This window comes from Pseudoduganella albidiflava (genome assembly GCF_004322755.1).
GTDB lineage: Bacteria > Pseudomonadota > Gammaproteobacteria > Burkholderiales > Burkholderiaceae_D > Rugamonas > Rugamonas albidiflava.
The window spans coordinates 1,656,859-1,712,818 of sequence record NZ_CP036401.1 but is presented as its reverse complement, the minus strand read 5'-3'; the positions used below and the strand labels follow the sequence as shown (position 1 = coordinate 1,712,818).

Below are 55,960 nucleotides of genomic sequence, written 5' to 3'. Positions count from 1 at the left end.
CCCGCCGCGATGCCCACCTGCGCATCGCGGAACCCCACGGAGAACAGGCCGCGGGCCGGCGCGCCGGCAGCCACCGGCACCGCGGCGGCCTGCCAGGTGCGACCGCCATCCTTCGAGTGGAACACGCGCGGGTTTTGCGCGCCGCCGGTGGCGAACCATGCATCGCCGCTGCCGGCCACGGTCAGGCACGTGCCGCTGGCCGCGAACGCTCCCTCGTCGGGCAGCGCGCGCAAGCCTGTCTCGTCGGTCACCGGCTGCCACGTGGCGCCGCCGTCGTGCGTGACGCGCACCTGGAAGCGGCCATCGACCGGATCGCCGAACAGGATGCCGCGCCGCGCATCCCAGAACGCGATCGCGTCCCAGAAGCCGCGCGGCTCGGGATTGGTGATGGCCAGCTGCCACGTCGCGCCGCCATCGGCCGTGCGGTAGATGCGCGACGCGTCGCCGGGGCCGGCGCTCATCACGATCGCCGTATCGGCATCGATCGCATGGATGTCGCGGAAGTCCAGCTTCTCCGCCCCCGGCACCGCCAGCACGCGCCACGTACCGCCATCGACGGTGCGCAGCACGGTGCCCTTCGCGCCGCTGGCCCAGGCCACCGTGGGGCTGACGACCGACAGGCCGCGCAGCTCCGCCTGCGTGCCGCTGGCCTGTGGCTGCCAGGCGGCCGGTTGCGCGAACGCCGGCGCGGCCACAGGCACGGCGGCAAGCAGGGCGGCGAGAACGGTGGCGTGCCTCATCCGCTTAGTCGTTCTTCACGACGATGGTGGGGAACTTGCTGCTCATGTCCTTGGCCTTTTCCGCCACGCGGATCGCCACCTTGCGGGCGATTTCCCGGTAGATGCCGGCCACCGCGCCATCCGGGTCGGCCACCACCGTGGGCTTGCCCGAATCGGTCTGCTCGCGGATCGACATCTTCAGCGGCAGCTTGCCCAGGAAGTCCACCTTGAAATCCTGGGTCATCTTCTCGCCGCCGCCGGCGCCGAAGATTTCCTCGACATGGCCGCAGTTCGAGCAGATGTGCGTGCTCATGTTTTCCACCACGCCCAGGATCGGGATGCCGACCTTCTCGAACATCTTCAGGCCCTTGCGAGCATCCAGCAGCGCGATGTCCTGCGGCGTGGTGACGATCACCGCGCCCGTCACCGGTACCTTCTGGGACAGCGTCAGCTGGATGTCGCCGGTGCCCGGCGGCATGTCGATGACGAGGTAGTCGAGGTCGCGCCAGTTGGTCTGGTCGAGCAGCTGCTGCAGCGCCTGCGTGACCATCGGGCCGCGCCACACCATCGGCTCGTCCGGGTCGATCAGGAAGCCGATCGACGACACCTGCACGCCGTGGTTTTCCATCGGCTCCATCGACTTGCCATCCTTGGTGATCGGGCGGCCGGACACGCCCAGCATCATCGGCTGCGAAGGACCATAGATATCGGCATCGAGCACGCCGACCGTGGCGCCCTCGGCGGCCAGGGCCAGCGCCAGGTTGACGGCGGTGGTCGACTTGCCGACGCCGCCCTTGCCGGAAGCGACGGCGATGATGTTCTTGACATTGGGCAGCGGCTTCAGGCCGCGCTGCACCGTGTGGGCGATGATCTTGCTGTAGACATTCAGGTTGACCGGCAGGCCGAAGGCTTGCAGTGCTTCCAGCACACTGGCGCGGATCGGCTCGATCTGGGTTTTCGCCGGATAACCCAGCTCGATGTCCAGGCTGATCTGGCCATTGTCCACTTTCAGGTTGCGGACCGACTTGGTGGCGATGAAATCCCTGGTGGTGTTGGGATCGACCACCCGGGACAGGGCTGCCTTGACGTCTTCGACTGTGATGCTCATGTAAATCTCCGTGATTGAAGCGGAAGTCTAGCGCAAATCGGCTGGGGACATGAGGTCAAGCAAGCCCGCACGCCGCCGCATGGGCTGGTAAAATGGTCCTTTTATATCATTTCTTCGCGCTGACCATGACTCGCAAGCTGTTCGTCACCACCGCCCTGCCCTACGCAAACGCCGCCTTCCATATCGGCCACATGATGGAATATATCCAGGCCGACATCTGGGTCCGTTTCCAGCGAATGCAGCGCGATGTGGTGGAAGGTGAATTCCGGCCGCGCGAAGTACATTTCGTCGGCGCCGACGATACCCACGGCACGCCGATCATGATCGCCGCCGAAAAGGAAGGCATCACGCCGCAGGAATTCGTGGCCAAGATCGCCGCCGGCCGCGCCCAGTACCTGGACGGTTTCCATATCGCCTTCGATAACTGGTATTCCACCGATTCGCCGGAAAACGTCGAGCTGTCGCAGGGGATCTACCGCAAGCTGCGCGACAATGGCCTGATCCAGACGAAAACCGTCGACCGCTTCTTCGACCCGGTGAAGGGCATGTTCCTGGCGGACCGCAACATCAAGGGTGAATGCCCGAAATGCGGCGCGAAGGACCAGTATGGCGACAATTGCGAAGTGTGCGGCGCCGCCTACCAGCCGACCGACCTGGTGAATCCGTATTCCGTGTTCACCAATGCCACGCCCGTATTGAAGCCTTCCGAACAATATTTCTTCAAGCTGTCGGACCCGCGCTGCTTTGAATTCCTGCGCGACTGGCTCAATACCCCGGGCCGGCTGCAGCCGGAGATGGTCAACAAGGTATCGGAATGGCTGGGCGAAGCCGGCGAAAAGCTGGCCGACTGGGATATTTCCCGCGACGCGCCCTATTTCGGCATCCCGATTCCCGACGCGCCGGGCAAGTTCTTCTATGTGTGGCTGGATGCGCCGGTCGGCTACCTGGCGTCGCTGAAGAATTACTTCAGCAAGATAGGCATCGATTACGACGCCTTCCTGCGCGACCCGGCCGCCGAGCAGATCCACTTCATCGGCAAGGATATCGTCTCGTTCCACCTGCTGTTCTGGCCGGCGATGCTGAAATTCGCCGACCACCCGGTGATCGACAACCTGAAAGTCAATGTGCACGGCCACCTGACCGTGAACAATGAAAAAATGTCCAAGTCGCGCGGCACCGGCATTTCGCCGCTGCGCTACCTGAACCTGGGCATGAATCCGGAATGGCTGCGTTATTACATCGCCTTCAAGCTCAATTCCAAGGTGGAAGACCTGGACTTCACGGGCGAGGATTTCGTTGCCCGCGTCAATTCGGACCTGATCGGCAAGTATGTCAATATCGCCAGCCGCTGCGCCGGTTTCATTGCCAAGAAATTCGATGGCAAGCTGTCGGCGCAGTTGTCCGATACCTCGCTGGGCTGGATCAAGCGCGCACTGACGGATGCCGAAGGCCACGTCCGCGCCGATTCGATCGCGCTGAGCTACGAGAGCCGCGAATTCGGCAAGGCGCTGCGCGAGATCATGGAAATCGCCGACGTGACGAACCAGTACGTCGATGAAAACAAGCCCTGGGTATTGGCCAAGGATGAAACGAAGCTGGCCGAGCTGCACGACGTCTGCACGACGGCGCTGATCCTGTTCCGCCAGCTGACCATCCTGCTGTCGCCGGTGCTGCCGGGCGTGGCGGCGAAAGTGCAGGCATTCCTGAACGATGCCAGCCTGACATGGGCCGATACGGGCGTGGAAGCGGCATCGTCGGCCATGCTGGGCCGCACCATCGGCGCCTACAGCCACCTGATGACCCGGGTGGATGCCAAGATGATCGACGAGCTGTTCGATGCGCCGAAGCCGGCCGCCGTGGCCGCTCCGGTTGCCTCCGCCGCCGCGCCGGCCGCGGCTTCGGCACCGGCTGCCGATGCGGGCTCCGCCACCGGTATCGAGGAATTGGCACCGGAAATCAAGATCGACGATTTCATGAAGATCGACTTGCGGATCGCGAAGATCGTTAATTGCGAACACGTGGAAGGTTCCGAGAAACTGCTGCGCCTCACCTTGGACGTGGGCGAAGGCCGCCACCGCAATATTTTCTCCGGCATCAAGTCGATGTACCAGCCGGCCGATCTCGTCGGCAAATTGACGGTATTGGTGGCCAACCTGGCGCCGCGCAAGATGGGGAAATTCGGCGTTTCCGAAGGCATGGTATTGGCCGCATCCGCCGCGGATGAAAAAGCCAATCCCGGCATTTATATCCTCAACCCATGGCCGGGCGCCGAGCCGGGCATGCGCATCCGATAACAGGGATTCTCGTCAACGATGAAATTTGTCGTCCGGACTGCCTTTGATGACGACGCACCGATAATTGCCGGCCTCACGCGCAATGCGTGGGCCGGTAAAGTCAGCGTCACTTCCAGTGGCCACCGGGAAACCGCCGTCCTCGTCGCAGAACACCTGCGCCAGGGCGGCGGTTTTCTTTTATTGAACGAAAAAGAACCGATCGGTTCCGTGCGCTGGTTGCCCCACGAGACCGAAACGGATTGCTGGGAAATATTAAGGATGGGGATCCTGCCGGATTACCGCGGCAATAACCTGTCCCAGCATTTACTGGAAGCCGTGATTCACCACGGCATCGACAGCGGCATCGGCGAATTGCGCCTCGCCGTGCGCAGCGATCAGCGCAAGCTGGTCGACTTCTATTCCGCCTTTTCCTTCGAGCTTGCCGAAGAGCTGGAATATTCCCACGCCAACCCGCTGGAAGCCGCCCCGCTGGTCATGCGCCGTACCCTCCGTTGATTGTTGTGGTGCGGTGACACCGCCCGGCTGTTTCGGCCACCTCATGCCAGCTTTCGGCATGATCGGACGATAAAGTAGCATAGACCGGGCGGTTAGGCCTTGTTTCCGTTGCTGTGGCGGAAAGATTTCCAGAAAATGGGGACTGTCCCCTATTTTTGGAAACATTTCCCCAGATCGGGGTCTGACCCCGGTATTTGGAAATGTTTCCTCAGATCGGGGTCTGACCCCGGTATTTGGAAATGTTTCCTCAGATCGGGGTCTGACCCCGGTGTTTGGAAATGTTTTCGGAAGGAATGCCGGTCAAACTTGGAAAATGTTTTTGCCGCGAAATGAAAAAAGCCGGCGCTCAGGGCCGGCTATCTTGCTGGGTTTGCTCCGCAATGGGTTTGGGCGGTTTCGGCGGTGTCGACTGGTCGCATGCGGCAAGGCAGGCGAGCAATATCGATTGCACCGCGGCGATGGCGGCGAGCTTTTTGAACATGGTGCCTCCGCATGCGTGGGGAGGACGCCAAGATAACAGGTCTATATCGAGCCGGGCGCACTCATGATGCGCGGCGTGATGACACGACAATACCGCCGACGATCAATGCGAATGCAATGCCGTGGTAGATGTGCGGCGCCTCGCCGAGAAATGCGGACGACATCAGCGCGGCGAACAGCGGGGTCAGGTTACTGAAGAATGCGCCAATTGCCGGGCCCGCTTGTTGTACACCTGCACCCCAGCAGCGGAATGCAATGATTGCCGGGCCGATGGCCACATACACCAGTGCGGCGAGCAATGTGCCATTCCAGTGGATGACCGCATCCGTGAATGCCCATTCACCGGCCGCGAATAAACCGGACCATGCGACACCGAATCCCACCTGGGCCACCAGGAACGACGCCCAGTTACTCTTCAATTCGGCCGGTTCCGACGTCCGTATCAGCAGCCAGCTATACAGGGACCAGGCGATCGTCGCCAGGATCATGAACAGGTCGCCGGCCACCAGGCGCAATTCCATCAAATGGTGCCATTCACCGCGCGCCAATACGACCAATACGCCGCCGATCGACAGCACGGCGCCGATCATCTGCTTGCGCGATACGCTGGCGCCAAAGAACAGCCAGCCGGTTGCCATCATCCACACGGGCATGCCGGCCGCGACCAGTGTGACGTTGATCGGCGTGCTGGTTTGCAGCGCCAGGTACTGGAGCGCGTTATACATACCGACGCCAAGCAGGCCCAGCAAGGCGTAGCGGCGCCAGTGCCGCCACAGTCCGCTATCGCGGCCGAACACCGGCCCCGCCAGCGGCAGCAGGATCCCCAGCGCGAGCAGCCAGCGCAGGAAGTTCAGCGTCATCGGCGGCACGAGGTCGTGCACGAGCCGTCCCACGATGGCGTTGCCGGCCCACAGCAGGGGCGCGATTGTCAGGAGGCCGGCGGTGCGGAGTGTCAGGCGTGAATTCATTGCAGGAAAGAATAACCGATCCGGCAAGCCGTTGCAGCGAAGCCAGAAATGCGGACAAGACATTCCGGAAATTCCCTTGAGCATGCCGCAGCGCGGTAGAATAGCCGCTGGTTTTCACCCTTCTTTCACGATATGAAACTCCTGTTCAAACAACACCGCGGTTACGAGTCCGATCACACCCAGTTCATCAAGGCTCTCAAGGAAAAGAACCCGAGCATCGAAGCGGGCCAGCAGCAGGGCCGTTCCCTGCTGTGGGACAAGGAACCCACTTCGCTGGATGAGCAATCCCGCCAGCGCGCTTCTCGCATCGCACAACAGCCTTACGTCTACCAGAACAAACTCTGATCCTTCGGGACGGCACGCATGCTGCCACAGGATGCGGCGGACGGCACGCAAGACAGCGTGACCGCCGCAGTGCCGGCTGCGCCCGCCGCGGCGCAGCCGGTCGAAGACAGCGCCACGGCTCATGCCGAAGGCGCTGGTTTCGCGCGTCTGTACGGCGAGCCGCTGCTGAAGCTGCCCAACGACCTGTACATCCCGCCCGACGCGCTGGAAATCTTCCTCGACGCTTTCGAAGGTCCGCTCGACCTGTTGCTGTACCTGATCCGCCGCCAGAATTTCAATATCCTGGATATCCCGATGGCCCAGGTCACGCTGCAATACCTGAAATATGTCGAGCAGATCCGGCTGTCGAACCTGGAGCTGGCGGCCGAGTACCTGCTGATGGCGGCCATGCTCATCGAGATCAAGTCGCGCATGCTGCTGCCGCAGCGCCCGCACGACATCGAGCTCGAAGCCGAGGATCCCCGCGCGGAACTGGTGCGCCGCCTGCTGGAATACGAGCAGATCAAGCTAGCCGCCTACGATTTGAACACGCTGCCGCAGGTCGACCGCGACTTCGTCCGCACGCAGATCTTCATCGAGCAGAGCCTGGCGCCAGCTTGGCCCGACGTCAGCCCGGCGGACTTGCAGGCGGCCTGGCGCGGCCTGATGAAACGGGCCACGCTGAAGCAGCATCACCGGATTTCGCGCGAAGAACTGTCGGTGCGCGAGCACATGACGAACATCCTGCGCCGCCTGCAATCGCAGCGCTTCGTCGAATTTGCCGACCTGTTCGACCCCGGCAGCGGCGTGCCGGTCCTGGTCGTCAATTTCGTGGCGATGCTGGAACTGGCGAAGGAAACCCTGATCGAGATTACCCAGGCCGAACCGTTTGCCCCGATCTACGTGCGTCTCGCGTATTCTCCGGCATGAAGCCCGCGGCGCGGCTGCGTGTCCCGAATTTTCGTCTGAACCAAGAAGAACATTATGAAAATCATTTCCTCCATCGAAGAACTGCGTGACCAGCTCTCGGGCCAGTTGCGCACCGCGTTCGTGCCCACGATGGGCAACCTGCATGAAGGCCACCTGTCGCTGATGCGGCTGGCGCGCAAGCATGGCGACCCCGTCGTGGCATCGATCTTCGTGAACCGCCTGCAATTCGGTCCGAACGAGGATTTCGACAAATACCCCCGCACTTTCCAGGCCGACGTGGAAAAGCTCGAAAAGGAAGGCGTGTACGTGCTGTTCGCGCCGACCGAAAAGGATCTGTACCCGGAACCGCAGGAATACCGCGTGCAGCCGCCGGATGGCCTGGGCAATATCCTGGAAGGCGAATTCCGCCCGGGCTTCTTCAACGGTGTCTGCACGGTGGTGACGAAGCTGTTCTCGTGCGTACAGCCGAAAGTGGCCGTGTTCGGCAAGAAGGATTACCAGCAGTTGATGATCGTGCGGAACATGTCGCGCCAGTTCGCGCTGCCGACGCAGATCATCGGCGCCGAAACGTTCCGCGCGGAAGATGGCCTGGCGCTGTCGTCGCGCAACATGTACCTGTCCGCCGCCGAGCGCGCCGAAGCGCCCGCGCTGTACAACGCGCTCAATTTCGTCGCCAATGAAATGCGCGCGGGCCACCTGGACGTGTTCCAGCTCGAGCACAAGGCAATGGACGAGCTGGCCGCGCGCGGCTGGAAGCCGGACTACATCAGCATCCGCAAGCGCGCCGACCTGCAACCGCCGAACGCCGGCGACCTGGCGCAGGGCGAACCGCTGGTCGTGCTGGCTGCCGCGAAGCTGGGCACCACGCGCCTGATCGACAACCTGGAAATCTGACGCAGGGTCCCTCTTCCGCGACGCGACTGTTTCAAAAAAATCGGTGACAGGCTCCATTTTCCGGGAAATATTTCCTGGGAAATGGAGCCTGTCACCGTTTTTACGGAAACATTGCAGGGAACTCGGAGCCTGTCACCGGTTCTCGTGAAACATTGCAGGGAAAATGGTGACTGTCACCGTTTTTGGTGGCGCGGTTTTCGCCTTCGGATGTTCAGCCGGTGACGTTCTGCGTCCACGCCAGCGCCGACAGGTGCGCCTTGTTGACTTCTTCGGGCGTCAGCTGCAGCGAGGCGGCCAGCGAAGCGACGAGACTGGAGTTGAGCTCGCACGCCTCGGCCAGCGCCAGGTACGGGCCGAACCGGCCGCCCCGCTCCAGCAGCGCGGTGACGATTTCCGCGGACAGCGGCACCGCTTCCAGCACTTCCTTCATGGGGATCCCCAGCAGCCGGTCCAGCAGCGAGAACATGCCGGCGACGAAGATGTTCTCGGCATCGGCTCGGCCCAGTGCGGCCAGGCCCAGCAGTTCCGCCAGGCGGCCGCGCACCACGGCCGTTTCCAGCAGCACCGGCGAATAGCCGCTCGTGCTGGCGGTAGCGAGCAGCAGCGTCAGCCAGCGGTACAGGGGCTGGTAGCCCAGCAGCGCGATGGCTTGCCGGAGCGACTGGATTTCCCGGCCGGCACCGAAGCCGGCCGAGTTGATGTAGCGCAGCAACTTGTACGACAGCGCGGCATCGCGTTTCAGCACGCTCTCGATCTTCGGCACGTCGGCATTGGCCTGCACCATCTGCATCAGCTGCAGGATGGTGGTCTGTGCCGGGTTCATGCCCTTGACGTCGGTTCCCGGCCGCGGTGTCAGGTGCAGCTTGCCGACAAAGGCATCGATGCCCAGCGCGGCGCAGGCATCGAAGTCCGCCCAGGTGGCCACGGGCCGGCCCACCATCCGCACCGACGACTGCTTCAGCGCCGCATAGGCGCGCGCCTGGGCGGCCACGTCGGCTCCCGTGAAGCGCACTTCGACGTACGACGCGATCATCGGCAGCCGGTTGCCGGCACGCGCCAGGTCGCAGTTGCGCAGGAGGATGCCGACATTGCCGGCGCGTAGCGCGCGCACGGCGGCCAGCGTATCGGGATTGGCCAGTTCGGCGGTGCGGATCGACAGGACCGTGTGCTGCGGCGGCAGGTCGTGCAGCGCATCCGTGGACAGCATGCCGGGCACCGCCTGCAGGAACAGCGTCTTGTCGCGCAGCAGCCAGCCCCGCTCGGCATCGTTGACATGGGCGGCGACGAAGCCGACCAGGTCTTCCAGCTCGGCCAGCGTGGGCGCCGCGCTGGCATCGAGCTGCCAGGCAAGTTCATAGCCGACCACGCGCTGCTGCGGGTCGAGCAAGGGCTCGCGAACGAGGAAATGCGTCTGGTGCATGGGAATGAGGGAAAGCGAGCCGCGTGGCCCGCCCGGGATCAGAAGCCGAGGCTGTCGAGCAGGTCGTCGACCTGGCTCTGGTCGGCCACCACGCCGTCTTTCGCCTTGTCGATCTGCGGACCGTTGAGGAGGCCGGTGTCGAGCTCCTTCTTCAATTGCTCGGGCGCGAAGTCGATCAGCGTCTGGACCAGCTGCTTTTCGAGGTTTTGCGCGATGGCGGTCACGCGCTTGATCACCTGGCCGGTCAAGTCCTGGAAGTCCTGCGCCATCATGATGTCCATCAGGTGGCCCTTGGTGGCCCCGGTGGCTTCGGTGGTGGCGGCCAGGCTCGCGATGGTACGCTGCGCCAGGGCGCGCCACTCGGCGCTGTCATTCCCGTCATTGCCCTGGCCATCCAGCAGGGCCTGCCAGGCACCGGACAATTCCTTGGCATCGCTGCAGATGCGGTCCTGCAACGGGCCGGCTTCGTCGGTGGCGTTGAGGACTTTCTGGGCTGCGTCCTCGGAAAGGCGCGCCACGTAGTCGAGACGATCGCGGGCGTCGGGGATATCCTCGGCCGCCTTCTCGATCAGCTTGTCCAGGCCCAGCCCGCGCAGGTTCTCGTGCAGCGCACGGGTCATGTGACCGATGCGCGCCAGGAACTCTTCATGCGGATCCGCGCCGTTGACGACGGCACCGCCGGCTTGCTCAACCATGGATCAGGCTCCGAGTTTTTCGAAGATCTTGTTCAGCTTTTCATCCAGCGTGGCCGCCGTGAAAGGCTTGACGACGTAGCCATTGGCGCCGGCCTGGGCCGCCGCGATGATGTTTTCCTTCTTGGCCTCGGCGGTCACCATCAGCACCGGCAGCTTGGCCAGCGCGGGATCGGCACGGATGTTCTGCAGCATGGTCAGGCCATCCATGTTCGGCATGTTCCAGTCGGACACGACGAAGTCGAACTGTTCCGAGCGCAGCTTGGCCAGGGCCATCACGCCATCCTCGGCTTCGTCCACATTGGCATAACCCAGTTCTTTCAACAGATTCCGGACAATGCGGCGCATCGTCGAGAAGTCGTCTACTACCAGAAATTTCATCTTTGGATCAGCCATGAATTGCTCCGTTGTTTCTCTACGCGGTTATAAATAATGAGTGTCGGTTTGGGTCGCGCCACCAGCATCTTTGAAGGATAGCATTTAAGTTGCCTCTAGGGAATGAAGCACACCCTAATTGCCCCTGAAAAAACCACATCCGTATCTATCACGCCAATATCGCATCCATATTGCGCAAGGTTCGCGCCGGGATCGCGCAAATCCGCATGAAACTCGCGCCGGATTTGCCCAGCCCCCGCGCCGAATCCGGCCCGGCCCCACCTACTCACGCCCATCATGCCCGGCCAGTATCCACCGGGCGGGCCGATGAGCCCTGTTCTTTATGTTCTTTATGTTCTATTACACTCGCAAGGCACGCATGCCGTGCTGCGCCAGGTAGCCCAGCACCATGCCCGGCAGCGCCTGCAATGCGCCGACCTCATGGGTGGCGCCGACCGCGATCGCCTCGCGCGGCATGCCGAACACCACGCAACTGGCTTCGTCCTGCGCAAAATTATACGCCCCGGCTCCCTTCATCTCCAGCATGCCCGCCGCGCCATCCTTGCCCATGCCGGTCAGGATCACGCCCACCGCGTTCTTGCCGGCGTGCTGCGCGGCCGAGCGGAACAGCACATCCACCGAGGGCCGGTGCCGGTTCACCGGCTCGCCGTTGTCGAGCTTGGTCATGTAGTTCGCACCGGAACGCGCCAGCAGCAGGTGCGAGTGGCCGGGCGCGATATAGGCATGGCCCGGCAGCACGCGCTCGTTGCCTTGCGCTTCCTGCACCGAGATCTTGCACAGCGAATCCAGGCGCTTCGCGAACGAGCGCGTAAACCCTTCCGGCATGTGCTGCGTGATCAGGATCCCCGGGCAGTCGGACGGCATCTGCATCAGGAATTCGCGGATCGCTTCGGTGCCGCCGGTCGACGCACCGACGATGATCAGTTTTTCGGACGACATCAGCGGATTGCGTAATTGTGGCAGGGGTGCGTGCCCTTCGGCGCCCGCTTGGGGCAGCGTGCGCGCCCGGATGCGGGCCTTGGCGGCGCCACGGATCTTGTCGGCGATCAGGTCGGCATACTCGCGCATGCCGGTCTGGATCGAGATCTTCGGCTTCTGCACGAAGTCCACGGCGCCCAGTTCCAGCGCGCGCATCGTGATCTCCGAGCCGCGCTCGGTCAGCGACGACACCATCACCACCGGCATGGGCCGCAGGCGCATCAGCTTTTCAAGGAAATCCAGGCCATCCATCTTCGGCATTTCCACGTCGAGCGTGAGCACGTGCGGATTGGTTTGCTTGATCAGCTCGCGCGCGACCAGCGGATCGGGCGCCGTGCCGACCACTTCCATGTCCGGCTGGCTGTTGATAATTTCCGTCATCACGCTGCGGATCAGCGCGGAATCGTCGACGACGACGACCTTGATTTTCATAAATACCTCGAAGTACCTTGTATCACAGCGTCACGTATCACAGCGTCGCGTATCACAGCGTCACGTATCACAGCGTCACGTATCACAGCGTCGTGTGACGTAGCAGTCAGAAAGGGGCCAGTCAGAACAACTCGATTTCGCCGGCGACCGGCTGCTTCTTCAGGCGGCTGGCGTACTCGATTTCGCGCTTGGCCAGCGTATCGTTATGCGATTGCATCAGCTTCTTCACCAGCACCTTGCCGCTGCGGGGGAAGAAATACACCTTGCGCGGGTAGATGTCGTTCAAATCCTCGGCCACCACGCGAATGCGCTCGTTGCGCAGGAAGGTCTGCACGAATGCCGCGTTGCGCTCGCCCACGTTCATGGCGGTGAAACCCTTCAGCACCGCGCCGCCGCCGAATACCTTGGCTTCCAGGTTGTCGCGCCGGGCGCCCGATTTCAGCAGGCTGTTGATCAGGATTTCCATCGCATAGGTGCCATAGCGGGCCGACGCGGACACCGGGCTGTTCGCATCCGCGCCGCCATCGGGCAGCATGAAGTGGTTCATGCCGCCCAGGCCGGACACGCGGTCGCGGATGCAGGCCGAGACGCACGATCCCAGCACGGTCACGATCAGCATGTCCTTCTGCGTGAAGTAGTATTCGCCCGGCAGGATCTTCGCCGCCTCGCAGTCGAACGTTCGGTCGTAGTAGACGTTGGTGGCGATGTGTTCATTGTCCATCATGTGTCTTTCAATTGCGCTCGCGCCCTCAAGCCCGCTGCTGCACGGCGACCCGCGCGGCATTGTCCAGCTCATACACGGTCTTGCCGCGCAGCTTCAGGGAGTCCGACACATACAGGAAATTCTCGGAGTGCCCGGCGAACAGCAGGCCGTCGGGTTTCATCAGGGGCACGAAGCGCGACAGGATCTTGCGCTGCGTGGCCTTGTCGAAGTAAATCATCACATTGCGGCAGAAGATCACGTCGAACGGCCCGCGGATGTCCCACCGCTCTTCCAGCAGGTTCAGCGGACGATACGTGATCAGCTGGCGCAGTTCCGGGCGGGCCCGCACCATGCCTGCCTTGTCGCCCTTCCCTTTCAGGAAGAACCGGCGTTGCTGCTCGGCCGTCAGCTTCTCGATCCGTTCGATCGGATAGATGCCGTTGGCGGCCGTGGCCAGCACGTTGGTGTCGATATCGGTGGCGATGATGTGCACCGGCGGCGTCAGCGTATTCAGCGCCTCGCACACGGTGATCGCGATCGAGTACGGTTCCTCGCCCGTGGAACTGGCCGAGCACCAGATATTGAGCGTTTCACCCTTGTGCTTCTTCACGTGCTCGGCCAGCAATGGAAAATGGTGCGCCTCGCGGAAGAACGACGTCAGGTTCGTCGTCAGCGCGTTGGTGAACGATTCCCATTCGGTGGGCATGCGCCCCGCTTCCAGGTCGTCCAGGTACTTGGCGAACGACGTGATGCCGGTCGCCCGCAGCCGGCGCGCCAGGCGCGAGTAGACCATCTCCTGCTTGCTGTCGGCCAGCGAAATGCCGGCCCGCTTGTAGATCAGTCCACGCACGCGCTCGAAGTCGCGGCCGTTGAAGTCGAATTCCTTGACGGTATCTCTGGACATCATCGCTCCCGGGGGCTCAGAACTCTTCCCAGTCATCGCCCGCCGGCGTGGCGGCGGTCTTCTTCACCGCCGGCGAGGCCACGGCCACCTTGCTTGCCGGTTTCGGCGCCGCCTTGGCGGCAGGGAGCACGGCCGGCTTCGCGGCCGGCCTGAAGGCTGGCTTGGTGCTGGCCACCGCCGGGAGCGCCGCGGTTGCTTCACCGCCCAGCTTGAAGATCGCCACCGCCTCGGCCAGGCGCTGCGCCTGGTCCTGCATGCTCTCGGCCGCGGCAGCCGCCTGTTCCACCAGTGCCGCGTTCTGCTGCGTCATGTCGTCCATCTGCGCGATCGACATGTTGACTTCCTCGATGCCCTGGCTCTGTTCCTGCGTGGCGGCGGTGATCTCGCCCATGATGTCGGCCACCTGGCGGATCGACGTGACGATCAGCCCCATGGTCTGCCCCGCTTCGTCGACCAGCTTGCCGCCGGCATCGACCTTGGTCACGGAATCGTCGATCAGCGCCTTGATTTCCTTGGCCGCGCTGGCCGAACGCTGCGCCAGGTTGCGCACTTCGGAAGCGACCACCGCGAAACCGCGGCCCTGCTCGCCGGCGCGTGCCGCTTCCACCGCGGCGTTCAGCGCCAGGATGTTGGTCTGGAAGGCGATGCCATCGATGACGCCGATGATGTCGACGATCTTCGACGAACTGGCCTTGATCGAGCCCATCGTGTCGACCACCTGCGATACCACCTGGCCGCCCTTTTCCGCCACCGACGACGCGGTGACGGCCAGCTGGTTGGCCTGCCGCGCGTTGTCGGCGTTCTGCTTCACGGTCGACGTCAGCGTGCCCATCGACGAAGCCGTCTCGCCCAGCGAATTGGCCTGGGTTTCGGTGCGCGCCGACAGGTCGGCGTTGCCCGAGGCGATTTCCTGCGAGGCCAGCGCGATGGTCTCGGTACCGCTGCGCACCTGGCCCACGGTCTTCACCAGGCTGTCGTTCATGTCCTTCAGCGCCTGCAGCAGTTCGCTGGTTTCATCCTTGCCCTCGACCACCACGCGCGAGGTCAGCTCGCCGGCGGCGACGCGCTGCGCCACCTCGACGGCGCCGGCCAGCGGAACGGTGATCGAGCGGGTCGTGAAGACCGCGCACACGACGCCGACCGCCACGCCCAGCGCGCCCAGCAGCAGCGTCAGCATCAGCACGCGGTTATCCGCTTCCACCGAGCGTTCCTGCAGCGTCTTCATGGCCGCATGCTGGAGGTCCACCAGGCGGTTCAGCGCTTCCAGCGCGCGCGTGTTCAGCGGGTCGATGCGGCCCGAGATGATCTTCGTCGCGCCTTCGGCATTGAAGGCCATCACCTGCGCCATCGCATCCTTGAACGCCGCGTCGACATCCTTGTCCAGCGCCGCCAGGTCGACCAGCACCTTCTTTTCGGCGTCGTCCAGGCCCAGCTTTTCCAGCTTGCCCAGCGCTTCCGCATAGCGCGCCTGCTGCGCCTTGACCTTGGCTTCTTCCTTCTGCATCAGCTCGACGTCGGACTGCAGGCCGATGTTGCGCATGGCGATGCCCGATTCCAGCATCGCCGCCTTCATCGCGATGGCCGCGCGGTTCTTGGCGCTGGTCAGTTCCAGCCCCTCGTTCAGCTGCGACTTGTTGCGGTGATTCAGTCCGTTGGCGGTCAGCACCAGCGCCACCAGGATCAGCAGGATGATGCCGAATCCGATGCCGAGGCGCGTGCCGATCTTGAAGTTCCGTACGTTCATGTCAATACCCGTTTTCCGATAGGTGCGGTACGCCCTCTGCCGGAGCTGGCCGCCGTGTGTCATTCGATGCCGTTTATGCGGCGGTCTTGTCCATCAGGCCCATCTCGGGGCTCGACATCAGCTTGTCGATGTCCATCAGGATCAGCATCCGTTCGCCGACGGTACCCAGGCCGATCATGTACTCGGACGAGAACACGGTGCCCATTTCGGGCGACGGCTTGATCTGGTCCGGTTCCAGCGTGGTTACGTCGGACACGCTGTCCACCACCATGCCCACCACGCGGCCATTGATGTTCAGGATGATCACCACGGTGAACTGGTCGTACACCGGCTCGCCCAGGCGGAACTTGATGCGCATGTCCACCACCGGGATGATGATGCCGCGCAGGTTGATCACGCCCTTGATGAATTCCGGCGCGTTGGCGATGCGGGTCACCGCTTCGTAGCCGCGGATTTCCTGCACCTTCAGGATGTCGATGCCGTATTCTTCCTTGCCCAACGTGAAGGCCAGGAACTCGTGGCCCGCGATGTCGGCATGCTGGTTTGCGTCTGCCATGTTGTATCCTTTGCTATTCATGGTGTTCAATTCGGTAGTTCAATTCGGGTAGTTCAATTCGCGTAGTTCATTCGCGTGGTTCATTCGCGTGGTTCAAATCGCGCAGTCCGATTCCGCTCGTTCGATACGGGTCGTTCAACCCGCATCCGGTCCATCAGCCCAACTCGCTCAGCGTGGCTTCGCCGACCAGCTGGCGCGACGAACGGATCAGCGCCGCCACGTCCAGGATCAGTGCCACCCCGCCGTCGCCGAGGATGGTGGCACCGGAGATGCCGGCCACCTTGCGGTAATTCGATTCCAGGTTCTTCACCACCACCTGCTGCTGGCCGACCAGTTCGTCGACGAACAGGCACGCCTTCCTGCCTTCGGTTTCCAGGATCACCAGGATCCCTTCCCACGGCTCGGAGAAGCGCGGCGCGATGCCGAACATCTGGTAGAGCGGGATCAGCGGCAGGTATTCGCCGCGCACCTTGACGACGCGGCCCTTGCCGGTGATCTCGCGCACATCCTTCCGCTCGGGCTGCAGCGACTCGACCACGAAGCCCAGCGGCAGGATGTACACCTCCTCGCCCACCCGGATCGACATGCCGTCGAGGATCGCCAGCGTCAGCGGCAGCGAGATCGAGATCGTGGTGCCGAAACCCTTCGCCGAGCGGATGTCGACCGTGCCGCCCATCGCCGTGATGTTGCGCTTGACGACATCCATGCCCACGCCGCGGCCGGACACGTCGGTCACCTGCTCGGCGGTCGAGAAGCCCGGCGCGAAGATCAGCTGCCACACCTCGGCATCGGGCATCGCGTCCGACACCGGCAGGCCGTTCTGCTTCGCCTTGGCCAGGATGCGTTCCCGGTTCAGGCCACCGCCATCGTCCGATACCTCGATGATGATGTTGCCGCCCTGGTGCGAAGCCGACAGGAACAGCCGGCCCGCGTCGGCCTTGCCGGCGGCGCGCCGCACGTCGGGCATCTCGATGCCATGGTCGATGCTGTTGCGCACCAGGTGCGTCAGCGGATCGACGATGCGCTCGATCAGGCCCTTGTCCAGTTCCGTGGCCGCGCCGTTGGTGATGAAATCGACCTTCTTGCCCAGCTTGTGGGCCAGGTCGCGCACCATGCGCGGGAAGCGCGAGAACACGAAGTCCATCGGCATCATGCGGATCGACATCACCGCTTCCTGCAGGTCGCGGGTGTTGCGTGTCAGCTGGCCCACCGAGGCCAGCAGCTTCTCGTGCACCATCGGGTCCAGCGCATCGACGCGCTGCTCGATCATGGCCTGCGTGATCACCAGTTCGCCCACCAGGTTGATCAGCTGGTCCACCTTTTCGATGGACACGCGGATCGACGACGATTCGGCGCCCGGGCCCTGCGAGACGGCGGCAGCGGCCTTCTCCACTTCCTTCTTCAGTGCCTTGCGGTCCTCGGCGGCCTGCTCGGCCGGCGGGGTGTCCTTGATGCCCGCGGCGGCGCGGATCTGCTCGACCGGCTGGAAGAAGCCGTAGCCGCGCGCGTCTTCGCTGCCGCTCGCGGCGCTGGCACGGATCTCTTCCAGGGGCTGGAAGAAACCGTAGCCCTCGCCGGATTGCGTCGCCGTCTTTTCCGCGGACGTGAGGGGCTCGAAGAAGCCGTAGCCGAGATCGTCCTCGACTTCCTTGCGGGCGGCCTGCTCCAGCGCCGCCTGCTCGTCCGTCAGGGGCGGCAGCTCGACGATGTGCATGTCTTCCGTGTTCAGCACGAACGAGCAGATCGCCACGATGTCGTCCAGGCTTTCATGCGTGGTGACGACCATCGCGTTGCGGTCATTGTCGATCGGCGTGACGACCACGTGGGCCAGCAGGCCCAGCTCGGCCGCCAGCGCGGTCACTTCGCGGTGCGCCATCTTCGGCAGCTCGAGGCGCCAGCGGCGTCCGCCGCTGTGGTCGACCGTCTCGCCTTCCGTGGCGGCTCCCTGGAAGGCCGGCGCCACGTGGGCGATCGCTTCCACCTGGACGTCCTGCGCCAGGTGCTGCAGCATCATCCGCACGTCGCCCACGGCATCCTGGTCGACCGGGGTCCCCAGCCGGTGGCCGTCGAGCTGCATCTTCAGCGCATCCTTGGCGGCCAGGAAGGCGTCGACATGGTCGAGCGTGAGCGCCATCTCGCCCTTGCGGATCCGGTCCAGCAGGGTCTCGAGAATGTGCGTCACTTCGGTCATGTCGGTCAGGCCGAACGTGCCGGCGCCGCCCTTCACCGAGTGGGCGGTGCGGAAGATCGCGTTCAGGTCTTCCTCGGTCGGCGCGTCGACGTCGACCGCCAGCAGCAGCCGCTCCATTTCAGCCAGCAGTTCCTCGGCCTCGTCGAAGAAGACCTGGAAGAACTGGCTTATATCGATGGTCATGGCGCTACTCCGCGAATGCTGTTTGCCAGGCTTGCGGCACGCATGATCAGCCGATGACCTTCTTGACCACCTCGATCAGGCGCTGCGGATCGAACGGCTTGACCAGCCAGCCGTTGGCGCCGGCCGCGCGGCCCTTGGCCTTCATCTCGTCGGACGACTCGGTCGTCAGCATCAGGATCGGCGTCTTGGCGTAGGCGGGCAGTTCGCGCAGGCTCTTGATGAGCTGCAAGCCATCCATCTTCGGCATGTTCTGGTCGGTCAGCACCAGGTCCACGGCGCCCTGCTTGGCTTTTTCCAGGCCGTCCACGCCGTCGACGGCTTCCACCACCTGGTAGCCGGCGGCCTTCAGGCTGAACGCCACCATCTGGCGCAGGGAGCTGGAATCGTCAACCGCAAGAATCGTTTTAGCCATGTTGTTATCTCACTTATCTACTATTGCTGAATGGCGGCGCTTGGTGGCCCGCTGTGGTTTATCTGGTTGTGCCGGCGTCGTGCTCAGAACAGCTCGATGTCGCCGCTCTCGAGGTGCTTCTGGCTGACGGCCTTGCGCAGTACATTGCGCAATTCGAGGCTCTGGATCGCCAGCGCCATGCTGACCTTGCCCAGCAGCTCGACCATCTCGTCGTTGTCGCTGTCCGGATTCATCTCGGCGCCATGGGCGCCCAGCGTGGCCAGGAACTCGCGCAGGCCCGTCACGCGCTTCAGGGTGCGGTCGATCAGCTGGCTCGTCATGTCCTGGAACTGCATGCTGGTGATCGCCGCGTTGACATACGTGCCGACCTGGTCGTTCATGGCCTCGAGCTTTTCCTTGGCGTCGAGCGACGGCGTGCCGCCGTCGAGCAGCAGGCGGATCGTGCCTTGCTGGTCATTCACGGCCGAGTGGATCGCCATGAAGTTCTGCGACAGCTTCTCGATGGCTTCTTCCAGCAGCAGGTTGGTCTGCAGCAGGTCGGTCTCCACCTCCGTCAGGTGCCGCTTGCCGTGGTCCGACACACCGGACAGCAGGCGCTTCACGTGGGAGCCGAGGATTTTTTTTCTGTTCATGTAAATCTCGCGTTGACGCTTCTTGCGTGGTTTGCTTCTTATTGCCGTGCCAGCGGCACTGGCGGTGCCGCTTCCTGCGTCGCTTCCTGCGCCGCCCCGTCGCCGGTACCGATCTCCAGCTTGCCGGCATCGCGCATCAGGCCCTCTTCGGTTTTCTTGTTCATCACGATGATGCTGATGCGCCGGTTGATCGGATTGAACGGATCCTTGCGGTCCAGGTTCACGGCCGATCCCAGGCCAACCACGCGCATCACCTTATTGTCCTGCATCCCGCCCTGAACGAGCGCGCGCCGCGACGCATTGGCGCGGTCGGCCGACAGTTCCCAGTTGCTGTAGCCGTTTTCCGAGAAATACGGCGTGGCATCGGTATGGCCGGACAGGCCGATCTTGTTCGGCACGTCGTTCAGGATCGGACCGATCTCCTGCAGGATCTCGCGGGTATAGCCGGCCAGCTCGGCCTTCGCGCTGGGGAACATGGGCCGGTTCTGCTCATCCACGATCTGGATCCGCAAGCCTTCGCTGGTGAAGTCGAGCAAGAGCTGGTTCTTGAACTTCTGCAGCGCCGGCGAATTCTCGATCTTCTGCTGCAGGCGCTCCTTCAGCCCCTGCAGGCGCTGCGTTTCTTCCCGTTCCATGGCCTGTTTCGCGGCCGTCAGGTTGAAGGTCTTCTTGGTCGTCGCCGGATCGTCGCCGCCCTTCACCTGGCCATCCTTGCGCGTCAGGTCCTTGCCGCCGCCAGGGATCACGGACGAGCTGTCGCCGCTGCCCGAACCGCCCTGCATGGCCACCTTCAGCGGCGTCTTGAAGAATTCCGAAATCCCGTTCAAGTCGCCCTTGGTGGTCGAACCCAGCAGCCACATCAGCAGGAAAAACGCCATCATCGCCGTCACGAAGTCGGCATACGCGATCTTCCACGCGCCGCCGTGGTGACCGCCGCCGCCCTTCTTGATGCGCTTGACGATAATGGGCCGCAGGCCTTCATCAGCCATGGTATGTGCTCCCCGTCAGGATATTCACGCCCATCACTTATTTCGACTTGGACTTCTTGATGTGATCTTCCAGCTCGGCGAACGTGGGGCGCTCGGTCGAGTAGAGGACCTTGCGGCCGAATTCGACCGCCAGCGCCGGCGCGTAGCCGTTCAGGCTGGCAAGCAGCGTGACTTTCACGCACTGGAACATCTTGGACGACTCTTCCAGCTTCTGCTCCAGCAGGCTGGCCAGCGGGCCGACGAAACCGTAGGCCAGCAGGATACCGAGGAAGGTACCGACCAGCGCCTTGGCGATCAGCAGGCCCAGCTCGGAAGGCGGCATGCCCACCGATTCCATCGTGTGCACCACGCCCATCACCGCCGCCACGATACCGAAGGCCGGCAGGCCATCGCCCAGCTTGGCGATCACGTGCGCCGGCACGGCACCTTCGTGATGGTGGGTTTCCAGTTCGTTGTCCATCAGGTTTTCGATCTGAAACGCATCCATGTTGCCGGACACCATCAGGCGCAGGTAATCGGTCATGAATTCCACGATATGGTGGTCCTCCAGCACCGACGGGTACTTGGAGAACAGCGGGCTCTGTTCCGGCGTCTCGATGTCGCCTTCGATCGACATCAGGCCTTCCTTGCGCACCTTCGACAGGATGTCGAACAGCAGCGACATCAGGTCCATGTACAGTTCCTTCGTGTACCGCGAGCCCTTGAGCAGCGTGGGCAACGCGGCCAGCGTGGCCTTGAGGGACTTGTTGTTGTTGCCGACGAAAAGGGCACCCAGGGCAGCGCCGCCGATCATCACCAGTTCCAATGGCTGGAACAGGATTGCAAGGTGCCCGCCAGACATTGCGTAGCCGCCGAACACGCTGGCACAGACCACGAGATAACCAATAATTAATAGCAAGCCTGCAAACTCCTATGAAGTAGTGGGGCAACCGGATACCACGGCAAAACAGGGGCGCCGCAAAATAATTCCACAGGGAACTACAATAGCGTGAGAAAGCCGGCCTCGCAAGGGAAAGCCAATCAAAACGCCCAAACAAATAGTGGTGGCGCCCCCTCTGTGGTAAAGATGGTCTTGTCCGGCTTGAAACCCGGGATATTAAATTCGTAACTCACTAACAGACTGCCAACTTTCATTTCCCGGCGAGCCTTGTCAAATAAGCCCGACATTACCGCCGGTGATAAATAAGCAAACACCAGGTCATAGTCGCCGAAATGAATCTTTTCATAATCGCCGCGGATGAACCGCGCGCGGCTGCCGCTTATCCTGGCGCGCCACCTCGAATATAAATACGGCACCGGCGCCAGTTCGATGCCGGCGCATTCGGCATCCGGGCGGACCCGCGCCAGGTGCAGCGTGAATCCGCCCAGCCCGCTCCCGACATCGATCACGCGCACCCCGGGGCGCGCGGGCAGCAAGGCTTCGACAGCATGCCAGGCCGCCGGCCTGGAAGGAAAATAGGGCACCTGGGTACGGAACGTGGACCAGTACCAGCCCAGCAGTACGATGAACACGGCGAGGAACAGGATCGGCGGCAGGCGCAGTGCCAATGCCGCCAGCAGCGCGACCGGGAACAGCAGCTCGATGATGCGCCACCACGGCGCCAGACCGATCTTCCAGGTGATCAGCATGGCGATGGCGCCCTGCAGCACGGCGGCTTCCAGCAGGCTCAGGCCGTGGCCGAACGCGTCGAGCGTCACGCCCAGCGCGGCGGTGGGCAGCAGTGCGACCAGTTGCACGAGCAAGGCGCGCACGGCGGGCCATTGAAAAAGCCGGGGTGGCGTCATGCACCACCCCGGCTTTCGGTAACGGAAATCTTGCAGCGGGAACGCTGTGGGCCGGTCACGCGGCGACAGCCTCTTCTCGGGATTTGCGGGTCTTGCCGGCCCGCGACGGCATGTGGCACAGGCCGCAATGGTAGTCGCCGTTCAAGTCCATGCCGTTGACGATGAACCTGCCCTGGCATTTCTTGCAAGCTTTTAACTCCAGCATGCGGCTGCCGAAGAAGCGGACCAGGGTCCAGGCCCGCGTCAGCGACAGCAGCGGCTCTTCGCCGGGCGCCGGCGGCATTTGCTCCAGGTACAGCTGGTAGGCTTTCATCACGGCGTGGATGCCGCTGGCACCGGCGTGCCGGACCAGGAAATCGTGGATGTTGATGAACAGGGATGCGTGGATGTTCGGCTGCCAGGTCAGGAACCAGTCGGTCGAGAATGGCAGCATGCCTTTCGGCGGCGACACGCCCTTCAGCTCCTTGTACAGCTTCAGCAGGCGTTCGCGCGACAGCGACACCTCGGATTCCAGCAGCTGCAACCGTGCGCCCAGGTTGATCAGCTCGATTGCGAGCCCGATTTCCTGTGCTTCGCTGACGACGCTCTTTTTGCCCGCATTGCTCATGTTCCGCTCCCCGTATTGATCTTAGTGTACCGCTCAGGCGATTTCTTCGACGCCCTGTCCCGCCATCAGGATCGCCGCGTGCGACTGGGCCAGCGAACGGTCCTTGTTGTAGTTGGTGAGCATGCCGAGGATCGCGCTGTCGTCGAAGCGGAAGCGGGCCAGCATCATGTTGCCGCCTGCCAGCTTCAGGATCTGGGCGTTGCTCATGCCTTCGATCAGGTCGGCGATGTCAGCCGAGATGCCGAGGCGGAAGATGGCGGTGACCTTGTCCGCGCGGATCATCTGCTGGGCCAGCATCAGATAAGAGAGGTTCGCATCGCGGATCTCGGCCATCATGTCGTTCGCAGTCATTGTGTGCTCCTCAAAGCGTTTCCGTTGAGACACATTCTGCGGTAGGGCCCCGTGCACGAGAAGAGGCAGCTGTCTGTATTTGAGGTAGGGAAATGGCGATCGCACCCTGTCAGCGTTTGTCTGACAAACGCAGGGCGATCAGAGCGGCGCGCCAGAGCTGGCGCGGCTTTGCGGGTGATGGTGGCGGACAGGAAATCGTCTTTATCTCGCCGTAATGCAGATGCGCGACTGACGCTTTTTAGCGACATCTAAACCGGTAACGTCTGCCGTTCTGAAAACTTTAGGGTGATCAGCAAAAAATTTTAAGATTTTTTCCTGTCATCCAATGCAACGAACAGAGGTACTTTCCCGGGCATCTGGATGGGGTAACGGCGGGGGTGGCGGAAACTTTAGGGTTGATTTGAAAAAAATCTGGTTTTTTTACGCCGTCTTTTTGATGTCATTCATTTAAGTGACATTTATTCAACTGTCATTCATTCAACTGTCATTCATTCAACTGTCATTCATTCAACTGTCATTCATTCAACTGACATTTATTCAACTAGCGCTGATGCGACCGAGATTTCGTCGCCTGCCGTGATAACAATGCCGCTTTGCCAATTGATTATTTACCAACGCGCTCCCGGTTAACTGTCTGGTTATCAACGGCGCAAGACGATATCCGTCGCAGCCGATGATGCCTGGATGACATCCCCGCCATGCTACACTCCCGCCTTCTTCCGACAAGCGCCCCGGAGCCCTCATGCATTCCTCCCGTACCGATTGCCTCGCCCGCGATGCCGCCGACCCGCTGGCCCCATTGCGCGATGCTTTCGCGCTGCCGGCCGGCGTGATCTACCTGGACGGCAATTCGCTGGGCGCGCGCCCGAAAGCCGCGGCCGCGCGCGCCGCCGAGGTCATCGAGCGGGAATGGGGCAACGACCTGATCACGAGCTGGAACACGGCCGGGTGGTTCGACATGCCGAAGCGGCTGGGCGACAGGCTGGCGCCGCTGGTCGGCGCGCAAGCGGGCGAGGTCGTCGTCACGGACACCACGTCGATCAACCTGTTCAAGGCACTGGCCGGCGCGCTGGCGATCCAGGCGGCGGATCCGCGCCGGGTGGCGATCGTGACCGAACGCAGCAACTTCCCCACCGATATCTACATGGCCGAGGGCTTGTCCGCCTGGCTGGCACGGGGGCACACCGTGCGCCTGGTCGACAGTCCGGGCGAAATCCCGGCCGCGCTGGGCGACGACACGGCCGTGCTGCTGCTGACGCACGTGAACTACCGCACCGGCCACATGCACGACATGGCCGCGCTGACCGCCCTGGCCCACCAGCATGGCGCGCTGGCGGTATGGGACCTGGCCCACTCGGCCGGCGCGGTGCCGGTCGACCTGCATGGCGCGCAGGCCGACTTCGCGGTCGGCTGCACCTATAAATACCTGAACGGAGGCCCCGGCGCACCGGCGTTCATCTGGGTGCCCGCACGCCACCAGGGGGCATTCACGCAGCCGCTGTCCGGCTGGTGGGGCCATGCCACGCCGTTCGCGATGGCGCCCTCGTTCGCGCCCTGCGCGGGCATCGGCCGCGCCCTGTGCGGCACCCAGCCGGTGGTGTCGCTGGCGCTGGTCGAGTGCGGGCTGGACGTGTTCGCCCAAACCGACATGGCGGCGTTGCGCGCCAAGTCGCTGGCGCTGACGGACCTGTTCATCGCCCTGGTCGAGGAACACTGCGCCGGCCACCCGCTCGAACTGGTGACCCCGCGCGAGCATGCGCGGCGCGGCAGCCATGTCAGCTTCACCCATCCGCACGGCTATGCGGTGATGCAGGCGCTGATCGCGCGCGGCGTGATCGGCGACTACCGGGAACCGCACATCATGCGCTTCGGCTTCACGCCGCTGTATACGAGCTTCACGGAAGTGTGGGATGCGGTGGCCATCCTGAAACGCATCCTCGACGACGCCGCCTACGACGTCAACGCCGCTCGCGGCGCGGTAACCTGAAGGACCCCGGCATGGACCAAGACAACAAGGACGCGCAGTGGCACGGCGCGCAGATGGATTTCTCGAAGTCGATGAGCTACGGCGACTATCTCGGCCTCGAACAGATCCTCAGCGCGCAGCACCCGCTGTCGCCTAACCACAATGAACTGCTGTTCATCGTGCAGCACCAGACCAGCGAGCTGTGGATGAAGCTGATGCTGCACGAGATGCATGCGGTGCGCGAGCACATCCGCCGCGACGACCTGCCGCCCGCCTTCAAGATGCTGGCGCGCGTGGCGCGCATCATGGACCAGCTGGTGCACGCCTGGGACGTGCTGGCCACCATGACGCCGCCCGAGTACACGGCGATCCGCCCCTACCTGGGCGCCTCGTCCGGCTTCCAGTCCTACCAGTACCGCGAGATCGAGTTCATCCTGGGGAACAAGAACGCGCAATTGCTGGCCGTGCACGAACCGGTACCGGCCACCCACGCGATCCTGCACCGCGCACTGCACGAACCGTCGGTGTACGACGAGGCGATCCGCCTGCTGGCGCGGCATGGCCTGCCGGTATCGGGCGCCCGCCTGGCCGCCGACCCCACGCTGCCCACCGTGGCGGACGATTCCGTCAAGGCGGCCTGGCTGGAGGTGTACCGCGATCCGGCGCGCCATTGGGCCCTGTATGAGCTGGCCGAGAAACTGGTCGACCTGGAAACGGCATTCCGCTTCTGGCGCTTCCGGCATGTGACGACCGTCGAGCGCATCATCGGCTTCAAGACGGGCACCGGCGGCACGGCCGGCGTCAGCTACCTGCGCAAGATGCTCGACGTGGTGCTGTTCCCGGAACTGTTCGCGCTGCGCACGGAACTTTAACAATAAGCTGTGCCGGGCATCTGCCCGCACCAGAACCTGTCATGAGCTGGAGTCAACCAACAATGAAACACGCAATCCCCCGCGCCCTGCTGCTGGCCGCTGCCCTGCTGTGCGGCGGCGCGCAGGCGGCAAAGAACAAGAGCGTGGGCGAACCGGGCGAATTCGATTACTACGCGCTGGCGCTATCCTGGTCACCGTCCTATTGCGCCACCAACGGCGGGCGCGACCCGAACCAGTGCGGCAGCGGCCGCCGGCTCGGCTTCGTGCTGCACGGCCTGTGGCCGCAATACGAGAACGGGTATCCGCAGAACTGCTCGCGGGACCCGCTGCCCGACCACCTGCGCCGCAAGTACGAAGGCATCTATCCATCGCCGAAGCTGATCGGCCACGAATGGAAGAAGCACGGCACCTGCTCCGGCCTGGGTCCTGAACAGTACCTGGCGCTGTCGGCCAGGCTGAAGGATGGCGTGGTGGTGCCCCCGGCATTCCGGGCGCCGGACCAGCCGGTGCGCGTGACGACCGCCCAGTTCAAGGACGCCTTCCGGGCCGCCAACCCGCGCCTGGCCGAGAATGCGATCGTGCCCTTCTGCGGCGGCGCCGGGCGCTTTCTGCGCGAGATCCGGGTCTGCTACCGCAAGGATGGCGCCTCGCGCAGCTGCGGACAGGCTGAAATCAAACTTTCGCAGAAAAGCTGCGGACAGGAGTCGTTCCTGTTGCAGAGCGTCCGCTGACGAGAAACCGTAGCGTGACCTTGCGCAACAGTAGCCGTTTGCCGGTAAAATTCTGTCCATGACACAGGCGAGCCCACCGATAGACCTCAGCAGTTGCGAGCGCGAAGCGATCCGCACGCCGGGCAGCATCCAGCCGCACGGCTGCGTGCTGGCGCTGTCGCCGCAGGGTATCGTCGTGCAAGTGAGTGACAACATCGAGCACTGGCTCGGATTGTCCCCGGCTGCCGCGCTGGGGCGCCCACTGCATGAAGTGATCGATGCCGGGGCGGCGGCCCGGCTGGCACCGGAGTTGCCGGCGGCCAGCGAACGGCCGTCGTTCGCCAGCACCGTGCGGCTCGCCGACCGCGTTTTCGACGTACTGGTGCACCGCTACGACGAATTGCTGATGCTCGAGTTCGAGGCCGTGCAACGCGCCGGCGCAGCGGATTTTCGCCACCTGTACCCGCTGGTCGGCAATTTCCTGCTGCAATTGAACGATACCGATACGGTCGAAACGATGAGCGCCAGGGCGGCCGACGAAATTCGCGCCATCACCGGTTTCAACCGGGTGCTCGTCTACCGGTTCGACGCCGAAGGCCACGGCCACGTGCTAGCCGAAAGCAACGACGGACACCTGCCCTCCTACCTCGGCCAGCGCTTTCCCGCGTCCGACATTCCCCCGCAGGCCAGGGAACTGTATGCGGCGAACCGCATCCGGCTGATCCAGGATGCCAACTACACGCCTTCCCGGCTGCTGCCACCGGACAATCCGCTGACGGGTGCGCCGAACGACCTGTCGTTCGCGGCGCTGCGCAGCGTGTCGCCGGTGCACCTGCAGTACATGCGCAACATGGGCACGCTGGCATCGATGTCGGTATCACTGATGGTCAAGGGCCAGCTGTGGGGGCTGATTTCCTGCCACAACGCGGCGCCGTGCCATATCACGTTCGACAAGCGCACGGCCTGCGAACAGCTGGGCCAGATCCTGGCGCTGCGCGTGGAAAGCCGGGAAGTGCGCGACGAACTGCAGTTCCGCCTGGACGTGCGGCGCATCATGGTGTCGGCGCTGGGCGGCCTCACGCAGGGCGCCAACTTCATCGAGAACATGGGCAACGTGTTCCCCGAACTGCTGCATTTCGCGCGGGCCGGCGGCGCGGCCATCATCGTCGATGACCGCATCGTCAGCTACGGCGACACGCCGGATGAGGCGCAACTGCGCGAGCTGATCGCATGGCTGCAGTCGAACAGCCATGAGGACCTGTACCACACCGACCGGCTGGGGGCCGAATTCCCGCCCGCCGCCGCCTACCGGCAAAGCGCCAGCGGCTTGCTGGCCATGCCGATCTCGCGCATCCACAAGCATTACCTGCTGTGGTTCCGGCCCGAGTTCGTCTACACGATCGACTGGGCCGGCAATCCGCACCTGAAGGAAGCCCCCGCCGGTGCGCCCACCCAGCTCAGCCCCCGCAGCAGTTTCGATTCGTGGCGCGAGACGGTGCACGGCACCTCGGCGCCATGGCATCCGGGCGAGATCGAACTGGCGGTGGAATTCCGCACGGCGCTGCTGGGTATCGCGCTCGAGCGCGCCGAGCAGATGGCCGAGCTGGCCGAGGAGCTGGGCCGCGCCAACAAGGAACTGGAAGCGTTTTCCTATTCCGTGTCGCACGACCTGCGCGCGCCGCTGCGGCATATCGTCGGCTTCTCCGACCTGCTGCTGGAATCGGGCGGCTCCGGCTCGCCGGAGAAGCAGCAGCGCTTCCTCACCAACATCAAGGAATCGGCGCGCCTGGCCGGCAAGCTGGTCGACGACCTGCTGAGCTTCTCGCAGATGGGCCGCGCGTCGCTGCGGCCGGTGCAGGTCGACATGAATGAACTGGTGCAGTCCTGCATCGACAGGCTGGCCCTCGATATCGGCGGCCGCCGCGTCGAGTGGCACGTGGCCGACCTGCCGCCGATCGTGGCCGACCCCACCTTCATCCAGCTGGCCCTGTACAACCTGCTGTCCAACGCGGTGAAATTCACCAGCCGCAAGGATCCGGCCGTGATCCGCATCGACGGGCGGCGCGAAGCCGCCATGACGGTGTTTACCGTGGCCGACAACGGTATCGGCTTCAACATGGACTATGTCCACAAGCTGTTCGGCGTCTTCCAGCGCCTGCACCGGATGGAAGATTTCCAGGGCACGGGCATCGGCCTGGCGAACGTGCGCCGCATCGTGGAACGCCATGGCGGCACAGTGACCGCCGCCGCGGTCCAGGGCCAGGGCGCCACCTTTACTTTTTCCATCCCCAACTCGCTACCGACCGTATGTTAAAGCCCATCCTGCTCGTGGAAGACAATCCCCACGACCTCGAACTCACCCTGATCGCGCTGGAGAAGAGCCAGCTGGCCAACGAGGTGGTCGTCGTGCGCGACGGCGCCGAGGCGCTCGATTACCTGCATTGCCGGGGCGAGTACGCGCAGCGGCAGAAAGGCAACCCGGCGGTCGTGCTGCTGGACCTGAAGCTGCCGAAAGTGGATGGCCTGGAAGTGCTGCGCGAAATCCGCGAGACGGCCGCGCTGGGGCCCCTGCCGGTGGTCATGCTGACCTCGTCGCGCGAGGAACAGGACCTGGTGCGCAGCTATTCGCTGGGCGTGAACGCGTATGTGGTGAAGCCGGTGGAATTCAAGGAATTCGTGCGCGCGATCTCCGACCTGGGCATCTTCTGGGCCGTGCTGAACGAGCCGCCACTGGGCTCGCAGCGCTACGTGCGGCCGATCGGCTGACCCGCTTCGATGCAGGTCAGGCGGCCTTGCGCCGCCGTAGCAGATGCCGGATGCGGGCGCTCAGCACGTCCGGGTTATACGGTTTCGGCAACAGGCTGATGCTCGGGTCCATCTTGCCCTCGTGCGTCAGCACCCCTTCGGCATAGCCGGAAGTAAACAGGATCTGCGCGTCCGGGCAGCGCCGGCGCACCAGGTCGGCCAGTTCCAGGCTGCTCATCCTGCCGGGCATGATCACATCGGTAAACAGCAGGTCGACGCGCGCGCCATGCTCGACGATGCGCGCGGCCTGGTCCGCGTCCGGCGCCTGCAGCACGTGGTAGCCCAGCGCCAGCAGCAACTGGGCGGTGGCATCGCGCACCGCTTCCTCATCCTCGACCACCAGCACCGTCTCGATGCCGCCGAACAGCGGCGTGGCCGCGCCATCGAATTCTTCGGGAATGGCCTGGGTCGCACTGCGGCGCAGGAAAATGCGCACGCTGGTGCCGCTGCCAGGCGTGCTTTTCAGCAGGATCTCGCCGCCGGACTGCTTGACGAAGCCATACGCCATCGACAGCCCCAGCCCGGTGCCCTGCCCGGTCGGCTTGGTGGTGAAGAACGGTTCGAAGGCACGCTGCAGCACGTCGGGCGGCATGCCGTTGCCGGTATCGGCCACCTCGATCATCACGTACTCGCCCTGGCCGACCTCGGCGAGTTCGGGCGAACCGGCCGGCACGTTGCGGGCGCGCAGCGTCAGCGTGCCGCCATGCGGCATGGCGTCGCGCGCGTTGATCGCCAGGTTCAGGATCACATTGTGCAGCTGGCTCGGATCGACGGCCGTGCTCCAGACGCCGGGCGCGATATCGCTCTCGATGCGCGCCTGCGGGCCGAGCACGCGGCGCAGCATTTCCTCCATGTCGGCCAGCACCACGGAGGGATCGATGACGACCGCCTGCAGCGGCTGCCGCCGCGCGAACGCCAGCAGGTGCGAGGCCAGGCGCCCGCCCCGCTCCACGCCGGCCAGCGCCGCATCGACACGGCCGCGCGCGTTGTCGTTCAGGCCGCCCATCAGCTTCACCAGCTGCAGGTTGCCGCCGATAATCTGCAGCACGTTGTTGAAGTCGTGCGCCACGCCGCCCGTCAGCTGGCCGATCGCTTCCATCTTCTGCGCCTGGTGCAGCGCGGCCTGGCTGGCGCGCAATTCTTCCTGGCTGCGCGCCAGCGACGCGAAGGCGGCGTCGCGCTGGCGGCGCGCCACGCAGGCCGCGCTGTGGTAGCGCAACCGCGCCACCAGCTCGCGCGCATCCGGCCATTTCACGAGGTAATCGTTGGCGCCGGCGGCAAACGCCTGCACCTTCACCTCGGCATCATGCTCGGACGACAGCATGACGATCGGGATGTGTTCGGTACGGGAATCGGCGCGCAGATTGCGCACCACCCCGAAACCATCGGTTCCGGGCATGCGCAAGTCCACCAGCACCACGGTGGCATCGATTTCAAGCGCCAGCGCCACGGCACGCTCGGCGCAGTGCTCGTAGCACAGCGCGACGTCGGCATGCGCTTCCAGGCAATGCAGAAGGTAATCCTGCGCCAATGGTTCATCGTCGATGAGCAGGACGGAACAGGAACTGGGTTGCATAGCGCGTCGGGCGGCCCTGAAAAATGTGAACAAAAAGCAAGATTGCATTCTACTATAACGTTGTGCCTTGCTGTGCATGCGGTTTCAACCGTGCGCGGTATCGGCGGGGCGAAGGCTGTCGAGGTATTTGACAGCTCATCCGCAACGACGGGCATGGGGCTGCGCCAAGTCGCTGATTTTGCAATGACTGCGCATGCAGGCGCGCGACTTGCTTGGCCCTCTTCTCCACACAAAAGGAGACGCACATGAAGCCTGCAATGTTGCAACGGGTAACGATGGCGGCTTGCGCCACCATCGCACTGGGCCTGGCGACGACCGCCGCGAATGCCACCGTCTACACCGCCACGCTTTCCGGCGCGATCGAAGCGCCGCCCAACGAGTCCCCCGGCACCGGCTCCGTGACGGTGGATTTCGATATCGCCACGCACACGATGACCATCGACGTCACGTTCTCCGGCCTGCTGGCCCCGACGACCGCCGCGCACATCCATTGCTGCACGGCGGCGCCCGAAACGGGAACCGCCGGCGTTGCCACGGAACTGCCGACCTTCACCGGCTTCCCCACCGGCGTCACCTCCGGCACCTACTCGCACGTATTCGATACGTCGCTGGCGGCCACGTGGAACCCGAACTTCGTCACCAATTTCGGTGGCGGCACCATCGCCGGTGCCGAAGCGGCCTTCATGGCCGGGCTCGAATCCGGCACCGCCTACCTGAACCTGCATACGGAATTCGCGCCGGGCGGTGAAATCCGCGGCTTCCTGCAGCCGGTGCCGGAACCCGCCACCTTTGCCCTGCTGGCGCTGGGCGCGCCGGTGGTGTTGCTGGCTGCGCGGCGCCGCCGCGGCAAGTAACAGGGCGAGGACGACGGCCAGAAACACGGCAAGGCAGCGGCCGACACCAGTCGGCCAGCACCAGTCGGCCAGCACCAGTCGGACAGCACCAGTTAGCCAGCAACCAGTTGGCCATTACCGCTCGGCGAATAGCAAACGGTGCCGGTGACACGAGCACTGGCCCCGTTTGTGCCGCGCAACCGGCTCGCGGAAGCCGTGCTGCGTGGCGTGCTCACCGAAGATCATTGGCCGCCAGTCGATAGACGATGCCCGTTCGTGGATGTTCGGTATCCGATATTCGGTGCCCGATGGCCGCGATGGGATGGGCTTTTCAGGCGGCAGCCGGGGCCAGGTAGCGCGGCGCCGGCGTGGCGTGGCCGAAGCGTTGCGACAGCGCCTGGCGGGCCGCTTCGTAGCCGGTCCAGTCCCCGGCATCCTGCAGCGGCGGGATCGTGACGATCTCGCCCGCGTCGAGTCCGGCCAGCGCGGCATCGACCATGTCTTCGGCGCGCATCACCATCCCGCTCGGCAGGCTGGCATGCGCCAGGCCCGCGGTATCCCAGAAATCGGTGGCCGTGGCGCCGGGCAGCACGGCCTGGACCCGAATGCCCTTCGCCGCCAGTTCGTGGTGCAGCGATTGCGTCAGGGCCAGCACGTAGGCCTTGCTGGCGCCGTACACGCCATTCAGGATCTCCACGCCGATGGCCACGATCGAGGCGATGTTGATGATCGTGCCGCCGCCCCGTCCCACGAAGGCCGGCGCCGCGGCGTAAGTCAGGCGGGTCGGCGCGGTGACGTTAATGTCGATCATCTGTTCCATCCGGTTCGCGTCCGATTCGAGCAGGGGTGTCACGCCGCCGAAACCGGCATTGTTGACCAGCACCGTGATCGATGGATCGGTGCGCAGGATGGCCTCGACGCGGGCCAGGTCGTCGCGCTTGCCCAGGTCGGCCTGCACGACCGTCACGCCGCGGCCATGGGCCCGCCGCACGCGGTCCGCCACCTCGCGCAGGCGTTCCCCGTTCCGGGCCACCAGGATCAGGTCGTGGCCGCGGGCGGCCAGCCGGTCGGCATAGATGGCGCCGATGCCGGACGATGCGCCCGTGACCACGGCGGTGCCCCGGCCGGCTTGCGCGTCCGGGACATTCTTGGCATTCGTGGCATTCGTGGCATTCGTGGCATTCGTGATGTTCGCGGTGTGGGTATTGTTCGTCATGCTGTTCTCCATGGATATCGGTGTCGGTGGGTTGGTGCGTCATGCGCCTGCAGTGAATCCATTATGTCCCCGCAACTCCATGGCCGATACGACGGAAAACCCTCGTTTCCGGACATTCCGGCCGATCTTCTCCAACTGCTGCACGAGGCCGCGGGCACGGCTACAATCGCCATGTCACCTTCCCTCCTTTCAGGACATCATGGCCGCCCGCATCGCCCTCGTCGTGTTCCCCGGTTTCCAGATCCTCGACTTCGCCGCCCTCACCGTGTTCGAGATCGCCAACAAGATCAGCGGCGCTGCGCGCTATGCGGTCGAGACGGTCTCGCACGGCGGCGGCATCGTCGCCAGTTCGGCCGGCGTGCCGGTCGATACGAAGCCGCTCGGGCGGCGCGCCTGCGACACGCTGCTGATCGCCGGCCACACGGTGGTGGCACCGGCGGAGCCGGAACTGCTCGACGCACTGCGCCGCGCCAGCCCGCGCGCCCGCCGCACCGCCTGCCTGTGCACGGGCGCTTTCGTCGCTGCCGAGGCGGGACTGCTGGCCGGCCGCCGCGTCACCACGCACTGGGCACTGGGCCGCCAGCTGAAAAAGCTGTATCCCGATATCGAACTCGATGACGACAAGATCTTCGTGAACGATGGCCCGATCTGGACGTCGGCCGGCATGAGCGCCTGCATCGACCTGGCGCTCGAGCTGGTCGAGGCGGACCTGGGCAGCGACGTCTCGAAAGCGGTGGCGCGCATGATGGTGGTGTATCACCGCCGCACGGGCGGCCAGTCGCAGTTCTCGTCGATGGCGCAGATGGATGGCGGCTCGGACCGTATCCGCAGTGCGCTGCTGTTTGCCAGGGAAAACCTGCAGGAGGCGCTGTCGGTCGAGCGGCTGGCCGAACACGTGCACTGGAGCCCGCGCCATTTCTCGCGCGCGTTCCGCGAACAGACCGGCCACTCGCCCGCCAAGGCCATCGAGAAGCTGCGCCTGGAAGCAGCGCGCTCGCTGCTGGAGGACGGCGGTGCGGCCATCGGCAGGATCGCCTGGCAGACCGGCTTCGGCGACGAGGAGCGGATGCGGCGCGCGTTCGTGCGCACCTATGGCAAATCGCCGCAGGCGCTGCAGCGGGAAGCGCGGCAGCGCATCGGCTACGATGTGCCGGAAACGGTGCGCTAAGCGTGGACAGGCAAGCGATCCCCAGGCCGTCGCCGAATCTCAACCTGCTGCGCTCCCTGGACGTCCTGCTCGATACCCGCAACCTGACGGCGGCGGCCGGCATCCTCGGACTGACGCAATCCACGCTGAGCCGCCAGCTGGCCCAGTTGCGCAGCCAGTTCGGCGATCCGCTGCTGGTGCGCGAAGGCCAGCGCTTCCTGCTCACGGAACGCGCCCGTATGCTGCGTGCGCCGCTGAAAGCCTTGCTGGAATCGCTCGAGGCGGTACTGAGCGAACCGGTATTCGACCCGGCCGCGTGCACGCGCCGCTTTGCGATCGCCGGCTCGGATTACCTGGCCGACCACGTGCTGCCCACGCTGGTCGAGGCGATCGGCCGCGAAGCGCCGCGTGCGGAAGTCGTGTTTCGCATGTGGGAACCGGGCTACTACCGGCTGCTCAGCGACGAGGACATCGACCTGGTCGCCACCATCGCCGACACCCTGCCGGACAACCTGCATGGCCGGGCAATGGGCAAGGACCGTCCCGTGTGCGCCATGCGTGCGGCACATCCATTGGCCCGGCAAGAGCTTGGCCTGACCGACTACCTGCAGTGGCCTCACCTGCGTGTCACCGGTGGCAGCGACAAGGACAGTTTCGTGGACCAGTACCTGGCGGCACGCGGGCTGCGGCGGCACGTGCGGGTCGCGGTGCCGTTCTTCTCGTCCGCACTGCGGATCGCCGGCAACGACGACCTGCTGTGGACCCTGCCCGAACACATGGCGATCACGCTGTCCCGGCAGACGCCGCTGGCCTGGAAGCCGCTGCCTTTCGACGTGCCGGACTACCAGTACTGGCTCCTGTGGCACTCCCGCAGCCACCACGATCCGGTGCACCAATGGTTCCGCCGCCACGTGTTCGGCGTGCTGCACGGTTTCGACCACGGCGTCACGCATTACGGCATGCAGGATGCGCATGGCAACCATGCGCAACGCGCCATTGATGGGCCGGAGGCCGCCCCGTAGACTGGCGCCATCTCCACAAAGGTTGCCGCCGATGACACGCCAATTTCTACATAGTGCCGCCGCACTGTCGCTTGCCGCGATGCTCGCCACCGCGGCGGCCGGGGCGGAGCCGCCCACCCGCTGGGTCGCCACCTGGGGTGCCGCGCCCGATGCGGCCGGCCCCGCGCTGGCGCCGCAGACGCTGCGCCAGGTCGTGCGCACGAGCCTTGGCGGAACGGCCGTACGGATTGCGCTTTCAAACGAGTATGGGACCGGGCCGCTGGCGATCGGTTCGGCGCACGTCGCCGTGCGCGGCAAAGGCGCCGGCCTCGTGCCGGGAAGTGGCCGCGCGGTGACGTTCGACGGCTCGCCCACGGTGACGCTGGAAAAAGGCGGCAGCATCGTCAGCGATGCGGTCGACCTGAGGGTCGCGCCGCTGCAGGAGCTGGCGATCAGCCTGTACCTGCCCGCCGGCAGCGCCGCCTCGACGATCCACGGCGCGGCACTGCAGACCGCCTACATCGCACCGGGCATCGATGCCGCCGCGGCGGAAACGTTCCCCGCCGGGCCGACCGACGACAGCCGCCATTTCATTACCGGTGTCGATGTCGCGGCGCCAGGCGGGGCCGGCACCGTCGTCATCGTCGGCGACTCGATCGCCGACGGCATCGGCTCCACGGAAGATGGCAATGCCCGCTGGCCGGACATCCTGGCGCAGCGCCTGAGTGGCGCCGCCGCGCCGGTGGCCGTCGTGAATGCCGGCATTGCGGGCAACCGCATCGTCCGCCATGCCGCCAGGCCCTTCGCCGGCCCCGCGACCATGGCGCGGCTGGAGCGCGACGCGCTGGACAAGCCGGGCGTGAAGTGGATCGTGCTGGCACAGGGCATCAACGACATCACTGCCGGCGACATGCTGGCGGACCCCGCCGAAAAAGTCGCGGCGCAGCAGATCATCGATGCGATGCAATCGCTCGTGCGGCGCGCCCATGCGCGCAACGTGAGGGTCTGCGGGGCCACGCTGATGCCGCTGGAAGGCGTGCGGCGTCCGTTCGTGCATTCGCTCGCCGGGGAAGCCGTGCGCCAGCAGGTGAATGCCTGGATCCGGGAGACCGCCCCGTTCGACGCCACCGTCGACCTGGACCGCGTCATGCGCGATCCCTCCCATCCCGGCCGCCTGCAGGCCCGCTTCGACAGCGGCGACCACCTGCACCCGAACGACGCCGGCTATGTCGCCATCGCCGAGGCCGTGCAGGCCGCATGCCTGAAGTGAAGCGCATCGACTGCGCGTTCCATGGTCCGCACGATCGAACGGACGTCAAAAGGCGCTGTGCGCGGTGATTGGGGGAACTTCCCGCCGAACCACGGTCTCGCATCCGATGGCATTGCGGATGGTCCATGCCTTCCAGGGCAGCCCAGGTGGCAGCGTTGTCTCGTTACTATTGGAGAGATTCGGCGGCTTGCGTAGCGATACAATCGATCCGCCCCACGATCTTCCATGAGCTTGCCATTCCAACCTTCGAAAGGACCACAATGCGATCGCTTCCTGCCGTCTGTTCACTACTAATTGCCATCGCCGCGACGCCGGCAAGCGCATACGAGGTTACCGTAGAGTACAAGGTCAAGGTCAACAAACTGCTCGTGTACGGTACTGGCTACGTTCAACACAGCGATTTGCTCGGCTTCGATCTCTCTGTCGGCGATGTCGTCACGGGATACTTTATTTACGACACGACAACGCCGCTCATCAGGGACGGGCACGATATGTGGATGCTGTATGAAAATTTCCAGCAATCGGTGGTGTTCGAGAATGCGCCGGGACCGATTGATCTCAGCTACCACGCCGGGCTCAGGGCGTGGGAACTCGACGTACTCGACATCAACACACATGGCTCCAGCGGCCCGGATGGCCAGGCTACCCTGGCGACCAGTTTCGTCGACGAAGGGCCATACAGGCCACTCAACTTCTACCTGCCGGCGGAGAACCAGTGGTCGAACTTTTCGCCCAGCCTGTCGTCCTTCAACTATTATCATCAGGGAGAGCTCGAAGTTGTTGGGAACATGACATCCTTCCGCGTCGTTCCAGTGCCGGAGCCAGGCACCTACATGATGCTGGCCGTGGGTGGCATGGTGCTGCTCGCCGCTCGCCGCAAGCGCCGTCCATCCTGAAAGCCTTGGCGCACTGCAAGCCCGGCCAGCGCGGCGTAGGCTATGCCGTTAGCGCACATCAGCCGGTCGACAAGGCGAACCAGGCAGCGCATGCCTGCGACGAGATTCCCGACGCGGCATTCGTCGTCATTACCTCGCACGACGACGAGGAACTGTCGGAAGTATCCTGATCGTGCACATCGCCGCCGAGCCGCGCGAACAGGCATTGCGCGACGCTTTCGCGCAAGCCTGAAGCGGACGCCGATATGGCAGGGGCCGTGCCCGCTGGCGCGGACACGGCCCCTGCAACGACCGGACAACCGGCGAACCGGCCGGAACGGCTACATCGGCGGAATTACTTCAGCAGCATCTCGTTCATCCGGCGCACGAACGCCGCCGGATCTTCCAGCGTGCCGCCTTCGGCCAGCAGGGCCTGGTCGAACAGCAGGTGCGACCAGTCGGCGAATTTGCCGCTTTCCTCGCCGCCGTCCACTTTTTCGTATTTCAGGCGCGTGACCAGCGGGTGGTTCGGGTTGATCTCGAGGATCGGCTTGCTTTCCGGCGCGTTCTGGCCGGCTGCCTTCAGCATGCGCAGCAGGTTGCCGGACAGTTCGTGCTCGTCGGCCACCAGGCACGCCGGCGAATCGGTCAGGCGGAACGTCACGCGCACGTCCTTGGCCTTGTCGCCCAGCGCACCCTTCATCTTCTCGACCAGGTCCTTGTACTGCGCCTCGGTTTCCTCGTGTTCCTTCTTCTCGGCCTCGTCTTCCAGCTTGCCCAGGTCCAGGCCGCCCTTGGCCACCGAGACCAGTTCCTTGCCGTCGAATTCGGTCAGGAACGACAGCATCCATTCATCGACGCGGTCGGTCATCAGCAGCACTTCCACGCCCTTCTTGCGGAAGATTTCCAGGTGCGGGCTGTTCTTCGCGGCCGTGAAGCTTTCGCCGGTGACGTAATAGATCTTTTCCTGGCCTTCCTTCATGCGGCCCACGTAGTCGGCCAGCGCCACGGTCTGTTCGGCGGAATCGTTGTGCGTGGAGGCGAAGCGCAGCAGCTTGGCGAGACGGTCCTTGTTGGCGTGGTCTTCGCCCACGCCTTCCTTCAGCACCTGGCCGAACTCGGTCCAGAAGGCGGTGTACTTGTCCTTCTTTTCCTGCTCGTCGGCGTTGGCCAGTTCTTCCAGCATGCCGATCACCCGCTTGGTGGAACCCTCGCGGATCGCCTTCACGTCGCGCGACTCCTGCAGGATTTCACGCGATACGTTCAGCGGCAGGTCGGCCGAGTCGATCACGCCCTTCACGAAGCGCAGGTAGGTCGGCATCAGTTGTTCCGCGTCGTCCATGATGAACACGCGCTTGACGTACAGCTTGATGCCGCCGCGCTTGTTGCGGTCCCACAGGTCGAACGGCGCCTTGGCCGGAATGTACAGCAGCTGCGTGTATTCGCTGCGGCCTTCCACGCGGTTGTGCGTGTAGGTGAGCGGCGCGCCGAAGTCGTGCGACACGTGCTTGTAGAATTCCTCGTACTGCTCGGGCGTGATGTCGCTCTTCGAGCGGGCCCACAGCGCGCTGGCCTGGTTGATGGTCTCGAGTTCCTCCTTCGTGACCATTTCCTTCTTCTCTTCGTCCCACTCTTCCTTGGCCATCTGGATCGGCAGGGAGATGTGGTCCGAATACTTGGTGATGATCGACTTCAGCTTCCAGGCCGACAGCAGTTCATCCTCGCCTTCGCGCAGGTGCAGGATGATGTCGGTGCCGCGGCTGGTCTTCTCGATGGCTTCCACGCTGTAGTCGCCCTCGCCGGTCGATTCCCAGCGCACCGCTTCACTTGCTTCCAGCCCTGCACGGCGGGTTTCCACGGTGATCCTGTCGGCCACGATGAAGCCGGAGTAGAAGCCCACGCCGAACTGGCCGATCAGCGCCGCATCCTTTTGCTGGTCGCCGGACAGCTTGCCGAAGAATTCCTTGGTCCCCGACTTGGCGATCGTGCCCAGGTGGCTGATCACTTCGTCGCGGCTCATGCCGATGCCGTTGTCGGAGATCGTGACCGTGCGGGCCGCCTTGTCGAACGCCACCCTGATCTTCAGCTCGTGGTCGTTGCCGTACAGGGCATCGTTGTTGATGGCTTCGAAGCGCAGCTTGTCGGCCGCGTCGGACGCGTTGGAAATCAGCTCGCGCAGGAAGATTTCCTTGTTCGAGTACAGCGAATGGATCATCAGCTGCAGCAGCTGCTTCACTTCCGCCTGGAAGCCCAAGGTTTCTTTATTATCAGACATCGTTACCTCTTTAGTCTTGTTAGCCGGAAATTTTTCGGTTTCAGCGATATGGGATTGATGATTCTATCTTTCAAGAGCTTTTTGACAAAGCCCCCGCTTCCCTCACGCGGCTCCCTGGAGTCCTTCTCCCGCAGTTCCCGCAGTTCCTTTTCCCCGCAGTTCCTTCTCCAGAAAGCGCCACACGGCCGGGTCCTGCATGGCGGCCACGTTCAGCCGCATGAACCGGGACGGCAACTGGCTGGGCGAGAACATGCTGCCGGGCGCCAGCAGGATGCCTTGCGCCATCGCCCGCTCGGCCAGCACATTGGTGTCGCAGCCGGCATCGGCCCACACGAACATGCCGGCCGGCGGCGCCATGTCGATGCGCAGGCCCACGCGCTCCATCTGGCGCACGGTGCGCGCCCGCAGGCCGTCGAGCCGGGTGCGCATGCGTTCGGCGTGCTTGCGGTACACGCCCTCGGACAGGATCTTGTACACGATGCGCTCGCCGATGTCGCTGGTGGTCAGCGTCTGCAGCATCTTGCGGTCGGCAAGCCGCCGCGCCAGCTCGGGCGACGTGGCGATGAAGCCCACGCGCAGGTTCGCCGCCATCGTCTTGGAAAAGCCGGACAGGTAGATCACCCGCTGCAACTGGTCCAGCGCGGCCAGCCGGGTCGCCGGCTGCACCGCGCTGCCGGGGTGCAGGTCGCAATAGATGTCGTCCTCGACGATCGTGATGTCGTGCTCGGCGGCGATCCGCAGGATCTGGTACGCCTTGGCGCCGGACAGCGACGTCGAACTGGGGTTGTGCAGCACCGAGTTGATCACATACAGCTTCGGCTTGTGCAGCGCCGCCAGCTCGGCCAGCCGGGCGATGTCCGGCCCGTCGGCCAGCCGCGGCACGCCGACCACGCGCGCGCCCAGCGCCGCGAAGGAGCCGAACATCAGGAACCAGGCCGGGTCGTCGACCAGGATGGTGTCGCCCGGCCGGGTGAACTCGCGCGCCACCATGTCCAGCGCCTGGGTCACCCCGGCCGTGGTGACGATCTGTTCGGGCGCCGCGCCGATCTCCAGCTCGGCCAGCTTGCGCTGCAGCTGCTGGCGCAACGGCAGGAAGCCCTGCGGCACGCCATAGTTCAGCAGCTGGCTGGCGTTCTGGCGCCCGATCGCGCGCAGCGCGTTGGCCACGCTTTCCGCATCGAGCCATTCGCTGGGCAGCACCCCGGTTCCCGGCATCTGCTGGTGCGGCATCTGGCGGAACATGTTGCGCACCAGCCAGACCACGTCTAGCGACTGGCCGGCCGCCTCGGCATCGGCCGCCGCCGTGCTGGCCGCCGAGGCCACGCTGCGCAGCGGCGTGCGTTCGCGGATGAAGAAGCCGGCGCCGCGGCGCGACTCCAGGTAGCCGCGGGCGACCAGCTTGTCGTAGGCCGCCACCACGGTGAACGGCGACACGCCATGGCTTTCCGCGAAGCGCCGGATCGACGGCATGCGGCTGCCGCTGCGCAGCATGCGCTCGTCGATGCGCGCCGCCACGGTCCGCACGATCTGGTCGGTCAGCGATTCGCCCGCCGCGCGGCTGAGGGTGCCAACGGCGGGCGCTAGCGGGGTGGAAAGCGGAGTGGACGGCGGATGCGATGGTTCGGTCATGGCGTATCGGTCACAGGCATATCGGGTGCATTGGTCACGGGCATATCGATCACGCGTGTATTGGTGATCCAGCCACTACAGTAATTCAAATCATGCGGATCGGTGTATTGGCACTGTACTGGCCAATTCTTCTACGATACACCTGAATCCACGAGAAAGCCAAGACCATGAACCTGCTGCCCGTCCCGCCCCTCCCAGCAGTCCGCGCTGTCATGCCATTGGTGGCTGGAGCGCGGCCATGAGCGCCTCGTCCGCTGTCGCACAGGCAGCCACGGTCACGCGCCGGTCCGACGAAACGGCCGGCATGCTGCTCGGGCTGGCCGGCGTGGCGATCTTCAGCCTCACGCTGCCGTTCACCCGCCTGGCCGTGGCCGAGCTGAGCCCGATGCTCGTGACGATGGGCCGCGCCGTGGTGGCCGCGCTGCTGGCGGGCCTGTGGCTGTGGTGGCAGCGCGCGCCGCTGCCCGGCCGTGGCGCGCTGCCGGGACTGCTCGTGGTGGCGGCCGGCTGCGTGATCGGTTTTCCGCTGCTGACATCGTTCGCGATGCGTTCGCTGCCGGCGTCGCACGGCGCCGTGCTGGTCGGCATCCTGCCCCTGGCCACCGCCCTGTTTTCCGCCCTGCGCGGCCACGAGCGGCCGTCGGCCGGGTTCTGGTGCGCGGCGCTGGCCGGGTCCGGCCTCGTCGTCGGCTTCGCGCTGAGCCAGAGCGGCGGCGCCCTGCACGTGGCCGATGTGCTGATGCTGGGTGCCGTGCTGGCGGCCGGCATGGGCTACGCGGAAGGCGGGCGGCTGTCGCAGGCGCTGGGCGGGCAGCAGGTGATCAGCTGGGCACTGCTGCTGTCGCTGCCGATCGCCCTGCCCCTCGCCGGCTGGGACCTGTGGCAGCACGGCGGCGCGATGGCCGGCGTCGGCGCCGCGGCTTGGGGCGGCTTTGCCTATACCTGCGTGTTCTCGATGTTCGTCGGTTTCATCTTCTGGTACCGCGGCATGGCCCGGGGCGGCGTGGCCCGCGTCGGCCAGGTGCAGCTGCTGCAGCCGTTCCTCACGCTGCTGGGCGCCGCCATCGTGCTGGGCGAGCCGCTGCAGGCGGCGCACCTGCTGTTCGCGCTGGCCGTGATCGGCACCGTGGCGCTGGGCCGCAGGATGGCCGTGAGACGGTGAGCACTGATCATCGCAGGTGAAGCACCGTGCCGGGAACCGGGCGATGAACGCCTGGCCGGCGCCCGGCGGCAAGTCGTACAATACCGGGAATAAGCTCATTACAATGCGTTATTACAACTCATTCATTACAACCCATCTGGAGACATGATGTCCGTCTACGAAAAACTGAAGTCGCTCGATATCGCCCTGAAAGCACCGGCCACGCCGGCCGCCGCCTACGTCATGCACGTGCAGACCGGGAACACCGTGTTCCTGTCCGGCCACATCGCCAAGAAGCCGGATGGCGCCGTATGGGTGGGCCAGCTGGGCAAGAATATCGACACGGCGGAAGGCAAGCAGGCTGCCCGCGCGGTGGCGATCGACCTGCTGGGCACGCTGCAGGAAGCCTGCGGCGGCGACCTGAACCGCGTGAAGCGCATCGTCAAGGTGATGAGCCTGGTGAACTCCACGCCGGACTTCACCGAGCAGCACCTGGTCACCAACGGCGCTTCCGAACTGCTGGGCGAAGTGTTCGGCGACGCCGGCAAGCATGCCCGCTCCGCGTTCGGCGTGGCGCAGATCCCGCTGGGTGCCTGCGTGGAAATCGAGCTGATCGCCGAGCTCGCATAAACAAGTAGCCGAATCGAATCAAGGGCGTGGCCTACCCGGCCGCGCCTCCATGGGCCGCCACAAGCGTGCCGTTCCAATGGTGGGCGCCGCCCGCCGCCCTTTCCCCGAGAGAGTCGTATGAAAATCGAAAATCCCAACCCGATCCAGTGGCGCTTTTCCGAGCGCGCTCAGCAGCTGCAGAGTTCCTTCATCCGCGAAATCCTGAAGATCACGCAGCAGCCGGAAATCATTTCGTTCGCCGGCGGCCTGCCGTCGCCGGCCACGTTCCCTGTGGAAGAAATGAAGGCGGCGTTCGACAAGGTGCTGTCCACCACGGGCAAGACCGCCCTGCAGTACGGCCCGACGGATGGCTACATGCCGCTGCGCCAGTGGATCGCCGATTCGCTCTCGAAGGATGGCGCGAAGATCGTGCCGGAACAGGTATTGATGGTGTCGGGCTCGCAGCAGGCGCTCGACCTGCTGGGCAAGGTGCTGATCGACGAAGGCAGCCGCGTGCTGGTCGAAACGCCGAGCTACCTGGGCGCGCTGCAGGCGTTTTCCGTGTACCGCCCCGAATTCACCTCGGTGGCCACCGATGACGACGGGCTGGTGCCGGCGTCGATCGAGCCGGTGGCGCAAGGCGCCCGCCTGCTGTACTCGCTGCCGAATTTCCAGAACCCGACGGGCCGCACGCTGTCGATCGCGCGCCGCCAGGAACTGGTGGAAACATGCGCCCGCCTCGGCCTGCCGCTGATCGAGGACGATCCCTACGGCGCGCTGTCGTACAAGGGCGAACCGCTGCCGAAGATGGTGGCGATGAACCCGGACGGCGTGATCTACATGGGTTCCTTCTCGAAGGTGCTGACGCCCGGCATCCGCCTGGGCTACGTGGTGGCGCCGCTGCCGCTGGTGCGCCGCCTCGAACTGGCCAAGCAGGCCGCCGACCTGCACACCGCGCAGCTGACGCAGATGGTGGTGCACGAAGTGATCAAGGATGGCTTCCTGGACCGCCACATCCCGACCATCCGCGAACTGTACGGCAACCAGTGCCAGGCCATGCTCGACGCGATGGCCGAGCACTTCCCGGCCGGCGCCACGTGGACCAAGCCTCAGGGCGGCATGTTCATCTGGGTCACGCTGCCGAAGCACATCAATGCGATGGAACTGCTCGATGAAGCCATCAAGCACAAGGTCGCCTTCGTGCCGGGCGCGCCGTTCTACGCCAACGAACCGGAAGCGCACACGCTGCGGCTGTCGTTCGTGACGGTGCCGCCGGAGCGGATTCGCCAGGGCATCGCGATCCTGGGCAAGCTGATTGCGGCGCGGATGTAAGCACCGTACGGTGGCAATGCCTCAGCGGGGCGGCGGATAGCCGGTGATTGCCGCGATCTCCCCGTACAGCGGCCGCAGCCGCCGGTACATGCGCAGGTAGACACGCCGGTACAGCTGGTCATAGAGGCACCGGTTGGCGGCATCCGGCTCGAAGGCCCGGCCGGGCCGCGTCATCGCGGCCACGGCGCTGGCGAAGTCGCGGTGCAGTCCCAGGCCGACGGCGCCGGCGATCGCCGCCCCCAGGCCGGAAGCTTCGTACACGTGGGCGCGCACGGCGGGCAGGCCGAAGATGTCGGCCGTCAGCTGCATGGCCGCATCGCTCTGCGAGCCGCCGCCCGCCACGCGCAGTTCGGTGATGCGGGTGCCGCTGCGCCGTTCGATGCGCTCCTTCCCTTCACGCAGCGCATAGGCCAGCCCTTCCAGGATGGCGCGGTACATGTGGGCACGCGTGTGCACGTCGCCGAAACCCAGCATCGCCCCCTTTGCTTCCGGCCCGGGCACCCGGATGCCGGGGCTCCAGTACGGCTGCAGCATCAGGCCCATCGAGCCCGGCGGCACCGCCTCCACCAGCCGGTCCAGCAACGCTTCGGGCGCCATGCCATGTTCCGTGGCGGCCGCCAGCTCACGGTCGCCGAACTGCTCCTTGAACCAGTTCACCATCCAGTAGCCGCGAAAGATCTGCACTTCGGTGCTGTAGGCGCCGGGCAGCGCGGCCGGATACGGCGGTACGAACCGCGTGACCTCGACATATTTCGTGCTGGTGGTATTGATGGTCGCCGTGGTGCCGTAGGACAGGCAGCCGACATGCGGCGCCAGGGCACCGGCGCCGATCACTTCGCAAGCCTTGTCGGCCGCCGCGGCAAGCAGCGGCAGGCCGGCCGGGATGCCCGTGGCGGCGGCGGCCGCGGGCGTGATCGCGCCGATCACCGTGCCGGGCGGCGCCAGTTCGGGGAGCATGCCGGGCCGGATCGCCAGCGCCTGCCATTTCCAGTCGCGCGCCCCGGCCCAGCGGTGGCGGCGGAAATCGAACGGCACATAGCCGACCTGCGCGCCGGCCGAATCGACGAACCGGCCGCACAGCTGGAAGTTCAGGTAGCCCGACAGCAGCAGGAACTTGTGGGTGCGCCGCCAGATGTCGGGCTGGTGGGCGGCGATCCAGTTGATTTCCGCTTCGCGCTGGAAGTAGCGCAGCGTGCCGTCGACCCGGGCCAGCCGGAACGCCGCGCGCCACAGCGGGCCCACCCGCGGTACTTGCGACAGGTCGGTGCGGCGCTGGTCCAGCCATGTGATCGCCGGGCGCAGCGGCCTGCCCTGCTCGTCGACATTGACGACAGTGCCGCGCTGCGTGGTCACGGCCACTCCCGCGATGCCCCCGCGTGCGGCCGGTGCCACCAGCCACAGGCGGCGGCAGGCTTCGCAGACAGCCTCCCAGTAACCTTCGGCCTTGTGCTCGGCCCATCCCGGCCGCCCGGCGTTACAGGGCTGCAGCGCCACCTGCGCCTTCGCCACCAGGTCGCCGCGCAGGTCGAACAGCAGCGCGCGCACGCTTTGCGTGCCATTGTCGATGGCGAGAATGCAGGGCCCGGTCATGGGCGTGGCGGCAAGGCGCCGGGCCGCCATGCCATGCCGGCCGGGCCGCCCATCAGCGCGATGCCTCGGCGGCTTCCTTCAGTTGCGCCAGCCCCTGCTCGAAGTCGGGGCCGGCCATGTCTTCCACGCTGGTGAACACCTCGACCAGCTTCATCACGAACGGCCGGTTGCCGGACATTGCCCAGCTGACCGCGGTGCCGTCCGGCCGCGGCGTGAGCACGAAGCGCACCTGGTTGTGCGATTCGAACGGCTGCACGAAATCGAGGCGGATCTGGAGCGCGTGCGGTGGCGTGCTCTCGACGATCTCCATCCTGCCCTGCCCCACATCCTCGTTGCCGCTCCACGTATAGATCGCGCCCTGGCCGCGCGGCGCGCCACTGTAGGTGCGCTGCATCGCCGGGTCGAAGCGCTCCCATGGCGACCAGGCGGGCCATTGGTGGAAATCGTTCAGGTAGGCGAACACCCGCTCGGGCGGCGCCTTGATCACGGCGTTGCGTTCGATCCGGAACGTATCGGGCTGCATGAGCGCAAGACCGCCGATGACAGCGGCGATGACGATGACGGCAAGCAGTAACCTCTTCCACATGGCGGCCTCGAAGCAATGCGCCTGGCGCGATGGGTAGAGGCTAGCACAGAGCGCACGGCGTTCCGCGCCGCGTTCGCATGGGCGTGCCGACATGCATTTCCGCGTGCCTGGCCGCCCGGCCGGCCGCCTGCACGATGACCTAGTCCAGCAAGTCCAGCAGGCGCGTGCCGGCGAGCAGTCGGGCAAACACGTCGAGGACCGCATACGCGCCGAATAGTCCCGGCAGCAATGCCGCGAACATCAGCGGCGACCTGGTTCGGCAGAAATGCACCGTGCTGGCCGCGGCCAGCAGCCCGGAAGCGATCGTCAGCACGAACACGGCCAGGTAGCGGGGCGAGCTGATCGCGGAGAGCAGCACCGCCAGCGCGCCGGCAAGCATCGCCAGGGCGAGCGTCACATAAGGAATGCCGATCATTATTCCTCTCCTTGCCATGATTCCAGAGCTCAGCAGATAGTCAATCCGAATAACAATGCAAATAATCCAGAAAGACCGCGAAAACATGTTCTATACCATTTCATTCAAACATGACCATCCGCCAGAAATGATGCCTGAATAGCTGAAAACCTCATGAAAACAGTCGCTTGGCATTAATTAGCCAATTCGACTATTCACGGAATAAAATCATGCCGCCACAAGGAAGATAATACAGCAAACGATCAGCGCAAAACTCACACATTATCTCCTGGCGCAGGCGATAAAATGCATGAGCAAATACTCGCAGCGAATGTGCGCAGGGATGGACAGGGGAATCAGGCGCGGGAAGCGAGGATGAAGAAGCGACGCGGCGGGAGAAACCGCGGGAAGCTACAAAGCGGGAAGTGAGAACGCGGTAAGTGAAAACCTGGGAAGGGAAGTGGAAACGTGGGAGGTGGAAACGTGGGAGGTGGAAACGTGGGACATGGCGCCGCGGCGGAAGCCGCCGCGGCGGTGCCGCTTATTTTGCCTCGGGGTACAGCACGACCTGCACGTAGTTGTCGAAGTCGAAGTAGCGCTGCGCGGCACCCTGCACATCGCCCGGCGTCACGGCGGCCACGCGCTCCGTGAAGCCCAGGATCGATTCCGGCGGGAAGCCGTTCAATTGCGCCGCCTGCAATTGCGCCATCCAGAAACCATTCTCGCGCAGCGCCAGCCGGTGGCTCGTCAGCCAGTTCTGCTTCACCTTCGCCAGATCGGCCGCCGCCGGACCGTTTTCCTGCAGCTTGCGGATTTCCGCGAACGCCGCCGCGATGACCTTGTCGACGTTTTCCGGCCCGCAGGGCAGCGCCAGCGCCACCGAATAATTCGGATACGGCAGCTTGGTGACGCCGCCGCTGGCGCCGCCGCCGTAGATCAGGCCCAGCTGCTCGCGCAGCACGTCGGTCAGCCTGAGGTTCAGGACTTCGACGAGCGCCTGCATGCGCAGCTGCTCGGCCTGGGAAAACGCGGCATCGCCCGTGAACGTGATCGAGATATTGCTCTTGGCTTCCTTGCCGCGCCGGACCTCCTTCTTCACCACCCCGCGCACCGGGCGCACGCCGGTATCCCGATAGGCCACCGGAATATCCGCCGCCGGCAGCGATGCCAGCCAGGTGGCCAGCAGGGGCTTGAGTTTCGCGACATCGAAACTGCCGACGAAGTAGAACGTCAGGCCCTTGGCGCTGGAAAAGCGCTCGCGGTAGATCTGCTGCACGCGCTCGAGCTGCACCTTGTCGAAGTCCTCGGGCCGGGGCGTGCGCGGCACGCGCGGATGGCCGCCGAACAGCGTGCCGCGCACCGTGTCGCCGAATTCCGCCTCCGGGCGTGCCATCGCGTTGCGCGCCAGGTCGCGCTGGCGGGCGATGAAGGAATTGAACAGCACCTCGTCGCGGCGCGGCTGCGTGAGCTTCACGTGCGTCAGCTGCAGCAGCGTTTCGATGTCCGCGCTGCCGGCGCTGCCGGTCAGGTTGTCGGACAGGTCGGCCATCGCCACGCTGACGCCCACGCTCTTGCCGGCCAGGACCTTCTGCAGGTCCGCCGGGGAATAGTTCAGCGCGCCCATCTGGGCGGCCAGCGCGCTGGCGTAGCGAGCATTGAATATATCCTCCTCGCCGAACAGCGACTGGCCGCCGAAGCGCACGGCGCTCATCAGCACCTGGTCGTTGCGGAAATCGGTGGGCTTCAGCACCACTTTCACGCCGTTCGACAGGGTCAGATCGACCGTGCCGAGCGCCTTGTTTTCCTGCTCGGCCACGATGCGGCCGGGTGCCGGCGGCTGGTCCAGCAGGTTGCTGGCATAGGCTTTGTCCTCGCGCGCCGCCACGGTCTGCTTTTGCGCCTGGTCGACGGCGGCCAGCAGTTCGGTGCCGGTGGGCGCCACGCGGTCCTTCAGGCTGCCCATCAGGATCACCAGCTTCTTGTCATCGGACGGGATGGCCGCGCGCACCGCCGCGTTGACTTCCTCCAGCGTGATCCCGGGCACCAGCGCCTGCGCATAGGCGTACTCGTTCTGGATGCCGGGGATCGGCTCGCCCTCGAGGAAATTGCGGATGTATTCGGCCACGAAGCCGGCCGAGTCGGACTTGTCGCGCTCGGCGTACATGCGCTCGTAGTTGCGCAGCATGGTTTTCTTGGCGCGGTCCAGTTCCGAGGCGGTGAAGCCGAACTGCCGCGCGCGCTCGTCTTCCTGGATCAGCGCATTGATCGCCGGGACATGCCCGCCCTTGCCCAGCAGCGCCGATACGGTGAACGAGCGGTATCCGCGTACCACCTTGCCCATACCGCTGCCGCCCTGGATGAAGGGCGGATCGGCCTGCTGCGTCAGCTCCATGATGCGCTGGCCCAGCATCGCCCCGTACAGCTTCTCGACCAGGTCGCGCCGGTAGCCGCCGTACGTGGGGTCTTCCGGATGCGGCACGATCGGGTAGCGGATGTACAGCACGTCGGCCGGCGCTTCGCGGTCGGTGATCACCAGCCCTTCGTCGGCCTTGCGCTCGGGGATCACGGCATATTCGCGGGGCCGCGCGTTGTCCGGGTTCTTCAGCTTGCCGAAGTGCGCCTTGACCAGCTTTTCCGCCTCGGCCGGGTCGATGTCGCCGACCACCATCACGGCCATCAGGTCGGGCCGGTACCAGTCGCGGTAGAAGCGCCGGATCGCATCGGGCTTGAAGGTGCGCAGTACGTCGGCCTTGCCGATCGGCAGGCGCTCGGCATAGCGCGAGCCGTTGAACAGCTTGGGGTACAGCACCTGGTTCATGCGGTCGTTGGCGCCCTTGCCCATGCGCAGTTCCTCGAGCACGATGCCGCGTTCGCTCTCGATGTCCTCGTCGTTGAAGGTGATGCCGCTGGCCCAGTCCTCCAGCACGAGGAAGCCTTTTTCCACCGCTTCCTTCGAATCGGTCGGGATCGGCAGCATGTAGACGGTCTGGTCGAAGCTGGTGTAGGCATTCAGGTCGCGCCCGAACTTGACGCCGATCGACTGCAGGTACGACACCAGCTCATGGCGCTTGAAGTGAGTGGAGCCGTTGAAGGCCATGTGCTCGGTGAAGTGCGCCAGGCCCAGCTGGTCCTCGTCTTCCAGGATCGAGCCGGCCTTGACGACGAGGCGCAGTTCCAGCCGCTTTTCCGGACGGGCATTCTTCTGGATGTAGTAGGTCAGCCCGTTGGGCAGCTTGCCGACCTTGACGTGCGGCGCCACCGGCAGCGTATCGCCCGGCGCCGGCAGCGGCGCGGCGTGGGCCAGCAGGGAAGCACCGAGCAGCGCGGCGGCGGTGGCAAGCTTGTATGAACTCAACTTCATGGGGATGGGTACGGTCGGATGGGCGAAGCGCCACGATACACCAGAACCGGAGGGCTCTGCTACAATCGCCGCGCCCGCCGCAAGCCGCGGCCGGGCCTATTGTTAATCTACGTCTTCGGGGCGGGGTGCGATTCCCCACCGGCGGTATGGTCCCTGGACCGAGCCCGCGAGCGCCTGCGGTGATTCCATCACCACAGGGTCAGCAGATCCGGTGCGATGCCGGAGCCGACGGTATAGTCCGGATGAAAGAAGATGTGCGTTGTACGTGCAGGCCTGCGCCCGCCCGGTGCATCACCGCGCGTGGCGGGTGCGCGCGTGTTCGCTTTGCCCTGGAGCGTTTTTCGCCATCGCGAGGAGCGTTTCAATGTCTGTCCAAGAACTGAACCCTGTTGTTTCCCCAGCCGTTTCCCCTGCCGTTTCCCCTGTCACTCCGCCTGCCCTGCAAGGCGCCACCCTCGAGGCGCGCATCGGCGCCGCACTGGAAGCCATGCGCAGCGGCGTGCCCGTCATCCTGCTCGACGACTTCGATCGCGAGAACGAGGCCGACCTGATCGTCGCCTGCGACCGGCTCACGGTGGCCACCATGGCGCTGATGATCCGCGAATGCAGCGGCATCGTCTGCCTGTGCCTGACCGCCGACCGCGTGCGCGAACTGGAGCTGCCGCCGATGGCCAGCGAGAACGGCAGCCGCTACGGCACGCCGTTCACCGTGTCGATCGAGGCGCGGCATGGCGTGACCACGGGAGTTTCCGCGGCCGATCGCGTGGCCACGATCCGCGCCGCCACCGCGCCGGACGCGCGGCCGCACGATCTGGTGCGTCCCGGCCACGTCTTCCCGCTGCGCGCCACGCCGGGCGGCGTGCTGTCCCGCGCCGGCCACACCGAGGGGTCGGTGGACCTGGCGATCATGGCGGGCCTGGCGCCGGCCGCCGTGCTGTGCGAGCTGATGAACCCGGACGGCACGATGATGCGCGGCGACGCCATCGATCGCTTCGCCGCGCTGCACGGCATGCCGATCCTGACGATCGCCGAGATGATCGCCTGGCGCCGGCTGCACGGCTGACCGTCACTCCGCCGCGCCGGCCGCCAGCCTGGCAGTGGCGCTTGCCTGCACATTGCGGTGGATGGCGAGGCAGGCCAGCGCGTAGGCCGCCGCGATGGCGCCGTACACGATGGCCAGCCGGGTGCCCCAATCCGGTACCGCGTGCAGGATGGTACCGGCCACCGCCACGCCGAGCAGCGCGCCGATCTGGCGGCAGGCGTTGAGCGCCGCGCCGGCGGCGCTGGCGTGCTCCTTGCCGCCGGCCCCCATCACGGTCGACGTCATGGCCGGGATCGCGTAGCCGACGGCCAGGAACATCATCGTGCCGCCGGCGATCACCAGCCAGGGCGGCGTGCCCGCCGTGGCCTGCGCCAGCAGCAGCGCGCCCACGGCGCCTCCCGCCATGCCTGTCAACAGCGGCAGGCGCGTGCCGTGCCGGGCCACCGCGCGCCCGGACAGCACATTGCCGATGCCCGCCCCGGCCGTCATCGGCAGGATCGCCAGTCCGGTGCCCAGCGCCCCGCTGCCGTGCGCATCCTGCATCCACAGGCTGACGACGAACATGTGGCCGAACGTGCCCACATTGATCAGCATGCCCGTCAGCACGGCGGCGCGAAATGGCGCGATGCCGTACAGCGCGCGCGGCAGGATGGGCTGCGCGGCACCGCGCTCGCGCTGGACCAGCAGCACCGCCAGCAGCACGGCCGAGGCCAGCGCGCCCAGCACCGGCACCGAGACCCAGCCCAGCACCGGGCCTTCGATCAGCACGAAGGCCAGCGCCGCCAGCGCGCCCGCGCCCAGCCCGTGGCTCAGCATGCCCAGTGTCCGCGCGTGCGGCGCGGGTGCCGGCGCTTTCGCCTGCGCCAGCGCGATGCCCAGCAGGCCGAGGGGCAGGTTCAGCCAGAAGATGCTGCGCCAGCCGAATGCTTCCACCAGCACGCCACCGGCCACCGGCCCCACGGTGGCGGCGGCGCTGACGATCGCCGCCCAGCCGGCGAACATCTTCGCGCGCCGCGCGGGGTCGTCCTCGGCATGCGTCAGCAGCGCCAGGGAACTGGGCATGAACAGTGCCGCGCCGGTGCCCTGCAACAGCCGCGCCGCCACCAGTGCGGCGCCGGAGGGCGCCAGCGCGCACAGCACGGAGCCCAGCACGAATACCGCCAGGCCGCCCTGGTAGGCACGCTTGGCGCCGTAGCGGTCGGCCAGGGCGCCGCCGGCCAGCAGCAGCGCGGCAAACGTCAGCGTGTACGCGTCGACCACCCAGACCAGCCCTTCCAGCGGCACGCCCAGGTCGGTGGCAATGTCGGACAGGGCCGTGTTCACGGCCGTCACGTCGATCATCGCCATCACGAAACCGATGGCGAGGGTAAACAACAGCATGGTGCCTCCTTGGCGGGCGATTCTTCGGGATGCCGAAAGGTTAAGGCCCTTGCCTGATGCAGTAAACATGCATACCATCGGCACTCTGATGCAAAATTGCATGACGGAGCACGCATGGACTGGGACGACGCCCGCATATTCCTCGGTATCTACCGGGCCGGCACGCTGCGCGGCGCGGCCGCCCACCTGGGCATCGACCAGGCCACGGCGGGCCGCCGGCTGGCCGCGCTGGAAGCCGCGCTGAATGCGAAACTGTTCCTGCGCACGCCTTCGGGCTACGTGCCCACGCCGGCCGGCGAAATGGCGGCGCGGCCGGCCGAGGCGATGGAACAGGCGGCCCACCGGCTGGAGCGGGAAATGCAGGGCATCGACAACCGGCTGTCCGGCACGGTGCGGGTGGCCACCACGGATACCATGGCGCAGTACTTCGTGATGGATGCGATCCGCGCGCTGCATGCGGAGCATCCGGACATCCGCGTGGTGCTGCACGTGAACACGGCGGTCACCAGCCTGACGCGCCGCGAAGCCGATCTCGCCGTGCGCACGCTGAAACCCACCGATCCCGACCTCGTGTCGCGCCACCTGGCACGGCGGACTTCCGGCCTGTACGCCAGCAAGGCCTACCTGCGCAGGCGCGGCATGCCGGCGGCCGACACCGGCCTGGCCGGCCATGACCTCGTCATCTACCACGCCTCGGTCGCCCCGCGCCAGGCCAACCACGTGGCCGGCGTGCCGGTGGCCGGGGCCCGTGTCGCGCTCGAGGTCAACACGGGGCTGATGCTGATGGACGCGGCGCGCGCCGGCATCGGCATCGCCGAACTGCCGGTGCACATGGCCGACCAGGATGCGCGGCTGGTGCGCATCTTCCCGGACCGCGTGCACCAGTACGACATGTACCTGGTGATGCACGGCGACCTGCACCGCAGCGCGCGGGTGCGCGCCGTGGCCGACGCCATCATCGCTGCCGTGCCCTAAGTTGCGTCATGATTCACAGTATTGGATGATAAGATCGCAATATGTCCACCCATGCATCACTGTTCCCGTCGCTGGCGCGGCTGCACCGCGCCACGATGATCTGGCTCACCAGCTGGTGGCGCCTGCTGCAGTTCGCCGCGCTGATCCTGGCGCGCGGCGCCGCGCCATCCACCTACCGTCGCGACAACCATCGCGCACTGGCCAGCCACCTGGTGCTGGGCACCGCGCCGAACCTGCTGTGGTTCTGCGTGCTGTCGGCGCTGATCAGCCTCGTCATCATCCGCATCGTCGTCGTCACCGCCACGTCGTACGGCCTGTCCGGCTATGCGCTGGAGATGGTGGTGCGCGTGCTGGTGCTGGAGCTGATCCCCCTGACAGCGGCGTTGTTCGTGGCGCTGCGCAGCACCCTGCCGGCCGGCGTCGAATTCGCCCAGCGGCGGCTGGCGGCTGCCGCGGCGGCGCCGGCGGGATCGGCCGGCCCGGCCGCCGATCCGGGCGAGGTGCTGCGCCGCGAGTTCTACCCGCGCGCCTCCGCCGGCATCTTCGCCGTGTGGCTGCTGGCCGCCATGAGCTGCATCCTCACGCTGGTGCTGGCCTACCTGATCATCTATGGCTTCACGCCGTATGCGCTGCCGGGCTACACGCGCGTGGTCGGGCAGATCTTCAACCCGGCGGTGGCGCTGATCCTGGTGCTGAAGATCTTCTTCTTCTCGCTGGCGGTCGGCATCATCCCGCTGGCTTCCTCTTACTACGACGCGGCCGCCAATCCGTTCGCGGCGCGGCTGCGTTCCACGCACGGGCTGGCGGACATGGTACGGATGTTTTCCGTGGTCCTGCTGATCGAAGCCGCTTCCCTGATGGGCAATTATTATTAACGACATGACCGACAATTCTTCCCCCGCCCCGGCCGCCCCGGCCGAACCCGCGCCGGTACGCAACGCCGAGGTCAAGGCCGCGCTGCTGCTGGTGCTGATGATGGCGCTGATCGCCGGCGCCGCCCTGTACCTGCTGTATGCGCGCGGCGCGTTCGAGGCCACCCAGCGCCTGGTGCTCACGGCCGACGATTCCGAGGGCGTGGCGGTCGGCATGGACGTGACGTTCGCCGGCTTCCCCATCGGCCGCGTGCGCAGCATCGAACTGTCGCGCGAAGGCAAGGCGCGCGTGCTGGTCGACGTGCCCGAGAAGGATGCCCACTGGCTGCGCTCGAGCAGCATCTTCACGCTGGAGAAAGGCATCGTCGGCGGCGCCAAGCTGCGCGCGTTCACCGGCATCCCGACCGATCCGCCGCTGCCGGACAAGGCCGAGCGCCCCCTGCTGGTCGGCGACGTGGCGGCCGAGATTCCCCGGCTGCTGTCCGCCGCGCGCGACATCCTCGCCAACGTCACGGCGCTGACCGCGGCCGATTCCTCGCTCGGGCAAAGCCTGGCCAACGTGCAGGGCGTGACCGAGAAGCTGAACGGACCGGGTGGCGCGATGGGTCTCATCGCCGGCGAAGACCGCAAGGCGCGCGAACTGCTCGCCAACGCCAATTCCCTGATCGTGCGCGCCGACCGGCTGGTGGGCAACGCGGACAGCAAGGTATTCGGCGACAAGGGCGTGGCCACCGATGCGCAGGCCGCGATCGTGCAGTTGAACGGCTTGCTGGCCGATGCGCGCGCCAGCATGAAGAAGCTCGACGCGGTGCTGGAAGAGGCGCAGGCGGTCGGCAAGAATGCCCGCGTGGCCACCGAGGACCTGGGCGCGCTGCGCGCCGACGTCGACGCCAACCTGCGCAAGATCGAGCAGCTCGTCAACGAAATCAACCGCAAGTGGCCGTTCAAGCGGGAAGCGGAGATCAAGCTGCCATGAAATTGCCGACCATGCCGGCCTTGCCGGCCCTACCTTTTTTGGCTGCCTTTCCTCTCCTGCTGGCCGCCTGCAGCAGCGGGCCGCAGGTGCCCGACTGGAAGATGAACGCGCAGAGCGCGCTGGAACGGTCCACCGGTGCTTACATGGCCGGACGGGACCTGGTTGAACAAAACGAGTTCGCCCATGCCCGCGACGACATCGCCGCCACCGGCAAGGTCGACCTGGTGATCCGCGCGGAGCTGATCCGCTGCGCCGCGCGCACCGCCGCCCTGGTGTTCGACGACTGCACCGGCTTCGCGGCACTGCGTGCCGATGCCACGCCGGCCGACATCGCCTATGC

General features: G+C 65.2%; 53 protein-coding genes and 1 riboswitch (2 of these 54 running past the window's edge). Of the genes, 24 read left to right on the top strand and 29 right to left on the bottom strand.

Translation table 11 applies throughout. The annotated features are described in order from the left end of the window. Positions 1–740, bottom strand: partial view of a WD40/YVTN/BNR-like repeat-containing protein gene (locus EYF70_RS07345; protein WP_131144827.1) — the 5' portion only. It extends 313 nt beyond the left edge of the window; the window shows 740 of its 1,053 coding nt (coding positions 1–740); the start codon lies at positions 738–740; the stop codon falls past the left edge of the window. Positions 741–744: 4 nt separating this feature from the next. Continuing rightward, positions 745–1,827 (bottom strand): iron-sulfur cluster carrier protein ApbC, encoded by a 1,083-nt coding sequence (apbC, locus tag EYF70_RS07340; RefSeq protein ID WP_131144826.1) that lies wholly within the window; start codon positions 1,825–1,827, stop codon positions 745–747. Positions 1,828–1,952: 125 nt separating this feature from the next. Here apbC and metG point away from each other — a divergent pair, with 125 nt between their 5' ends. Together metG and EYF70_RS07330 are read left to right on the top strand one after the other, a co-directional pair. Then, positions 1,953–4,121, top strand: a complete 2,169-nt coding sequence (gene metG, locus EYF70_RS07335) for a methionine--tRNA ligase (protein ID WP_131144825.1) — start codon at positions 1,953–1,955, stop codon at positions 4,119–4,121. A gap of 18 nt (positions 4,122–4,139) precedes the next feature. After that, positions 4,140–4,616, top strand: a complete 477-nt coding sequence (locus EYF70_RS07330; protein WP_131144824.1) for a GNAT family N-acetyltransferase — start codon at positions 4,140–4,142, stop codon at positions 4,614–4,616. A gap of 346 nt (positions 4,617–4,962) precedes the next feature. On the opposite strand, the gene EYF70_RS31825 is transcribed toward EYF70_RS07330, so the two are convergent. Both EYF70_RS31825 and EYF70_RS07325 read right to left on the bottom strand, forming a co-directional pair. Further along, complete coding sequence (locus EYF70_RS31825; protein WP_259772419.1) at positions 4,963–5,097, bottom strand: hypothetical protein; 135 nt, start codon at positions 5,095–5,097, stop codon at positions 4,963–4,965. A 61-nt stretch (positions 5,098–5,158) separates the two neighbouring features. Continuing rightward, a complete protein-coding gene (locus tag EYF70_RS07325; RefSeq protein WP_131148945.1) occupies positions 5,159–6,064 on the bottom strand; it encodes a DMT family transporter in 906 nt (301 codons plus the stop codon). Between the two features lie 132 nt (positions 6,065–6,196). Here EYF70_RS07325 and EYF70_RS07320 point away from each other — a divergent pair, with 132 nt between their 5' ends. The 3 genes from EYF70_RS07320 to panC are packed head-to-tail and all read left to right on the top strand — an operon-like array spanning position 6,197 to position 8,212. Then, positions 6,197–6,409 carry a DUF3460 family protein gene (locus tag EYF70_RS07320; protein WP_131144823.1) on the top strand — a complete coding sequence of 71 codons (213 nt, stop codon included), beginning with the start codon at positions 6,197–6,199 and terminating at the stop codon, positions 6,407–6,409. Between the two features lie 18 nt (positions 6,410–6,427). Then, positions 6,428–7,318: a segregation and condensation protein A gene (locus tag EYF70_RS07315; RefSeq protein WP_131144822.1), complete on the top strand. Its 891-nt coding sequence runs from the start codon at positions 6,428–6,430 to the stop codon at positions 7,316–7,318. A gap of 54 nt (positions 7,319–7,372) precedes the next feature. Next, positions 7,373–8,212, top strand: a complete 840-nt coding sequence (panC, locus tag EYF70_RS07310; RefSeq protein ID WP_131144821.1) for a pantoate--beta-alanine ligase — start codon at positions 7,373–7,375, stop codon at positions 8,210–8,212. Positions 8,213–8,423: 211 nt separating this feature from the next. Here the strand turns inward: panC and EYF70_RS07305 are convergent, their stop codons facing one another. The 16 genes from EYF70_RS07305 to flhD all read right to left on the bottom strand — a co-directional run bounded on the left by EYF70_RS07305 (position 8,424) and on the right by flhD (position 23,187). Continuing rightward, entirely contained in the window at positions 8,424–9,632 is a 1,209-nt protein-coding gene (locus EYF70_RS07305; RefSeq protein ID WP_131144820.1) for an EAL and HDOD domain-containing protein, read from the bottom strand. 38 nt (positions 9,633–9,670) lie between these two features. Next, positions 9,671–10,327 carry a protein phosphatase CheZ gene (cheZ, locus tag EYF70_RS07300; protein ID WP_131144819.1) on the bottom strand — a complete coding sequence of 219 codons (657 nt, stop codon included), beginning with the start codon at positions 10,325–10,327 and terminating at the stop codon, positions 9,671–9,673. Positions 10,328–10,330: 3 nt separating this feature from the next. Then, complete coding sequence (gene cheY / locus EYF70_RS07295) at positions 10,331–10,720, bottom strand: chemotaxis response regulator CheY (protein WP_131144818.1); 390 nt, start codon at positions 10,718–10,720, stop codon at positions 10,331–10,333. A gap of 339 nt (positions 10,721–11,059) precedes the next feature. Further along, positions 11,060–12,130 carry a protein-glutamate methylesterase/protein-glutamine glutaminase gene (locus EYF70_RS07290; protein WP_131144817.1) on the bottom strand — a complete coding sequence of 357 codons (1,071 nt, stop codon included), beginning with the start codon at positions 12,128–12,130 and terminating at the stop codon, positions 11,060–11,062. A 121-nt stretch (positions 12,131–12,251) separates the two neighbouring features. Continuing rightward, positions 12,252–12,851: a chemoreceptor glutamine deamidase CheD gene (gene cheD, locus EYF70_RS07285; RefSeq protein WP_131148944.1), complete on the bottom strand. Its 600-nt coding sequence runs from the start codon at positions 12,849–12,851 to the stop codon at positions 12,252–12,254. Between the two features lie 28 nt (positions 12,852–12,879). Beyond that, on the bottom strand, positions 12,880–13,737 hold the full coding sequence (locus tag EYF70_RS07280) for a CheR family methyltransferase (protein ID WP_229420737.1): 858 nt from the start codon (positions 13,735–13,737) through the stop codon (positions 12,880–12,882). A gap of 16 nt (positions 13,738–13,753) precedes the next feature. Then, a complete protein-coding gene (locus EYF70_RS07275) occupies positions 13,754–15,481 on the bottom strand; it encodes a methyl-accepting chemotaxis protein (protein WP_131144815.1) in 1,728 nt (575 codons plus the stop codon). Positions 15,482–15,554: 73 nt separating this feature from the next. Further along, the gene (locus EYF70_RS07270) at positions 15,555–16,037 is read right to left on the bottom strand and encodes a chemotaxis protein CheW (RefSeq protein WP_137313842.1); all 483 of its coding nucleotides are present in this window, start codon (positions 16,035–16,037) and stop codon (positions 15,555–15,557) included. 154 nt (positions 16,038–16,191) lie between these two features. After that, a complete protein-coding gene (gene cheA / locus EYF70_RS07265) occupies positions 16,192–18,411 on the bottom strand; it encodes a chemotaxis protein CheA (protein ID WP_131144813.1) in 2,220 nt (739 codons plus the stop codon). Between the two features lie 46 nt (positions 18,412–18,457). Next, the gene (locus EYF70_RS07260) at positions 18,458–18,823 is read right to left on the bottom strand and encodes a response regulator (RefSeq protein WP_131144812.1); all 366 of its coding nucleotides are present in this window, start codon (positions 18,821–18,823) and stop codon (positions 18,458–18,460) included. Between the two features lie 83 nt (positions 18,824–18,906). Beyond that, positions 18,907–19,455, bottom strand: coding sequence for a chemotaxis protein (locus EYF70_RS07255; RefSeq protein WP_131144811.1), 549 nt, complete (start codon positions 19,453–19,455; stop codon positions 18,907–18,909). A gap of 38 nt (positions 19,456–19,493) precedes the next feature. Further along, the gene (gene motB / locus EYF70_RS07250) at positions 19,494–20,444 is read right to left on the bottom strand and encodes a flagellar motor protein MotB (protein WP_131144810.1); all 951 of its coding nucleotides are present in this window, start codon (positions 20,442–20,444) and stop codon (positions 19,494–19,496) included. Positions 20,445–20,481: 37 nt separating this feature from the next. Then, a complete protein-coding gene (gene motA, locus EYF70_RS07245) occupies positions 20,482–21,342 on the bottom strand; it encodes a flagellar motor stator protein MotA (RefSeq protein ID WP_131144809.1) in 861 nt (286 codons plus the stop codon). Between the two features lie 122 nt (positions 21,343–21,464). Continuing rightward, on the bottom strand, positions 21,465–22,229 hold the full coding sequence (locus tag EYF70_RS07240) for an SAM-dependent methyltransferase (protein WP_131144808.1): 765 nt from the start codon (positions 22,227–22,229) through the stop codon (positions 21,465–21,467). A 55-nt stretch (positions 22,230–22,284) separates the two neighbouring features. Next, the gene (gene flhC / locus EYF70_RS07235) at positions 22,285–22,836 is read right to left on the bottom strand and encodes a flagellar transcriptional regulator FlhC (protein ID WP_131144807.1); all 552 of its coding nucleotides are present in this window, start codon (positions 22,834–22,836) and stop codon (positions 22,285–22,287) included. Between the two features lie 33 nt (positions 22,837–22,869). Then, positions 22,870–23,187: a flagellar transcriptional regulator FlhD gene (flhD, locus tag EYF70_RS07230; protein WP_131144806.1), complete on the bottom strand. Its 318-nt coding sequence runs from the start codon at positions 23,185–23,187 to the stop codon at positions 22,870–22,872. Positions 23,188–23,929: 742 nt separating this feature from the next. Between flhD and kynU the strand changes: the two genes are divergently transcribed. The 5 genes from kynU (at position 23,930) to EYF70_RS07205 (ending at position 29,501) form a co-directional block, all read left to right on the top strand. Further along, positions 23,930–25,174, top strand: coding sequence for a kynureninase (gene kynU / locus EYF70_RS07225; RefSeq protein WP_131144805.1), 1,245 nt, complete (start codon positions 23,930–23,932; stop codon positions 25,172–25,174). Between the two features lie 11 nt (positions 25,175–25,185). Next, a complete protein-coding gene (gene kynA / locus EYF70_RS07220) occupies positions 25,186–26,025 on the top strand; it encodes a tryptophan 2,3-dioxygenase (protein WP_131144804.1) in 840 nt (279 codons plus the stop codon). Positions 26,026–26,087: 62 nt separating this feature from the next. After that, a complete protein-coding gene (locus tag EYF70_RS07215) occupies positions 26,088–26,756 on the top strand; it encodes a ribonuclease T2 family protein (protein ID WP_131144803.1) in 669 nt (222 codons plus the stop codon). Between the two features lie 58 nt (positions 26,757–26,814). Next, a complete protein-coding gene (locus EYF70_RS07210; RefSeq protein WP_131144802.1) occupies positions 26,815–29,049 on the top strand; it encodes an ATP-binding protein in 2,235 nt (744 codons plus the stop codon). After that, positions 29,043–29,501 carry a response regulator gene (locus EYF70_RS07205; protein WP_131144801.1) on the top strand — a complete coding sequence of 153 codons (459 nt, stop codon included), beginning with the start codon at positions 29,043–29,045 and terminating at the stop codon, positions 29,499–29,501. The genes EYF70_RS07210 and EYF70_RS07205 overlap by 7 nt, the downstream gene beginning before the upstream one ends. A gap of 16 nt (positions 29,502–29,517) precedes the next feature. On the opposite strand, the gene EYF70_RS07200 is transcribed toward EYF70_RS07205, so the two are convergent. After that, positions 29,518–31,116, bottom strand: coding sequence for a response regulator (locus tag EYF70_RS07200; RefSeq protein WP_131144800.1), 1,599 nt, complete (start codon positions 31,114–31,116; stop codon positions 29,518–29,520). A gap of 245 nt (positions 31,117–31,361) precedes the next feature. Between EYF70_RS07200 and EYF70_RS07195 the strand changes: the two genes are divergently transcribed. Next, positions 31,362–31,970, top strand: a complete 609-nt coding sequence (locus EYF70_RS07195) for a CHRD domain-containing protein (RefSeq protein WP_229420736.1) — start codon at positions 31,362–31,364, stop codon at positions 31,968–31,970. A 310-nt stretch (positions 31,971–32,280) separates the two neighbouring features. Here the strand turns inward: EYF70_RS07195 and EYF70_RS07190 are convergent, their stop codons facing one another. Beyond that, the gene (locus EYF70_RS07190; protein ID WP_131144799.1) at positions 32,281–33,165 is read right to left on the bottom strand and encodes an SDR family NAD(P)-dependent oxidoreductase; all 885 of its coding nucleotides are present in this window, start codon (positions 33,163–33,165) and stop codon (positions 32,281–32,283) included. Positions 33,166–33,364: 199 nt separating this feature from the next. Here EYF70_RS07190 and EYF70_RS07185 point away from each other — a divergent pair, with 199 nt between their 5' ends. The 5 genes from EYF70_RS07185 (at position 33,365) to EYF70_RS31010 (ending at position 37,649) form a co-directional block, all read left to right on the top strand. Beyond that, positions 33,365–34,333, top strand: a complete 969-nt coding sequence (locus tag EYF70_RS07185; protein WP_131144798.1) for a GlxA family transcriptional regulator — start codon at positions 33,365–33,367, stop codon at positions 34,331–34,333. A gap of 2 nt (positions 34,334–34,335) precedes the next feature. Then, positions 34,336–35,334, top strand: a complete 999-nt coding sequence (locus tag EYF70_RS07180; RefSeq protein WP_218943758.1) for a LysR family transcriptional regulator — start codon at positions 34,336–34,338, stop codon at positions 35,332–35,334. 31 nt (positions 35,335–35,365) lie between these two features. Continuing rightward, positions 35,366–36,583, top strand: coding sequence for an SGNH/GDSL hydrolase family protein (locus EYF70_RS07175; RefSeq protein ID WP_131144797.1), 1,218 nt, complete (start codon positions 35,366–35,368; stop codon positions 36,581–36,583). 260 nt (positions 36,584–36,843) lie between these two features. Next, the gene (locus EYF70_RS07170) at positions 36,844–37,479 is read left to right on the top strand and encodes a PEP-CTERM sorting domain-containing protein (RefSeq protein ID WP_165497585.1); all 636 of its coding nucleotides are present in this window, start codon (positions 36,844–36,846) and stop codon (positions 37,477–37,479) included. A gap of 5 nt (positions 37,480–37,484) precedes the next feature. After that, positions 37,485–37,649 carry a hypothetical protein gene (locus EYF70_RS31010; RefSeq protein WP_165497584.1) on the top strand — a complete coding sequence of 55 codons (165 nt, stop codon included), beginning with the start codon at positions 37,485–37,487 and terminating at the stop codon, positions 37,647–37,649. 164 nt (positions 37,650–37,813) lie between these two features. On the opposite strand, the gene htpG is transcribed toward EYF70_RS31010, so the two are convergent. Together htpG and EYF70_RS07160 are read right to left on the bottom strand one after the other, a co-directional pair. Next, positions 37,814–39,733 (bottom strand): molecular chaperone HtpG, encoded by a 1,920-nt coding sequence (gene htpG, locus EYF70_RS07165; protein ID WP_131144795.1) that lies wholly within the window; start codon positions 39,731–39,733, stop codon positions 37,814–37,816. Between the two features lie 102 nt (positions 39,734–39,835). Continuing rightward, the gene (locus EYF70_RS07160; RefSeq protein ID WP_131144794.1) at positions 39,836–41,362 is read right to left on the bottom strand and encodes an aminotransferase-like domain-containing protein; all 1,527 of its coding nucleotides are present in this window, start codon (positions 41,360–41,362) and stop codon (positions 39,836–39,838) included. A 238-nt stretch (positions 41,363–41,600) separates the two neighbouring features. Between EYF70_RS07160 and EYF70_RS07155 the strand changes: the two genes are divergently transcribed. From EYF70_RS07155 to EYF70_RS07145, 3 genes are all read left to right on the top strand, one after another. Continuing rightward, the gene (locus EYF70_RS07155) at positions 41,601–42,524 is read left to right on the top strand and encodes a DMT family transporter (protein ID WP_229420735.1); all 924 of its coding nucleotides are present in this window, start codon (positions 41,601–41,603) and stop codon (positions 42,522–42,524) included. 147 nt (positions 42,525–42,671) lie between these two features. After that, positions 42,672–43,133, top strand: a complete 462-nt coding sequence (locus EYF70_RS07150; RefSeq protein WP_131148940.1) for a RidA family protein — start codon at positions 42,672–42,674, stop codon at positions 43,131–43,133. 117 nt (positions 43,134–43,250) lie between these two features. Beyond that, entirely contained in the window at positions 43,251–44,444 is a 1,194-nt protein-coding gene (locus EYF70_RS07145; RefSeq protein ID WP_131144793.1) for an aminotransferase-like domain-containing protein, read from the top strand. Between the two features lie 21 nt (positions 44,445–44,465). Here the strand turns inward: EYF70_RS07145 and EYF70_RS07140 are convergent, their stop codons facing one another. From EYF70_RS07140 to EYF70_RS07125, 4 genes are all read right to left on the bottom strand, one after another. Beyond that, the gene (locus tag EYF70_RS07140; RefSeq protein WP_371861710.1) at positions 44,466–46,064 is read right to left on the bottom strand and encodes an FGGY-family carbohydrate kinase; all 1,599 of its coding nucleotides are present in this window, start codon (positions 46,062–46,064) and stop codon (positions 44,466–44,468) included. Between the two features lie 22 nt (positions 46,065–46,086). Continuing rightward, positions 46,087–46,620 (bottom strand): SRPBCC family protein, encoded by a 534-nt coding sequence (locus tag EYF70_RS07135; protein WP_131144792.1) that lies wholly within the window; start codon positions 46,618–46,620, stop codon positions 46,087–46,089. Between the two features lie 139 nt (positions 46,621–46,759). Beyond that, positions 46,760–47,035 (bottom strand): hypothetical protein, encoded by a 276-nt coding sequence (locus EYF70_RS07130; protein ID WP_131144791.1) that lies wholly within the window; start codon positions 47,033–47,035, stop codon positions 46,760–46,762. A gap of 520 nt (positions 47,036–47,555) precedes the next feature. Next, the gene (locus EYF70_RS07125) at positions 47,556–50,375 is read right to left on the bottom strand and encodes a M16 family metallopeptidase (protein ID WP_131144790.1); all 2,820 of its coding nucleotides are present in this window, start codon (positions 50,373–50,375) and stop codon (positions 47,556–47,558) included. A gap of 107 nt (positions 50,376–50,482) precedes the next feature. Then, a riboswitch (FMN riboswitch) is annotated at positions 50,483–50,633 on the top strand. Between the two features lie 106 nt (positions 50,634–50,739). On the opposite strand from EYF70_RS07125, the gene ribB reads away from it, so the two are divergent. After that, the gene (ribB, locus tag EYF70_RS07120) at positions 50,740–51,438 is read left to right on the top strand and encodes a 3,4-dihydroxy-2-butanone-4-phosphate synthase (RefSeq protein ID WP_131144789.1); all 699 of its coding nucleotides are present in this window, start codon (positions 50,740–50,742) and stop codon (positions 51,436–51,438) included. A gap of 3 nt (positions 51,439–51,441) precedes the next feature. On the opposite strand, the gene EYF70_RS07115 is transcribed toward ribB, so the two are convergent. Then, on the bottom strand, positions 51,442–52,797 hold the full coding sequence (locus EYF70_RS07115) for an MFS transporter (RefSeq protein WP_229420734.1): 1,356 nt from the start codon (positions 52,795–52,797) through the stop codon (positions 51,442–51,444). 114 nt (positions 52,798–52,911) lie between these two features. On the opposite strand from EYF70_RS07115, the gene EYF70_RS07110 reads away from it, so the two are divergent. The 4 genes in view from EYF70_RS07110 to EYF70_RS07095 are tightly spaced (at most 41 nt apart) and all read left to right on the top strand, a layout consistent with a single transcriptional unit that may run on beyond the window. Then, a complete protein-coding gene (locus EYF70_RS07110; RefSeq protein ID WP_131144787.1) occupies positions 52,912–53,772 on the top strand; it encodes a LysR family transcriptional regulator in 861 nt (286 codons plus the stop codon). Between the two features lie 41 nt (positions 53,773–53,813). Next, complete coding sequence (locus tag EYF70_RS07105) at positions 53,814–54,647, top strand: MlaE family ABC transporter permease (protein WP_131144786.1); 834 nt, start codon at positions 53,814–53,816, stop codon at positions 54,645–54,647. Between the two features lie 4 nt (positions 54,648–54,651). After that, positions 54,652–55,620 carry an MlaD family protein gene (locus EYF70_RS07100; protein WP_131144785.1) on the top strand — a complete coding sequence of 323 codons (969 nt, stop codon included), beginning with the start codon at positions 54,652–54,654 and terminating at the stop codon, positions 55,618–55,620. Next, positions 55,617–55,960: the 5' portion of a hypothetical protein gene (locus EYF70_RS07095; protein ID WP_229420733.1), read on the top strand. 343 nt of this gene lie beyond the right edge of the window; only the first 344 of its 687 coding nucleotides appear in the window; its start codon is at positions 55,617–55,619; its stop codon lies beyond the right edge, outside the window. The genes EYF70_RS07100 and EYF70_RS07095 overlap by 4 nt, the downstream gene beginning before the upstream one ends.

Excerpts from the sequence above, each read along its gene's own strand:
- apbC (WP_131144826.1), bottom strand. The coding sequence starts at position 1,827 with ATGAGCATCACAGTCGAAGACGTCAAGGCAGCCCTGTCCCGGGTGGTC.
- metG (WP_131144825.1), top strand. The coding sequence starts at position 1,953 with ATGACTCGCAAGCTGTTCGTCACCACCGCCCTGCCCTACGCAAACGCC.
- EYF70_RS07330 (WP_131144824.1), top strand. The coding sequence starts at position 4,140 with ATGAAATTTGTCGTCCGGACTGCCTTTGATGACGACGCACCGATAATT.
- EYF70_RS31825 (WP_259772419.1), bottom strand. The coding sequence starts at position 5,097 with ATGTTCAAAAAGCTCGCCGCCATCGCCGCGGTGCAATCGATATTGCTC.
- EYF70_RS07325 (WP_131148945.1), bottom strand. The coding sequence starts at position 6,064 with ATGAATTCACGCCTGACACTCCGCACCGCCGGCCTCCTGACAATCGCG.
- EYF70_RS07320 (WP_131144823.1), top strand. The coding sequence starts at position 6,197 with ATGAAACTCCTGTTCAAACAACACCGCGGTTACGAGTCCGATCACACC.
- EYF70_RS07315 (WP_131144822.1), top strand. The coding sequence starts at position 6,428 with ATGCTGCCACAGGATGCGGCGGACGGCACGCAAGACAGCGTGACCGCC.
- panC (WP_131144821.1), top strand. The coding sequence starts at position 7,373 with ATGAAAATCATTTCCTCCATCGAAGAACTGCGTGACCAGCTCTCGGGC.
- EYF70_RS07305 (WP_131144820.1), bottom strand. The coding sequence starts at position 9,632 with ATGCACCAGACGCATTTCCTCGTTCGCGAGCCCTTGCTCGACCCGCAG.
- cheZ (WP_131144819.1), bottom strand. The coding sequence starts at position 10,327 with ATGGTTGAGCAAGCCGGCGGTGCCGTCGTCAACGGCGCGGATCCGCAT.
- cheY (WP_131144818.1), bottom strand. The coding sequence starts at position 10,720 with ATGGCTGATCCAAAGATGAAATTTCTGGTAGTAGACGACTTCTCGACG.
- EYF70_RS07290 (WP_131144817.1), bottom strand. The coding sequence starts at position 12,130 with ATGAAAATCAAGGTCGTCGTCGTCGACGATTCCGCGCTGATCCGCAGC.
- cheD (WP_131148944.1), bottom strand. The coding sequence starts at position 12,851 with ATGGACAATGAACACATCGCCACCAACGTCTACTACGACCGAACGTTC.
- EYF70_RS07280 (WP_229420737.1), bottom strand. The coding sequence starts at position 13,737 with ATGTCCAGAGATACCGTCAAGGAATTCGACTTCAACGGCCGCGACTTC.
- EYF70_RS07275 (WP_131144815.1), bottom strand. The coding sequence starts at position 15,481 with ATGAACGTACGGAACTTCAAGATCGGCACGCGCCTCGGCATCGGATTC.
- EYF70_RS07270 (WP_137313842.1), bottom strand. The coding sequence starts at position 16,037 with ATGGCAGACGCAAACCAGCATGCCGACATCGCGGGCCACGAGTTCCTG.
- cheA (WP_131144813.1), bottom strand. The coding sequence starts at position 18,411 with ATGACCATCGATATAAGCCAGTTCTTCCAGGTCTTCTTCGACGAGGCC.
- EYF70_RS07260 (WP_131144812.1), bottom strand. The coding sequence starts at position 18,823 with ATGGCTAAAACGATTCTTGCGGTTGACGATTCCAGCTCCCTGCGCCAG.
- EYF70_RS07255 (WP_131144811.1), bottom strand. The coding sequence starts at position 19,455 with ATGAACAGAAAAAAAATCCTCGGCTCCCACGTGAAGCGCCTGCTGTCC.
- motB (WP_131144810.1), bottom strand. The coding sequence starts at position 20,444 with ATGGCTGATGAAGGCCTGCGGCCCATTATCGTCAAGCGCATCAAGAAG.
- EYF70_RS07240 (WP_131144808.1), bottom strand. The coding sequence starts at position 22,229 with ATGACGCCACCCCGGCTTTTTCAATGGCCCGCCGTGCGCGCCTTGCTC.
- flhC (WP_131144807.1), bottom strand. The coding sequence starts at position 22,836 with ATGAGCAATGCGGGCAAAAAGAGCGTCGTCAGCGAAGCACAGGAAATC.
- flhD (WP_131144806.1), bottom strand. The coding sequence starts at position 23,187 with ATGACTGCGAACGACATGATGGCCGAGATCCGCGATGCGAACCTCTCT.
- kynU (WP_131144805.1), top strand. The coding sequence starts at position 23,930 with ATGCATTCCTCCCGTACCGATTGCCTCGCCCGCGATGCCGCCGACCCG.
- kynA (WP_131144804.1), top strand. The coding sequence starts at position 25,186 with ATGGACCAAGACAACAAGGACGCGCAGTGGCACGGCGCGCAGATGGAT.
- EYF70_RS07215 (WP_131144803.1), top strand. The coding sequence starts at position 26,088 with ATGAAACACGCAATCCCCCGCGCCCTGCTGCTGGCCGCTGCCCTGCTG.
- EYF70_RS07210 (WP_131144802.1), top strand. The coding sequence starts at position 26,815 with ATGACACAGGCGAGCCCACCGATAGACCTCAGCAGTTGCGAGCGCGAA.
- EYF70_RS07205 (WP_131144801.1), top strand. The coding sequence starts at position 29,043 with ATGTTAAAGCCCATCCTGCTCGTGGAAGACAATCCCCACGACCTCGAA.
- EYF70_RS07200 (WP_131144800.1), bottom strand. The coding sequence starts at position 31,116 with ATGCAACCCAGTTCCTGTTCCGTCCTGCTCATCGACGATGAACCATTG.
- EYF70_RS07195 (WP_229420736.1), top strand. The coding sequence starts at position 31,362 with ATGAAGCCTGCAATGTTGCAACGGGTAACGATGGCGGCTTGCGCCACC.
- EYF70_RS07190 (WP_131144799.1), bottom strand. The coding sequence starts at position 33,165 with ATGACGAACAATACCCACACCGCGAACATCACGAATGCCACGAATGCC.
- EYF70_RS07185 (WP_131144798.1), top strand. The coding sequence starts at position 33,365 with ATGGCCGCCCGCATCGCCCTCGTCGTGTTCCCCGGTTTCCAGATCCTC.
- EYF70_RS07175 (WP_131144797.1), top strand. The coding sequence starts at position 35,366 with ATGACACGCCAATTTCTACATAGTGCCGCCGCACTGTCGCTTGCCGCG.
- EYF70_RS07170 (WP_165497585.1), top strand. The coding sequence starts at position 36,844 with ATGCGATCGCTTCCTGCCGTCTGTTCACTACTAATTGCCATCGCCGCG.
- htpG (WP_131144795.1), bottom strand. The coding sequence starts at position 39,733 with ATGTCTGATAATAAAGAAACCTTGGGCTTCCAGGCGGAAGTGAAGCAG.
- EYF70_RS07160 (WP_131144794.1), bottom strand. The coding sequence starts at position 41,362 with ATGACCGAACCATCGCATCCGCCGTCCACTCCGCTTTCCACCCCGCTA.
- EYF70_RS07155 (WP_229420735.1), top strand. The coding sequence starts at position 41,601 with ATGAGCGCCTCGTCCGCTGTCGCACAGGCAGCCACGGTCACGCGCCGG.
- EYF70_RS07150 (WP_131148940.1), top strand. The coding sequence starts at position 42,672 with ATGTCCGTCTACGAAAAACTGAAGTCGCTCGATATCGCCCTGAAAGCA.
- EYF70_RS07145 (WP_131144793.1), top strand. The coding sequence starts at position 43,251 with ATGAAAATCGAAAATCCCAACCCGATCCAGTGGCGCTTTTCCGAGCGC.
- EYF70_RS07140 (WP_371861710.1), bottom strand. The coding sequence starts at position 46,064 with ATGGCGGCCCGGCGCCTTGCCGCCACGCCCATGACCGGGCCCTGCATT.
- EYF70_RS07135 (WP_131144792.1), bottom strand. The coding sequence starts at position 46,620 with ATGTGGAAGAGGTTACTGCTTGCCGTCATCGTCATCGCCGCTGTCATC.
- EYF70_RS07130 (WP_131144791.1), bottom strand. The coding sequence starts at position 47,035 with ATGATCGGCATTCCTTATGTGACGCTCGCCCTGGCGATGCTTGCCGGC.
- EYF70_RS07125 (WP_131144790.1), bottom strand. The coding sequence starts at position 50,375 with ATGAAGTTGAGTTCATACAAGCTTGCCACCGCCGCCGCGCTGCTCGGT.
- ribB (WP_131144789.1), top strand. The coding sequence starts at position 50,740 with ATGTCTGTCCAAGAACTGAACCCTGTTGTTTCCCCAGCCGTTTCCCCT.
- EYF70_RS07115 (WP_229420734.1), bottom strand. The coding sequence starts at position 52,797 with ATGCTGTTGTTTACCCTCGCCATCGGTTTCGTGATGGCGATGATCGAC.
- EYF70_RS07110 (WP_131144787.1), top strand. The coding sequence starts at position 52,912 with ATGGACTGGGACGACGCCCGCATATTCCTCGGTATCTACCGGGCCGGC.
- EYF70_RS07105 (WP_131144786.1), top strand. The coding sequence starts at position 53,814 with ATGTCCACCCATGCATCACTGTTCCCGTCGCTGGCGCGGCTGCACCGC.
- EYF70_RS07100 (WP_131144785.1), top strand. The coding sequence starts at position 54,652 with ATGACCGACAATTCTTCCCCCGCCCCGGCCGCCCCGGCCGAACCCGCG.